This is a genomic window from Tamlana sp. s12, assembly GCF_016767215.1.
Classification (GTDB): Bacteria; Bacteroidota; Bacteroidia; order Flavobacteriales; family Flavobacteriaceae; genus Pseudotamlana; species Pseudotamlana agarivorans.
On the sequence record NZ_CP068547.1, the window covers coordinates 3,229,602 to 3,287,272 of the forward strand.

At 34.5% G+C, this 57,671-nt stretch carries 46 protein-coding genes (2 of these 46 cut by a window edge); 16 read left to right on the forward strand and 30 right to left on the reverse strand.

What is annotated here, in order from left to right:
- The 10 genes from JJL45_RS13915 to folE all read right to left on the reverse strand — a co-directional run.
- A protein-coding gene (locus JJL45_RS13915; RefSeq protein ID WP_082935850.1) for an Ig-like domain-containing protein crosses the window boundary here: on the reverse strand, positions 1-1,982 show its 5' end (the start). It extends 2,041 nt beyond the left edge of the window; only the first 1,982 of its 4,023 coding nucleotides appear in the window; the start codon lies at positions 1,980-1,982; its stop codon lies beyond the left edge, outside the window.
- Positions 1,983-2,512: 530 nt separating this feature from the next.
- Positions 2,513-3,457 (reverse strand): NAD(P)H-dependent flavin oxidoreductase, encoded by a 945-nt coding sequence (locus JJL45_RS13920; protein WP_068602460.1) that lies wholly within the window; start codon positions 3,455-3,457, stop codon positions 2,513-2,515.
- A 10-nt stretch (positions 3,458-3,467) separates the two neighbouring features.
- Positions 3,468-4,655: a tRNA 2-thiouridine(34) synthase MnmA gene (gene mnmA, locus JJL45_RS13925; RefSeq protein ID WP_068601884.1), complete on the reverse strand. Its 1,188-nt coding sequence runs from the start codon at positions 4,653-4,655 to the stop codon at positions 3,468-3,470.
- 725 nt (positions 4,656-5,380) lie between these two features.
- Positions 5,381-5,626 (reverse strand): hypothetical protein, encoded by a 246-nt coding sequence (locus tag JJL45_RS13930; RefSeq protein ID WP_068601881.1) that lies wholly within the window; start codon positions 5,624-5,626, stop codon positions 5,381-5,383.
- Positions 5,627-6,127: 501 nt separating this feature from the next.
- A complete protein-coding gene (locus JJL45_RS13935; protein WP_068602459.1) occupies positions 6,128-6,832 on the reverse strand; it encodes a toxin-antitoxin system YwqK family antitoxin in 705 nt (234 codons plus the stop codon).
- A 255-nt stretch (positions 6,833-7,087) separates the two neighbouring features.
- Entirely contained in the window at positions 7,088-8,980 is a 1,893-nt protein-coding gene (gene yidC / locus JJL45_RS13940; protein WP_068601879.1) for a membrane protein insertase YidC, read from the reverse strand.
- Positions 8,981-9,093: 113 nt separating this feature from the next.
- Positions 9,094-10,734 (reverse strand): CTP synthase, encoded by a 1,641-nt coding sequence (locus JJL45_RS13945; protein WP_068601877.1) that lies wholly within the window; start codon positions 10,732-10,734, stop codon positions 9,094-9,096.
- 242 nt (positions 10,735-10,976) lie between these two features.
- On the reverse strand, positions 10,977-11,606 hold the full coding sequence (locus tag JJL45_RS13950) for a class I SAM-dependent DNA methyltransferase (RefSeq protein ID WP_068601875.1): 630 nt from the start codon (positions 11,604-11,606) through the stop codon (positions 10,977-10,979).
- A gap of 5 nt (positions 11,607-11,611) precedes the next feature.
- A complete protein-coding gene (locus JJL45_RS13955; protein WP_067145777.1) occupies positions 11,612-11,878 on the reverse strand; it encodes a hypothetical protein in 267 nt (88 codons plus the stop codon).
- 42 nt (positions 11,879-11,920) lie between these two features.
- Positions 11,921-12,508: a GTP cyclohydrolase I FolE gene (gene folE / locus JJL45_RS13960; protein WP_068601872.1), complete on the reverse strand. Its 588-nt coding sequence runs from the start codon at positions 12,506-12,508 to the stop codon at positions 11,921-11,923.
- A gap of 366 nt (positions 12,509-12,874) precedes the next feature.
- Here folE and JJL45_RS13965 point away from each other — a divergent pair, with 366 nt between their 5' ends.
- On the forward strand, positions 12,875-13,537 hold the full coding sequence (locus JJL45_RS13965) for an ABC transporter ATP-binding protein (protein WP_068601870.1): 663 nt from the start codon (positions 12,875-12,877) through the stop codon (positions 13,535-13,537).
- Here the strand turns inward: JJL45_RS13965 and JJL45_RS13970 are convergent.
- Together JJL45_RS13970 and JJL45_RS13975 are read right to left on the reverse strand one after the other, a co-directional pair.
- Entirely contained in the window at positions 13,534-14,706 is a 1,173-nt protein-coding gene (locus JJL45_RS13970) for an MFS transporter (protein WP_068601867.1), read from the reverse strand. The genes JJL45_RS13965 and JJL45_RS13970 overlap by 4 nt on opposite strands.
- A gap of 212 nt (positions 14,707-14,918) precedes the next feature.
- Positions 14,919-15,728: a hypothetical protein gene (locus JJL45_RS13975; protein ID WP_068601865.1), complete on the reverse strand. Its 810-nt coding sequence runs from the start codon at positions 15,726-15,728 to the stop codon at positions 14,919-14,921.
- Positions 15,729-15,948: 220 nt separating this feature from the next.
- Here JJL45_RS13975 and JJL45_RS13980 point away from each other — a divergent pair, with 220 nt between their 5' ends.
- Positions 15,949-16,713 (forward strand): TIGR02757 family protein, encoded by a 765-nt coding sequence (locus JJL45_RS13980; RefSeq protein WP_068601863.1) that lies wholly within the window; start codon positions 15,949-15,951, stop codon positions 16,711-16,713.
- Between the two features lie 99 nt (positions 16,714-16,812).
- On the opposite strand, the gene JJL45_RS13985 is transcribed toward JJL45_RS13980, so the two are convergent.
- Entirely contained in the window at positions 16,813-18,705 is a 1,893-nt protein-coding gene (locus tag JJL45_RS13985; protein WP_068601861.1) for a peptidase M61, read from the reverse strand.
- Between the two features lie 83 nt (positions 18,706-18,788).
- Here JJL45_RS13985 and JJL45_RS13990 point away from each other — a divergent pair, with 83 nt between their 5' ends.
- The 6 genes from JJL45_RS13990 (at position 18,789) to JJL45_RS14015 (ending at position 24,996) form a co-directional block, all read left to right on the forward strand.
- Entirely contained in the window at positions 18,789-19,796 is a 1,008-nt protein-coding gene (locus JJL45_RS13990) for a glycosyltransferase family 2 protein (protein ID WP_068601859.1), read from the forward strand.
- Positions 19,797-19,836: 40 nt separating this feature from the next.
- Positions 19,837-21,762 (forward strand): BatA domain-containing protein, encoded by a 1,926-nt coding sequence (locus JJL45_RS13995; RefSeq protein WP_068601857.1) that lies wholly within the window; start codon positions 19,837-19,839, stop codon positions 21,760-21,762.
- Entirely contained in the window at positions 21,759-23,015 is a 1,257-nt protein-coding gene (locus JJL45_RS14000; protein WP_068601856.1) for a dihydroorotase, read from the forward strand. Before JJL45_RS13995 ends, JJL45_RS14000 begins: the two co-directional genes overlap by 4 nt.
- Before the next feature lie 4 nt (positions 23,016-23,019).
- Entirely contained in the window at positions 23,020-23,352 is a 333-nt protein-coding gene (locus JJL45_RS14005; RefSeq protein ID WP_067145745.1) for a hypothetical protein, read from the forward strand.
- Between the two features lies 1 nt (position 23,353).
- Positions 23,354-24,013, forward strand: a complete 660-nt coding sequence (locus JJL45_RS14010; protein WP_068601854.1) for an alpha/beta hydrolase — start codon at positions 23,354-23,356, stop codon at positions 24,011-24,013.
- Between the two features lie 116 nt (positions 24,014-24,129).
- Positions 24,130-24,996: an alpha/beta hydrolase gene (locus JJL45_RS14015; RefSeq protein WP_202664177.1), complete on the forward strand. Its 867-nt coding sequence runs from the start codon at positions 24,130-24,132 to the stop codon at positions 24,994-24,996.
- Positions 24,997-25,259: 263 nt separating this feature from the next.
- Here the strand turns inward: JJL45_RS14015 and JJL45_RS14020 are convergent, their stop codons facing one another.
- A complete protein-coding gene (locus tag JJL45_RS14020) occupies positions 25,260-25,496 on the reverse strand; it encodes a hypothetical protein (protein WP_068601852.1) in 237 nt (78 codons plus the stop codon).
- Positions 25,497-26,110: 614 nt separating this feature from the next.
- Positions 26,111-27,406, reverse strand: a complete 1,296-nt coding sequence (locus JJL45_RS14025) for an IS1380 family transposase (RefSeq protein WP_202664122.1) — start codon at positions 27,404-27,406, stop codon at positions 26,111-26,113.
- Between the two features lie 259 nt (positions 27,407-27,665).
- Here JJL45_RS14025 and JJL45_RS14030 point away from each other — a divergent pair, with 259 nt between their 5' ends.
- A complete protein-coding gene (locus JJL45_RS14030) occupies positions 27,666-29,906 on the forward strand; it encodes a T9SS type A sorting domain-containing protein (RefSeq protein WP_068601850.1) in 2,241 nt (746 codons plus the stop codon).
- Between the two features lie 68 nt (positions 29,907-29,974).
- On the opposite strand, the gene JJL45_RS14035 is transcribed toward JJL45_RS14030, so the two are convergent.
- On the reverse strand, positions 29,975-30,946 hold the full coding sequence (locus tag JJL45_RS14035; RefSeq protein WP_068601848.1) for a type I phosphomannose isomerase catalytic subunit: 972 nt from the start codon (positions 30,944-30,946) through the stop codon (positions 29,975-29,977).
- A gap of 109 nt (positions 30,947-31,055) precedes the next feature.
- Positions 31,056-33,434, reverse strand: coding sequence for an outer membrane beta-barrel family protein (locus JJL45_RS14040; RefSeq protein WP_068601846.1), 2,379 nt, complete (start codon positions 33,432-33,434; stop codon positions 31,056-31,058).
- A 262-nt stretch (positions 33,435-33,696) separates the two neighbouring features.
- Here JJL45_RS14040 and JJL45_RS14045 point away from each other — a divergent pair, with 262 nt between their 5' ends.
- Positions 33,697-34,722, forward strand: coding sequence for a sensor histidine kinase (locus tag JJL45_RS14045; RefSeq protein ID WP_068601844.1), 1,026 nt, complete (start codon positions 33,697-33,699; stop codon positions 34,720-34,722).
- Positions 34,723-34,724: 2 nt separating this feature from the next.
- Complete coding sequence (locus JJL45_RS14050; RefSeq protein ID WP_068601842.1) at positions 34,725-35,408, forward strand: LytR/AlgR family response regulator transcription factor; 684 nt, start codon at positions 34,725-34,727, stop codon at positions 35,406-35,408.
- Between the two features lie 95 nt (positions 35,409-35,503).
- On the opposite strand, the gene secDF is transcribed toward JJL45_RS14050, so the two are convergent.
- Positions 35,504-38,500, reverse strand: a complete 2,997-nt coding sequence (gene secDF / locus JJL45_RS14055; RefSeq protein ID WP_068601840.1) for a protein translocase subunit SecDF — start codon at positions 38,498-38,500, stop codon at positions 35,504-35,506.
- A gap of 231 nt (positions 38,501-38,731) precedes the next feature.
- Positions 38,732-39,343, reverse strand: a complete 612-nt coding sequence (locus JJL45_RS14060) for a hypothetical protein (RefSeq protein ID WP_068601839.1) — start codon at positions 39,341-39,343, stop codon at positions 38,732-38,734.
- Positions 39,344-39,695: 352 nt separating this feature from the next.
- Between JJL45_RS14060 and JJL45_RS14065 the strand changes: the two genes are divergently transcribed.
- Positions 39,696-43,973 (forward strand): LamG-like jellyroll fold domain-containing protein, encoded by a 4,278-nt coding sequence (locus JJL45_RS14065; RefSeq protein WP_068601837.1) that lies wholly within the window; start codon positions 39,696-39,698, stop codon positions 43,971-43,973.
- A gap of 190 nt (positions 43,974-44,163) precedes the next feature.
- On the opposite strand, the gene hisS is transcribed toward JJL45_RS14065, so the two are convergent.
- The 5 genes from hisS to rpsF all read right to left on the reverse strand — a co-directional run bounded on the left by hisS (position 44,164) and on the right by rpsF (position 47,420).
- Positions 44,164-45,537, reverse strand: a complete 1,374-nt coding sequence (gene hisS, locus JJL45_RS14070) for a histidine--tRNA ligase (RefSeq protein WP_068601835.1) — start codon at positions 45,535-45,537, stop codon at positions 44,164-44,166.
- Between the two features lie 138 nt (positions 45,538-45,675).
- Positions 45,676-46,143, reverse strand: a complete 468-nt coding sequence (locus JJL45_RS14075) for a DUF6495 family protein (RefSeq protein ID WP_068601833.1) — start codon at positions 46,141-46,143, stop codon at positions 45,676-45,678.
- Between the two features lie 182 nt (positions 46,144-46,325).
- On the reverse strand, positions 46,326-46,769 hold the full coding sequence (gene rplI, locus JJL45_RS14080; protein ID WP_068601831.1) for a 50S ribosomal protein L9: 444 nt from the start codon (positions 46,767-46,769) through the stop codon (positions 46,326-46,328).
- A gap of 13 nt (positions 46,770-46,782) precedes the next feature.
- A complete protein-coding gene (rpsR, locus tag JJL45_RS14085) occupies positions 46,783-47,079 on the reverse strand; it encodes a 30S ribosomal protein S18 (protein ID WP_019388303.1) in 297 nt (98 codons plus the stop codon).
- A gap of 2 nt (positions 47,080-47,081) precedes the next feature.
- Entirely contained in the window at positions 47,082-47,420 is a 339-nt protein-coding gene (rpsF, locus tag JJL45_RS14090) for a 30S ribosomal protein S6 (protein WP_067145718.1), read from the reverse strand.
- 207 nt (positions 47,421-47,627) lie between these two features.
- Between rpsF and JJL45_RS14095 the strand changes: the two genes are divergently transcribed.
- Positions 47,628-48,323: a LytR/AlgR family response regulator transcription factor gene (locus tag JJL45_RS14095; RefSeq protein ID WP_202664178.1), complete on the forward strand. Its 696-nt coding sequence runs from the start codon at positions 47,628-47,630 to the stop codon at positions 48,321-48,323.
- Positions 48,324-48,354: 31 nt separating this feature from the next.
- Here the strand turns inward: JJL45_RS14095 and priA are convergent, their stop codons facing one another.
- From priA to nadC, 3 genes are all read right to left on the reverse strand, one after another.
- The gene (gene priA / locus JJL45_RS14100; protein WP_068601829.1) at positions 48,355-50,808 is read right to left on the reverse strand and encodes a primosomal protein N'; all 2,454 of its coding nucleotides are present in this window, start codon (positions 50,806-50,808) and stop codon (positions 48,355-48,357) included.
- 3 nt (positions 50,809-50,811) lie between these two features.
- Positions 50,812-51,753: a YihY/virulence factor BrkB family protein gene (locus JJL45_RS14105; protein WP_068601827.1), complete on the reverse strand. Its 942-nt coding sequence runs from the start codon at positions 51,751-51,753 to the stop codon at positions 50,812-50,814.
- A 99-nt stretch (positions 51,754-51,852) separates the two neighbouring features.
- On the reverse strand, positions 51,853-52,713 hold the full coding sequence (gene nadC / locus JJL45_RS14110; protein WP_067145710.1) for a carboxylating nicotinate-nucleotide diphosphorylase: 861 nt from the start codon (positions 52,711-52,713) through the stop codon (positions 51,853-51,855).
- 126 nt (positions 52,714-52,839) lie between these two features.
- Between nadC and rlmH the strand changes: the two genes are divergently transcribed.
- Entirely contained in the window at positions 52,840-53,313 is a 474-nt protein-coding gene (gene rlmH / locus JJL45_RS14115; RefSeq protein WP_068601824.1) for a 23S rRNA (pseudouridine(1915)-N(3))-methyltransferase RlmH, read from the forward strand.
- A 231-nt stretch (positions 53,314-53,544) separates the two neighbouring features.
- Here the strand turns inward: rlmH and JJL45_RS14120 are convergent, their stop codons facing one another.
- From JJL45_RS14120 to JJL45_RS14130, 3 genes are all read right to left on the reverse strand, one after another.
- Positions 53,545-53,895 (reverse strand): type II toxin-antitoxin system HigA family antitoxin, encoded by a 351-nt coding sequence (locus JJL45_RS14120; RefSeq protein WP_068601822.1) that lies wholly within the window; start codon positions 53,893-53,895, stop codon positions 53,545-53,547.
- A gap of 2 nt (positions 53,896-53,897) precedes the next feature.
- Positions 53,898-54,194 (reverse strand): type II toxin-antitoxin system HigB family toxin, encoded by a 297-nt coding sequence (locus JJL45_RS14125; RefSeq protein WP_068601819.1) that lies wholly within the window; start codon positions 54,192-54,194, stop codon positions 53,898-53,900.
- 249 nt (positions 54,195-54,443) lie between these two features.
- Positions 54,444-54,743 carry an HPF/RaiA family ribosome-associated protein gene (locus JJL45_RS14130; protein ID WP_068601818.1) on the reverse strand — a complete coding sequence of 100 codons (300 nt, stop codon included), beginning with the start codon at positions 54,741-54,743 and terminating at the stop codon, positions 54,444-54,446.
- A gap of 169 nt (positions 54,744-54,912) precedes the next feature.
- Here JJL45_RS14130 and JJL45_RS14135 point away from each other — a divergent pair, with 169 nt between their 5' ends.
- Positions 54,913-55,488, forward strand: a complete 576-nt coding sequence (locus JJL45_RS14135) for a non-canonical purine NTP diphosphatase (protein ID WP_068601815.1) — start codon at positions 54,913-54,915, stop codon at positions 55,486-55,488.
- 129 nt (positions 55,489-55,617) lie between these two features.
- A protein-coding gene (locus JJL45_RS14140) for a RelA/SpoT family protein (protein WP_068601813.1) crosses the window boundary here: on the forward strand, positions 55,618-57,671 show its 5' portion. It continues 166 nt past the right edge of the window; the window shows 2,054 of its 2,220 coding nt (coding positions 1-2,054); its start codon is at positions 55,618-55,620; its stop codon lies off the right edge, out of view.

A 57,671-nucleotide genomic window follows, 5' to 3' on the forward strand; every position in this document is an offset into this window, starting at 1 on the left:
CCAGGATTTCCATCATTAGGATTTGGAAAAAAACCACCAACTCTAATAATGGCTTCACCATGTGCTGGTTTTACTACACCAGAAACCGTTGCTGTTATACTTGGAGTTGACGCTGTATGACACAATTGTGTACCACGATCGTTTTTCGCATTTCCAGCTAATGGAGCACTCATGTACTTTGTTTCTTCCGATTCTTGATCGATAACCACATTGTTTGCAAACGTATAATCTAAAACTATGGTAGAGTTTGGTTTTAGTGTCACTTGAGCAGGTGCCGCAGTCATATTGGCAACCGTATATTGCGTGTAACCCGCATCACCTTTGAAAATATGACGTAACTCTACGTTTTCAATGTTATTACCCGCTAAACCAAACGTGTTTAGGTTTATGGACTTATTATCATCTATAGCATTATTTAAAATAACATAAACGTGTTTGCCGTTTACATAGGCATCTACTTGCACATCAATATCACTCGCTTTAGTATCAATACGTGTACCTTCAACATCTTTCCATAATTCAAAAAAGTGAATAATTCCAGACCATTCCCATCCACCAGTAGGTTCGTTCATGGTCCAAGTACTAGAATCTCCCGTCCATGATCCTTTAGGCTCCATAAGTGTTGCTCCATCATAACGCACCACATTATTACCTTCGAAGTGTGCACCCCAAACAGCTTTTACAGGCGCAAAAGGCATGCTATAAACCACATGAGAAGGACGCTCTAAAAATTGCATCATCATTTGGTTAAAAGGTTTAATGTATAGCCAGTCACGTTTTCCATCTCGCCATGCTGGTTTGTTAATCATTCCTGAGTTAACAGTACCAAATTCAGACATTATAATATCCTTTTTTTGTCCAAATAATTCATTGTCATACCACTCCATAAGATCTAACATCGCTTCTACATGACCTCCAGAACGGGTGTTGGCTTTGTCTCTTTGTGGATCTTCCTGCGGCCAATCATATAAGTGTACCCCGTAAAAATCCATATCGGCACCTGTATAATCAATAAAGCCTTGGTACATATAATCCCATTGCCACCAATCTTTAGTTCTGTTTTCCCAAGCTTTTGGCCAAACGGCTTTACCTACTCCAGGGTTTGGTATACCGCTTCCTACACCCGATAGCATGTTGTCGTACAATAAATTAGCCTCTGCACTAGAGTTATCGTACCAAAATTGACCATCGGTTCTACTTGGAATACCATCTTGTTTGTAAAAATCGAGTTGCCCTAAACACATACCACCAATTTTAGGGGCATTAGCACCTAATTTTGCACGAACTTCCTGAGCGACAAGTTTGTGATATTCCCAGTTTTTCTCCATACTGGAAACAATCATACCAAATGATGGATTCATGTAATTCATATCGGGCTCATTGTATATTTCCCAATAAGTTGGTAGCTTTTCACCAATTTGTCCAGGAGTTTGGGCGTAATAATTTGCCAAATATTTAGCTACCCAGTCTGCCGCAGCATCCGTGTCTTTTACAAACCAGCCGCCTGCACCTTTACCAAAACCGGGATGCCATGATAAATTAGGATACATAGGTGTGTGGTCATTAACCCCCATAATCATATGAGATTTACCTTCGTATTGATGACGATCGGCAAAGTCTTCAGATTCGTACCATTGTTTTAAACCATTTCCATGCACAGCCATCTGCTCTTCATTCGCCCAACCTGGTTTATTAGGGTCTTCTTCTACATAGTGCATTTTCCAGGTTGCAGATCCTGTTTCGCGACCAAAGTAAACGTCTAGGTCGTTAATTAAATAGTTTAGTTTGTCTTCATGACCTGTCCAGTCTCCTTCGGGTAAAGAAGAGTGAATCGTCATACGACGTTCACGTCCGAATCGCGATTCTCCGTCAACGGAGTGTTTCATGTTAAGATTGACATCGACATCAACCTGTGCAAATAGGCTCATTCCAATTAAGGTAAAAGTTGAGGCTAGTGCACTTTTTCTAGTAAAAAGTTGCATAAATAGTTCTGGGTTTTAGTTTTAGTTATTGTTGGTTTTATTATCGAATACAAAAATTAACACATCTTTAATTAGTAATTCACTAGTATTACATGTGAATTATTAAAATATTCGTAATTGGATAGTTGCAATATATAAACACAGTTACTTGAAGAAACAAAACTGAACTAAAAACCAACTAGACATAAACTAAACAACTTCATAAACCACTCAAAATCAATAATTTATAAACTATTCAACTATAGTTAAATTATGATAATTGAGTAAAAATCTAGAAAAGAGGGTGTAAAAACTGTGTTGTATAGGGTAACCAAAATCTTAATTTGAAAGAAAAAACACCTAAACAGTAAATCTCATGACAAATTACAAAGCATTTTTATAACTTCATTTAAGAATTATAGCAAAGAAAATGAGCGCATTAGGCAACTAAAACCGAAGTTAGCATAACAAACTTCGCAAAGTATTTCATTCCACTTAAAAAAAATGAAAATGGCAACCGTATTTCATTTAGGAAGCTAAATTAATTTTGACTAAAAAAGATTAGGCAGTTCCTTTTTTGCCAATTCATATTCGGCTATAATGTTAGCGACTATTTCAGAAACAGGCTTGACATCATGAATAAGTCCAGAAATTTGTCCGATTTCCAATTCGCCCTCAACTAGGTCTCCTTCAAACATGCCTTTTTTAGCACGCCCTCTTCCGAGCAGGGCTTTCAAGTCTTCAGCAGATGGAGACAATTTATATAGATCTTGAACCTGATTATAAAATTGATTTTTAATGAGTCTCACTGGAGCCAATTCCTTCAAGGTTAATTGCGTATCACCTTCCTTGGCATCAACTACCGCTTGTTTAAAAGCTTTATGGGCTGAACTTTCTTCACTTGCCACAAAACGACTCCCTATTTGCACGCCATCGGCACCTAAAATCATAGTAGCCAACATGGCGCTTCCTGTAGCAATTCCACCTGCCGCTATTAATGGAATGTTTAATTGCTCTTTAACCATAGGAATTAGGGTTAGTGTGGTAGTTTCATCCCTTCCGTTGTGGCCACCAGCTTCAAAACCTTCTGCAACAACAGCATCAACACCGGCTTCTTGAGCTTTAAGCGCAAATTTCACGCTACTAACTACATGTACCACTGTAATGCCACGTTCTTGTAACCAGGCCGTCCATGTTTTAGGGTTACCAGCCGAAGTAAAAACAATTTTCACACCTTCATCAATAATAATATTCATAATTTCCTGAATATTCGGATAAAGCATCGGTACGTTAACACCAAAAGGTTTGCTAGTCGCTTTTTTACATTTCTGAATGTGCTCGCGAAGCACTTCTGGATACATAGACCCGGCCCCTAGCAATCCTAAAATACCAGAATTACTAGCTGCTGAAGCTAAACGCCAACCGCTATTCCATACCATTCCTGCTTGAACGATTGGATATTTTATATTGAATAATTGTGTAATCCGATTCGTCATAGTTTTTAACTTAAGCAATAACACCAGAACCTACAAGTTCATCCTCTAAATACCAAGCTACAAATTGCCCTTCGGTAATGGCCGACTGAAAGTTTTCAAAAGACACGTATAGCCCAGTCTCAACCTTATGAAGTGTAGCTTTTTCAAGCGCTTGTCGGTAACGGATTCTGGCTTTAACAGCAAGCGTCTCACCTGTTTGTAAGGCCAAATCTTCACGAACCCAATGCAATTCATCGTTGCTAACAAACAATGCTTTTTTATACAGGCCTGGATGTTCCTTCCCTTGTCCAGTATAAATTACATTTTCTTCAACATCGGTATCAATAACAAAAAGCGGTTCTACGGTACCACCTACGCCCAATCCTTTGCGCTGCCCTTTTGTAAAATAATGAGCCCCTTGATGCTTGCCTACGATTTTACCTAGGTCTTTTTTATATTCGATTTTACGAGATAAAAACGCTAATTTTTCCTCTTCAGAATTAAATTCTGGTGTATCAACCTGATATAAACTTTGATCACTTGGAATTTCAACAATAACACCTTCTTTAGGTTTAAGCTGTTGCTGAAGAAAATCTGGAAGCTTTACTTTTCCAATAAAACAAAGTCCTTGAGAATCTTTTTTATCAGCAGTAACTAGGTCTAACTTAGTTGCTATTTCACGCACCTGAGGCTTGGTTAATTCGCCTATGGGGAAAAGTGATTTCGCTAATTGTTCTTGCGAGAGCTGACATAAAAAGTAAGACTGATCTTTATTCCCATCCACTCCTGCTAATAATTGGTAAATATCCTTACCATCTTTTTGAATGGTTCCCTTTCTGCAATAATGCCCTGTAGCCACATAATCGGCTCCTAGATCGAGGGCTATTTTCATAAAAACGTCAAACTTTATTTCACGATTACAAAGCACATCGGGATTTGGTGTACGACCTCTTTCATATTCATGAAACATATAATCTACAATGCGCTCTTTGTATTGTTCGCTTAAATCGACCGTTTGAAACGGAATACCTAATTTTTCAGCAACTAACATTGCATCATTACTATCATCTAACCAAGGACATTCATTAGAAATGGTTACCGAATCGTCGTGCCAGTTTTTCATAAACAAACCAATAACCTCATAGCCTTGCTCCTTTAGTAAGTAAGCGGCAACGCTAGAATCTACACCTCCTGAAAGTCCAATAATAACTCGTTTCATTCTTAAAAAATTAGGGCACAAAGATACATATAATTACAAGATGTTTTTCACTTAGACTTTATACCAAAATAAAGACATCCTTCTAACTTGTTAGTACGCCGTATAGTCAAAAAGCTAGAGATAAAATACTGTTTATTGATTTGAAGTAAAAAATGTAATTCATTTAACTTACATTGCAGGATCTACTTTATTAAAGAATATTCTCTATCAAGTTAAGTTTCTTCAAATTCTGAATTAAAATAACCGTAATAAGACGCTCTGTTTTCTTTTAAAGTAATTTCAATACAGATTTGACATTAAATTTTAGAATAAAAAAAAGAGCATAAAAAGTCATGCCCGTTTTAAATCTTTATTATGTTTTACACTGATTGCTTTCTAAAATAATCGACATCGTCAAAGCACTTACAATTACCGTATCAGGAACGAGCTGTATTAGTTATACTTATTTCATTTTTTTAAGTGGATGTTGATGTGTATTAAATACTGAATAAATGAAAATCGTGTCTTCTATTTTCTCGTAAATAATTACGTATGGAAATCGCTTTAATGGTAGTTCTCGAAATACAGGTTTTCTTTTTATAGGAAAATCAACATATCCACTTTTTAATGTTTCAAAATAACCTCCTAGATAATTATAAAACTCCTCGCCTAAACCTACTTGTTTGGATTCGTACCAATCAATAGCATCATAAATTTCAATTTAAGCATCTGGCTCAATTATTAATTCAAAAGCCATATTTCTTTTTAATCCCACTTTTTACATCATCCCAACTTTTACCTTTGGTTTCCCCTGCTAGCTGCTTTCTTCTGCGGTCTTCAACGATTTTATAATGTTCTTCCGAAACTAATGATGGAGAATCTATGACATTCATAGCATCGAAGATACCATCCAACGCTATTAACTTGGAATCATCTTTAATGATTCGGTTAAATCGTTCTATTAAACTATTTCTTAAATCTATCGCTGCCATAATAACAAATATTCAAAATTACTAAAACTATATTCTAACACGCCTTTACTTCGTGTATTAGCGGTAAGCACCTATACTTACAAGAATTTTTACTAGAACTTACACCAAACATAACAAACACCGATTATTTTTAACGTTTTAACAAAAAAATTAGTACAAACTTTGTAAATCCATAAAATTATTAATATATTTATAGAAGATCAGTAGGAAAAATTAAACTACTCTAATTGAATTTAATTCATTTATTAGTAGGAAAATAAAACATTTTTCATTACATTTAGAATGCTGATTTGAATTATACGTTCTAATTACAAAAAAGAAACACAAAAAAACGCTCCTAAAAAATTAAGGAAGTGTTTATAAAAATATCTCAATAGATAAGAAACACCATCTATTGAAAAAGAAAAGTTAGTTTAGTTAGTTTTGGTTTGTTAGTTTGTAGACAATATTTCAATCTTTCCTTCCTCGAATAGTTGTCTATAAAAAAAGAGCTCCTTAAGTCTAAGGAGTTTTTTTTGTGCGTTTAGGAACATAGGAAAAATTCTTTTCATCAGTCAGTTTTCCATTCTTATAAAACTTCCAAATCCCTTCTTTTTTGCCTCTTTTAAAAACACCTTCCGACACCAATTGGCCTTTCGTATCATAGGATTTATACGGTCCATGGAGTTCACCATTTTCATAATGACTTTCAGATAGCACAACACCCCTTTCAGTATACGAATAGGCCTTACCTTCTAACTTCCCATTGACATAATTCTTTCTTTCTGCAACTTTTCCATTAGGGAAATACACTAAACGCTCCCCTATTAATTCCCCAGTGCTATCATAAGTTTCTAAGGTTAGAATTTTATCGGAATGTTTTTGATAGTATTTCCAAGTTCCAATATGCGCCTTACCGTTCATTTGGCCTTCACTGATCACCTTGCCACTTGAAGTCAAAAACTTAACATCGGCTATACCTGTTTTTTCATCAAACAATTTAGTTGCACTTAAAACTGCCTTATTTTTATAATTCGTGTAAAACTTAAATAAACCAGTCTCTTTCCCATGGTTAAACGCGCCTTCATACCTTAATATCTTCGTGTTGTCAAAATTCTTCTTCCAAATACCATGGCGTTTACCATCGGCATCGAACTGATTAATCTCTTGCGCCCACATAAAACTGCTCACGAAAAACACGAAGTATACACTAAATATCTTTTTCATTTTTATCTTTTTTATCGCTTTCGCGGAATTACAATTGCAAATATTTAAACTCTTATAATAATCATTTAACACATACATAAAACGTCGTATTGTTAACTTTCTTGTACAAAAAAAGGCTTTCTATAAAGTTGTATATTTCCAGAAATCAAACTTAGCTTATCATATTTTCAAAGGATCAAAATCCAACTGATTACTTATGATGTGCCTAATAGAATCGGAACAACCTTTAGAGAGCCTCTTTAAGTTATTGATATATTATTTACGTTTTTGCTGTGCCTTTTGTTGCTGCTCAGCTTGCTCCATCATTTCCGCCATTTTCTTTTGGAAACGATTTTGTTTTTTAGGTTTCTTTTTATTCTCCTGAATTTGAGCATGAATTTTATCCTCATCCAAAATAAAGTTCTTAATCACTAAAATGATTCCGATACTAATAAGGTTTGAAATAAAGTAATACAAACTTAAACCAGAAGCATAGTTATTAAAGAAAAACAACATCATTATAGGTGAGAAATACATCATGTATTTCATCATTTTAGCCATATCAGGCATCCCCTCTTGTTGAGGCTGCGATTGCATATTTTGTCCCGTAGTTAATCGCATATAGAAGAAAATAGCAATAGAAGCTAAAATTGGAAATAAACTCACATGACTTCCATAAAACGGAATGTTAAACGGTAACTCTGCAATCGTATCATACGATGATAAATCGTCTACCCAAAGGAATGACTTTTGTCTTAAATCGAATGCCGAAGGGAAAAATTGAAACAAGGCATAAAACACAGGCAATTGTACTAAAGCCGGTAAACAACCAGCCATCGGACTAGCGCCTGCTTTGGTTTGTAAAGCCATAGTTTCTTGTTGCGCCTTCATTTTGTTATTCTTGTGCTTTTCACGGATTTCATCCAATTCAGGTTTTAAAATCTTCATTTTGGCCTGAGACAAGAATTGTTTGTATTGTACGAATGACAATAATATTTTCACCATAATCGTCATCACCACAATAGCAATTCCGTAAGGCATAAATCCGCCAAGGAAACTAAATAATGGCATGAAAATATAGCGGTTAATCCAACCAAAGATTCCCCAACCAAAAGGTACAAGCTCATCAAGGTTTCTATCGTATGCATTTAATACGTCAAAATCATTTGGACCAAAATACCAATCCATAGACTCGTTAATCTCACCACCTTGTAATGCTAAAGGCATTTTAGCAGCAAATGCTTTCGTGTAAACGGTATCAATGGTTTCGTCGTCTACTAAGTTTTCCGATTTAATATTCGCTGTTTTGAAAGCTTTATCGGTTAACAATACAGAAGAAAAGAAATGCTGTTTAAAGCCTATCCAAGTAACATCATCTAAATCTTTATCCGCATCTCTGGCACCTGTATAATTATCTTTTCCGTCTTCGTATTCGTAATGAATATCGGTATATCTATTTTCATAAGAAATACTCTTGGCGTGACGGTACCCCTTAAGTTTCCAATCTAAATTAATCTGTGATGCACTATTGATAACATCACCTAAGCCTTGAGATCGTACGGCGAAATCAATCATATAGTCACCCTCCTTAATCTCGTAACGGTATTCTAAAAATTTAGATTCCGATACCTTAAGTTTCATAGAAACGACAGTAACATCACCATTTTTACTCACTTCTGGAATAAATGGTAAGTCTTGAGTGTTTAAAATTCGGCTATCGGTAGTTCCAAAATTAATATTGAATGAAGCATTTTTATCTTGGATAAGATAAATAGGAATCGAATCGTAATTTACAAACTCTTTTAGTTGTACTTCAGACAGATATCCGCCTTTACTACTAAATTTAAGTTTAAACAAATCACTTTCAACAACGGTTTCATCGCCTTTAGATTGCATTGCAGAATAAGCAAATGCACCTAATTTATTTTTTAATTCAATTTGTTTTAAGGAATCAATCCCTGAACCCGTATTATAATCTGCCGCCGTTGTTACTGCGGTTTCTTGATCTGCATTTGCTTTTTGTTCGGCTGCAATTTGCTCTTGTTTGGCTTTTTCCTGTGCTTCAAGTTCTTCAGGTGTTGGCTGGTTTTGCCACAGCATGTAGGCTAAAATTCCGAAAATAAGTACAAATCCTATAATCGAATTAAGGTCTAATTTTTTTTCTTCCATATTTAAATTGCTGTCATTTTAGTGAATCAATCTTTTTGAGAACGGTTTCGTTTTTGAAAATGACAAAGTATTTGTTTTAAACTCTTATTGGTTAAGCAATAAACTCACCAAATTTATTTTTTTGCCATACTGGCACTTTTTTTACCTCTACTATTGGTTAAAGCTGCTTTTACAAAAGCTACAAATAATGGGTGCGGATTGGCAACCGTACTTTTATATTCTGGGTGGTATTGCACACCTACAAACCAAGGATGTGTTGGAATTTCTACGATTTCTACCAAGCCGGTATCCGGGTTTAATCCAGTAGCTATCATACCTGCAGCCTCCATTTGCTCCTTGTAACTACTATTAAACTCGTAACGGTGTCTGTGACGTTCGGTAATGTTTTCAGATTTATAGATATCGCGTACCGCTGAACCTAGTTTTAATTCACAAGCCCAAGCTCCTAAACGCATGGTTCCTCCTTTATCGGTAATGGTTTTTTGGTCTTCCATTAAATCGATCACCGCATTCTCGGTGTTGGTATTCATCTCTGAAGATGCAGCATCTTTAATACCTAGAACATTTCTAGCAAATTCGATAACGGCCATTTGCATTCCTAAACAAATTCCTAAAAATGGCACATTATTTTCTCTAACATATTGTACGGCATCAATTTTACCATCAATACCACGCTCACCAAAACCTGGAGCAACCAAAACACCATCTAAGTGTCCTAGTTTTAATTTGGCGTTATCTTTATTAATATATTCTGAATGAACAGATTCTACATTTACTTTAACTTCATTCTCTGCTCCTGCATGAATAAAGGCTTCTAAAATAGATTTATAAGAATCTTGTAACTCAACGTATTTCCCTATTAATCCGATAGTAATTTCAGATTTCGGATTTTTATGACGGTGTACAAACTGGTTCCATCTATCAATATCTGGAACATCACTTTTAAGTGCTAATTTTTCAAGAACCACTTTATCCAAACCTTCTTCTAACATCAAGTTTGGTACATCATATATGGTTGAAGCATCAATAGATTGAATAACCGCATTCTCCTTAACGTTACAGAATAAGGCCAATTTACGACGTAAGTCTTTTGGTAAATTGTGCTCTGTTCTACACACTAAAATATCGGCTTGTACTCCACTCTCCATCAATGTTTTAACACTGTGTTGGGTAGGTTTTGTTTTTAATTCGCCTGCTGCAGATAAAAATGGCACTAATGTTAAGTGAATAACAATACCGTTATCTTCACCTAAATCCCAACGTAACTGACGAACAGCTTCGATGTATGGTAAAGACTCGATATCACCTACAGTACCTCCAATTTCAGTAATTACGATATCATAATCGCCAGAATTACCTAAAATTTGAATACGTTCTTTAATTTCATCTGTAATATGGGGAACAACCTGAACTGTTTTTCCTAAAAACTCGCCGCGACGTTCTTTTTCAATCACACTTTGGTAAATTCTACCAGTAGTCACGTTATTTGCCTGACTCGTTGCACGGTTTAAAAAACGCTCGTAATGACCTAAGTCTAAATCGGTTTCTGCACCATCTTCAGTCACATAACATTCGCCATGCTCGTAAGGATTTAACGTTCCTGGATCAACGTTGATATACGGGTCTAATTTTTGAATAGTAACTCGGTAACCTTGAGCTTGTAACAATTTAGCAAGAGATGCTGCTATAATTCCTTTTCCTAAAGAAGATGTAACTCCACCGGTTACAAAGATGTATTTTGTAGTACTTGTCATGTTGCGCTTTTAAACGCAGGCAAATTTACGAAATTTTAATAGTTATTTGAGCGGTAATAACAAACATTATTTAAACACCCTAATTCACAACTCAAAACACTACATATCAACACCTTGAAAACAAACAGAATCACATAAATTTGATCCTGCTTTTATAAGAAAAAAACACAGTGATTAATTTGCACTAAAATTCTTTCTAAAAAATAACAAGTCACAAACTGAAATGCTTTGAAATTTTGAAACTATAACTTTTTCGCAACTATAATGGTATGCGTTTCTGAAGTTGTGTCGGAGGTTTTAAACGGAAGGTTTATAGTTTCTAAAACACTAAATCCGTTATCCTGCAATTGTGTTTTTATAGATTGTAAACGGTGGTAGTAAAAAAATACCCTGCCTGCATTTCCCGATTTAAATTTAGAATCTCTAGGGTCTCCTTCTACGAAACTTAAATATAAAACCCCTTCGTTATGCAGCAAAGTACTTGTATTAGAAATTAATGCATAGCATTCGTCTTCGGAAAGATATGGCACACAAAAACCACAAATAATACCGTGATATTTGTCTGTAAACTCACCAATTAATCGAATATCCATGGTTTTAAATTTAGCCGTAGGATTGTTCTTTTCTGCCAAAGCAATCATATTGGGAGCAATATCGACACCTAAAATCTCATAAGTGGGATGTTTTTTTAAAAGGTACTGCGTTATATTTCCAGGACCACAACCAACATCCATTATTTTTGCTTTTGAGTTGGCAAGTAGCGCACAAAAATAATCGTAAGAAGCATTATAGAGTTCTTCTTTCATAAACTTAGCTTCATACAATTGGGCAATTTTATCCCATGTAGCAAAAGTTTCGTTATTCGCATCCATTGTCTTTACTTCTTTTTATCTTCAAAAACATAAGTGTAAAACCACATGATAGTAAAGGTTGGAATAATATCTGTCCCCGGTAAAACTTCCTCAACAAAAGAAACCACCCCAGCGATTTTTCCTGGTTTTCCTTTGTACATTTTAGTCATTATCCACCCAGAAATTGGTGCCCAAACAACATCTATGAATTCGCCGACACCAGGAAAAAAATAGGAGACACATCCAATAAGGTCCAGTACAATACTGAGTACTAATTTTTTGTATTTATTCATTGTAGCATTTTAGGTAAAACTCATTCAAGAAACAGACTAAATTTATTTTCCTATCAGTTTTAAAAACTCGTTTCTGGTTTCATTTTTTTCAAACTGACCACGAAACCCTGAAGTTGTCGTTACCGAGTTTTGTTTTTGTACCCCACGCATCATCATACACATGTGTGAAGCTTCAATAACTACAGCGACGCCTTGAGGTTTAAGCGTATCGTTAATACAATCTAAAATTTGCTTGGTTAAACGCTCTTGAACTTGTAAACGCCTGGCAAAAACATCAACAACGCGAGGTAATTTACTTAAACCAACAATATGTCCGTTTGGAATGTATGCAATATGCGCTTTTCCAAAAAAAGGTAAAATATGATGCTCGCAAAGGGAATATAACTCGATATCTTTAACAATAACCATTTCGTTATAAGACTCTTCAAACATCGCCCCCTTTAAAATTTCAACCGGATCTTGATCGTAACCTTGAGTTAAAAACTGCATGGCTTTTGCCGCACGTTCAGGAGTTTTTACTAAACCTTCGCGCTGGGTATCTTCCCCTAAATCTTCTATAATATTTTTATATTGATTGGTAATTCCATCGGTGGTTTCATCACTATATTCTTCAAAACTTTTATATGGCATAAAATGGTTGTTAATTGTTAAGCTTTATTTTTAATTGAACATATAAACCATGGACTTACCTAGAAAATATCCAAAGAGGCAAATCGTAGACAGTACAATAATAATAGTCAACAATTGCTTCATTGATCTATTTGTATCTTTTCTTAAGGCAATAATTCCAAGAATTACTATTATTCCATTAAAAATAGGTAAAAAAAATTCTATAATTAGATTTTTACGTTTCTCATTATTGTTTAATTATCGAACTTCGAGTGCTAGAATGGCTATTCAATAAAAATATACTTAAAAGTAGATATGACAAAAAAAAGAAACTTAATTGTTCATAACGCTTTAAAGTAGTAAATTCACCCCTGTTATTTACTATAGATGATTCAAGCAAAAAACATTCATAAATTTTACGGTGATTTACAAGTTTTAAAAGGTGTCGATATTCATATTAAAAAAGGTGAAGTCGTGTCCATTGTAGGGGCTTCAGGTGCTGGAAAAACGACTTTATTACAAATTTTAGGGACATTGGACAAAGCTTCGTCAAGAACTCCCTACGAATTGATAATTAATAAGACGAAGATAAACAGCCTTAAAGATAAAGCCTTAGCCAAATTTAGAAATGAACACATCGGATTTATTTTTCAGTTTCATCAATTACTTCCAGAATTTACAGCCTTAGAAAATGTTTGCTTACCAGCGTTTATTAAAGGCACCAATAAAGATGAAGCTGAAAAACGCGGTAAAGAGCTACTAGATTTCTTAGGACTATCACACCGCTACGATCATAAACCGAACGAACTTTCGGGAGGAGAACAACAACGTGTTGCGGTAGCACGTGCTTTAATTAACAGTCCAGCTTTAATTTTTGCCGATGAACCTTCTGGGAATTTAGATAGTGAATCGGCTGAAAACCTTCACAATTTGTTTTTTAAATTACGTGATGAATTTGGTCAAACCTTTGTTATTGTAACGCATAATGACGATTTAGCCAATATGGCCGACAGAAAATTAACCATGGTTGATGGTAAAATAATTTCTTAATTTTTGTTTTTTTCAAGAAGGGCTGAAACACCTATAATCGGTCCAAAAGCCAGCAAAACGAAAAGATAATTTAAGGGTACAAAAGCCATCAAATAATTAAAAAGCATAATACTTATAATGGTCAGGCTATAGCCCAAACAATTCACAATGGTAAGCGCTGTACCTTTAAACTCAGGACTCACAGTGTTAGCGACCAAAGTTGAAAATAGTGGCGAATCGGCAATAACCACCATACCCCAGAATACAGCAAAAGCTACAAAAACAACTTCCGACTCTATTTCAAAAAACAAAGGCGATACCAAACAACACATACCAGAAAGCACTAATGCCGAAGTAGCGACATGTATGGCTTTATATTTTTGGGATAAATATCCAGCTATCACGCAAGCCATTCCGCCTAGAGCGATAATACTAAAACTTAATAATGGGATATTAAAACTTGTACCTGGATGCATTTTAACATAAGTGGTTAGCAGTAATGGAATAAACGCCCAAAAAGCATAAAGCTCCCACATGTGTCCGAAATACCCAAAAGCTGCCGAACGGAAATCGGGACTTTTAAATATTTTAAATATAGCAGATAGGTCTATCGCTTTCGCGGATTTTCTAAAAGGTCCATCTGGAACAAAAACTAAAATTAAAATCCCGCCTAATACCGCAATAGCCGATGTAATGTACACCACATACTCCCACGGAATAAGATGACTGAAGCCTTTTAATAAATGAGGAAATGCCGTTCCTAATACTAGAGCGCCCACTAGAAACCCTAAGGATTTCCCCAGACCTTTTTGGTAATAATCGGCGGCTATTTTCATGCCTACAGGATAAATTCCGGCCAAAAAGAAACCCGTTAAAAAACGTAATAACATTAAACTGTAAATAGTTTGGCTAGGCAAAACAACCAATGCATTAAAAAAAGCACCTGATAAAGCACAGACGAAAAACACTTTTGAAGGCGAAAAACGATCAGTAATTGTAAAAAAGGCGAACAAAAAAGTACCCATGATAAAACCAAATTGAACAGCTGAAGTTAATAAACCCAAAGCTGAAGACTGCAGTTTAAAGGTGATAATTAAGTCATTAATAACACCATTTCCCGCAAACCACAAGGAAGTGCAGCAAAATTGAGAAAAGACGATAATGGGTAAAATGCGCTTAGAAAGATCCAAATTGATTAAAAATATAAGTCACGAATTTAGGGTTTATTATTAAATAAATATTTTTTTAAAATTACGATCTGTTATAATATTGAAAATGAATTCATCACAACTATGTCGAGCCAACTAAATTCTAGCAATCACATTGGAAAGATTATAAAAAAAGAAACCCCGAAGCAAGAGCTTCGGGGCATTTTATGAGATTAAAACTTAATTGTAAGCAATTATTGTTCTAAAGGATATGTAATACCTAAAATGGTTATGGTTTTTGCAGAATAATCTAAAATAACATTATTAAACACACCAACATCAAGTCTAAGAACACCTGCTTTTACTGCTCTTGGCAATAAAACAAAATGTAAAGACTCCTCTACCGTTAGCTCATATGCGATACCATTTGAACTTTCTCCAGATTGTGTACCATCTAACAGGTATTCGTCATCCCAAATATTTAATGGCGTATCAGCTCCAGAAATCCATGTTCTATAAGAATCCTCGCTATATAGAATAGCTGCACCGTTGTTATCAGTAATTTTACCGTTTTCAATGGTAACATTATATTTTAAATTTCCATCTTCATCTGCTCCTAAATTTTCAACAACTTGGGTCCCTTCCACTTTGTAAGCGTTGTGATAAAAACCATCAAAAGTAGCCGTATGCGTGGTTCCTTCTTCACCATACCAGCCTGTTGAAACAATAGTTACAATACCTTTTCTAGTAATACCATCACGACCTAAAGTTCCGTCTTGAAAATCAACAGTAATGGTTTTAGGAAATGTAGTTAGATCCATAGGTGTCACGGTAATTTCAGGGCTATTTTTAGAACCTTCAAGTTTTGCTGAAGAAGATCCTTCTGCTTGCAAAATGGCATCACCATTATTATTTCCAATATCTTGGAATATCTGATTAACCAAAGCGTACTCTTGAATAGCTTCAATAGTTTCTGTAGGCTTTACAGCTTCATTAACGGTATCTTTTGCATCATCACATGCTATAAATAAAAGTGCTAAAACTGGAATGATTAATTTTTTCATAATGTCTATGTTTACTTATTCGTTTCAAAAATAACGCTATTTGATAGAATTTTAGTTCAAAACCAAGGCTTAAATATGACTTTTTATAGATAAAATTACATTTCATCGATGATTCATGTCTTTTTGTCTATGATTTTAATAGTTGCTAAGATTTAAACCTTCAGATGATTAACTTAATAATTGGTATTTTTATATCTTAAAACTAAATCAAACTTTTATATTGAATACCACAGAATTAAAAGAGTTTCTAGACAGCAAAGTATTGGAATACAACAATCCGAAGTTTATAGACAGTGACCCCATACAAATACCACATCGGTTTTCTTTAAAAGAAGATATTGAAATTGCTTCTTTTCTGGCTGCCACTATTGCTTGGGGTAATCGAAAAATGATTATTAAAAACGCCGATAAAATCATGCAACTACTCGGTAATTCGCCATATGACTTTGTAATGAATCACGAGGGCCATCACCTAGACGCCTTTGATGGTTTTGTACACCGTACATTTAATGCCGAAGACCTAAAATACTTCATTACCTCCCTAAAAAACATTTATTTAAATCATGGGGGTTTAGAAAAAGTATTTATGAGTCATGCCTCAGAACATTGTATGCAACCAGCCATTCACGAATTTAAAAAGACTTTCTTTTCCATAAATCATCCTTCACGAACATTAAAACATGTTGGCGATCCCAACAAAGGATCGGCAGCAAAACGTCTGAACATGATGTTACGATGGCTTGTAAGAAATGACCAGGCTGGTGTCGACTTTGGCATTTGGACTTCCATTCCGGCATCTAAATTATCTTGTCCCTTAGATGTTCATTCGGGAAATGTAGCTAGGAAATTAGGGCTTCTTAAAAGAAAACAAAACGATGCCAAAGCGTTAACCGAATTAGACACTGCTTTAAGAAAACTAGACCCTAAAGACCCCGTAAAATATGACTTTGCGCTTTTTGGATTGGGTGTTTTTGAAGGGTTTTAGTTGATAGTTAATAGTTAATAGTTAATAGTTAATAGTTAAAAAGGCGCTTGATAAAACTTCATCAAGCGCCTTTTTATATTCCTAATTTCTATTTAAATATTAGCCTTTTAACCATGCTTCACGCAGTTCTTTTTGATCTGGGGTGGCATCAGCTTTTTCTAAAAGCCCTTCACCTGTTACAAAGGTTTTAGTAGCTTTAGTCTTAATCTCAATTTCTTTTCCATCACGTACTAAAACAACATCAACATCTTGCCCTGGTTTCCACATGTAAATTTCCTGCAAAATATCGTTAGCATTTTTAAAAGTTAATGCCTTACCACCTACAGATTTAATGATATCATTAGGCTTAGCACCATTTTCTACCCAAAAGCTATTATCTGATACCATATCCGTAAAAAAGATAACCCCCTTAGCAGGATCTCCTGATAAAATTGGTGCGCCATTCATAATGATATAGTTTCCTTCCACTTTTCCTTTACGGATTTCTAAACCAACTTTATCAAAATACTCTGAATAATTAATTGGAATATCACCTTTTACATGGGTGTTAAAAAACTCACCTAAAGAAGGATAAGTCATGCTTACAATTTCATCAAATAACTTGTCATCTTCAAATGGTTTGTCTTTACCATATTTATTCGATAACTCTTTCATAAGCGATAAAATACCACGTTGTCCATTACTCTCTTCACGCATGATAATATCAACACACATCCCAATTAAAGCGCCTTTTTGGTAAACGTTTAAATACTGACTTTTATAAGGCTCTTTAATAACATTTTCACTCATTAAGGTGAAGCTCATGGTATCATCCATTTGTTTTGAATAATTTATTTTTTCCATGATATCGCTGTAAAATTCAGCTTCATCAACTAAACCTTCATGCACTTGGAATAAGGTTGCAAAATATTCTGTTACCCCTTCGTACATCCATAAATGCTTAGAGAATGTCGGATTCGCATAATCAAAGTATTGAACATCTTCAGAATGTACACTTAAAGGTGTTACAATATGAAAAAACTCATGAGAAACTACATCAATCATACTTTCAGCTAAGGCTTCATCAGGCATGGCATCTGCAAAAACAACCACGGTAGAAGTATGGTGCTCTAAGGCCCCAAAACCTTTCGGCGAATCGTCTTTTCCTTCCGATAAGTATAAGAAAATATCATATCTAGGCGTTGAATTGATATCACCCAAAAATGCTTTTTGAGCTTTCATCATTTTATAAACCGTTTCTTTTAACGATTTAGCTGAATGCTTTTTACTAGGAGAATACACACTTAATACGATGTTGATATCTCCAACTTGAAAGGTTTCTACATCCAAATCACCATACATTAAAGGGTTATCGGTAATCTCGAAATATGTATCTGCAGTATAACTTGCAGTCGTTGATTTACCGTCGTCACTGGTTTTAGTTCCAACCTCATGTAAAGCCGAAGAACGCACAAAAGTAGAAGGACTCGAAATATCTACTTTGTATTGGTTTGTTTTCAACGAATCGAAATAACCAATAAAACCATGTAAGTTTAATACAAAATTTTGGTCTTCAATATTGGTTCCCGATGGCGAAAACGGAGTGTCATGGCCAATACCTCCTACTTCTTCGATATCAAAAGTATCGTTAACTAAGTAAGTGATTTTATCTAATTCCTTAGCATTAGAGATGGTCCATGTATTGGCATCTACATTTTTAACAGGTATTTCATTGCCATCGTAATCGTAAGCTTTTATATCATCTACATATTTTCCAAAATCGCTAACCGCATAGGTACCTTGAACCACTTTTGGCAATCTATAAGTTACTTGATCTACAGTAAAACGGCCCGGATCAATAGTTACTGGCACACGGTCGTTATTAATATTTACTAAGTCCAACGAAGTTTCAATTGGCGTGTTCACAGCAAGATCGTTCGCTGATATTTTTTTTGTACCACAACTGGCCAATAGCAAGCCTGTAAATGTCAAGGCCAAAATTTTGTTTTTCATGTAATATGTTTTTTGTTAAAATTGATGCGCAAAATACAACTCTGAAACGGTAGGTTTAACTAAGGTTTTGTTAAATTCGCAGGATGCAAACACCGCTTGTTAGTATATTAATACCGTTTAAAAATACTGAAAATTTCATTACGAATTGCCTTACGTCGATAATACAACAAAGTTATACCCATTGGGAATTACTTATTGTAGATGACCATTCAACTGATGGAAGTTTCCAAATCGTAGAACAATTTGCTTCAAAAGATCATCGGATTAAACTTTTAAAAAACGACGGACAAGGTATTATTGACGCTTTACGACTCGCATTTCAACACAGTACTGGCGAATTAGTTACTCGTATGGATAGCGACGACATTATGCGTCCTAACAAAATTGAAGTTTTAGTGCATCAATTATTGACTTACGGAAAAAAGCATGTCGCTTTGGGTCAGGTTCATTATTTTGCTGAAGACGGTATAAAAGCAGGCTATAAAAGTTATGAAACATGGCTAAACGCCTTGACTGAAAAGGGTACCAATTATTCTGAAATCTATAAAGAATGTGTGATCCCCTCCCCTTGTTGGATGATTCATCGTGAAGACTTAATAGCTTGTGATGGTTTTAATCCGAACCGTTACCCTGAGGATTACGACCTGGCTTTTCGCTTTTACAAGCACGATTTTAAATGTATTCCTTGCGATGTAGTATTGCATGAGTGGCGTGATTACAGCTATCGGACTTCCCGAACTCATGTGCATTATGCTGAAAATCATTTTATAGATCTCAAGCTAAACTATTTTTTGGAACTCGATTATAACCACAATAAAACTTTAGTGGTTTGGGGCGCTGGAAAAAAAGGAAAAACCATTGCCAAAGCCTTAACAACTTTAAATATCCCTTTTGAATGGATTTGCGATAATCCTAAAAAAATTGGTAAAGATATTTACGGCACGCTTTTAAAACCTTTTAAGGCTTTAGAAACTATTAAATCACCGCAAAGCATTATTACGGTTGCCAATAAAACGGAACAAAAAGTCATTTTAGAATACATGAATTCATTAAAACTAAAAGCTATTGAAGACTATGTTTTCTTTTGTTAATGACAAAAAATTATGTAGGTTTGACTAATCCAAATGAGATATGCAGTTTAAACACCCCGAACTTCTTTACGCCTTATTTTTACTGCTTATTCCTATTATTGTTCATCTTTTTCAACTTCGAAAATTTCAGCGTGAAGATTTTACCAATGTCGCTTTTTTAAAAGAAGCCACTTTACAAACAAGAAAGAGTGCAATTATAAAAAAATGGCTCGTTCTTATAACCCGTTTACTGCTTTTAGCGGCTCTGGTTTTTGCTTTTGCACAACCCTATACCTCCAAGAAAAATATTTTTAACAAGGAAAAAGAAACGGTAATCTATCTAGACAATTCCTTTAGTATGCAAGCCAAAGGCCAACAAGGGAGCCTTTTAAAGCGTGCCGTACAAGATATTATCGCCAACGTAGATAATAATCAAAATATTAGTATTTTCACCAACGATCAGGTTTTTAAAAACACCACGATAACTGGGATTAAAAACGACTTATTAAAACTCGATTATACCGCCAATCCTTTAACTGCGCATGCCGCTATATTAAAAGGAAAAACACTTTTTAGTAACCGAACAGACCACTTAAAAAACTTGGTGTTTATTTCTGATTTTCAGCAGGACAACTCCAGTTTACAGATTGAATCGGATTCGTTAATGCCTATCAACCTTGTAAAACTTAGCCCGATAAACGGCAATAATGTTTCTATTGATTCGGCTTACATTTCTAAAACAAACGCTACACATGTAGAGCTTACTGTAAAACTAAAAAACAGCGGAACGAACATTGAAAATTTACCCATTTCACTGTTCAACAACCAAAAATTAATTGCAAAAACATCAATAGCACTTCATAAAACAGGAGAAACTACCTTTTCCTTACCTGCCAACCAACCCATTATTGGTAAAATTTCTATTGAAGATACAGGCTTACAGTTTGATAATCATTTACATTTCAATATCAACAAAGCCACAAAAATTAATGTTTTAGCCATCAATCACGCTGATGATGATTTCCTAAAACGTATTTACACCAAGGATGTTTTTAACTATACGGGGACGGAAGAAAAGCAATTAAGTTTCAACCTTATCGACCAACAACATCTTATCATTCTAAACGAATTAAAAACGCTATCAACAGCTTTAATCACAGCATTAAAACAGTTTTCAAATCAAGGCGGCTCTATAATTATTATCCCCTCAAAGGACATTCAGATAAGTTCCTACAACCAGTTTTTAAATCCGTTTGACACGCAATTATCAAAAGAGCACACTTCAGAAAAAAGCATTACAAGTATAAATTATAGTCACCCGCTATTTAACAACGGTGTTTTTGAAAAGCAAGTAAAGAACTTTCAATATCCTAAAGTTTCAAGTTTTTACGAACTAAAATCGAATCGTGGAGCTTCAGCTTTACAGTTTGAAGACGGCAAATCTTTTTTATCACAAACCGGTCAAGTTTATGTATTTGCTTCAGCATTAAATCAAGAAAATTCAACTTTTAAAAATTCACCACTTATTGTTCCTACACTGTTCAATATTGGTAAACAAAGTTTTAAAATTCCGAATTTATACTATACAATTGGTCGTGAAAACAGTTTTGATGTAGACACACAAATGCAACAAGATGCGGTATTATCGTTAGTAAAGGATGATATCCACTTGATTCCGAGACAACAATACTTTAACAATAAAGTGGTTATTAAAACCTCCGAAGACCCTACAAAAGATGGTATTTATGCCATTATGAACACCAACGACACCATAAAACGTGTGAGTTTTAATTACGATAGAAAGGAAAGCGATTTAAGTTACCGCAATTTATCTGATTTAAAACAGGTAACTATAAGCGACTCGGTGACTAAAATTTTTGACAGCATAAAAAGTGACACAAAAATTAATGCCCTATGGAAATGGTTTGTTATTTTTGCACTAGCGTTATTGATTATTGAAATGCTCATCTTAAAATTCTTTAAATGAACATACTTATAAAATCGGCCACGATAATAGATTCTAAAAGCGAATTTCACAATGCTTCTCAAGATTTATTAATCGAAAATGGTGTGATTACTAAGATTGCCAAAAGCATAAAAAATCCTAATAATTATCAAGAAATTCAACTTGACAACCTTCATATTTCACAAGGGTGGTTTGATAGTGGTGTTAGTTTTGGCGAACCTGGATGGGAAGAGCGCGAAACGATTGCTAACGGATTAAAAACTGCGGCACTTTCTGGATTTACAGCGGTGGCTTTAAATGCTAATAGCAATCCAGTTATCGACTCGAATGCCGATATCACATTTATAAAAGCAAAATCTCAAAATAACGCGGTGAATCTTTTACCTATTGGTGCTTTAACAGTATCAAGTAAAGGAGAAGATTTGGCCGAACTTTATGATATGAGTTCTGCGGGAGCTGCGGCTTTTTACGATTATAAAAGACCGATTTCTAATCCGAATTTAATGAAAATAGCTTTGCAGTATGCTGCTAATTTCGACGGATTAGTTTGTTCGTTCCCTCAAGAAAATAAAATTGCTGGTAAAGGTGTGGTTCATGAGCATATTGCAAGCACGCGATTAGGATTAAAAGGCATACCTGCCTTAGCTGAAGAAATGCAAATTTCAAGAGATTTGTTTTTGTTAGAATACACGGGTGGAAAGCTTCATATTCCAACCATTTCTACGGCCCGTTCGGTAGCTTTAATTCGTGAAGCCAAAAAGAAAAAACTGGATGTTACCTGTAGTGTTGCCATTCATAACCTAATTTTTACGGATGAAGCCCTAAGCGATTTTAACACCCACTTTAAAGTGCTGCCGCCTCTACGTACCCAAGAAGATGCCGATGCGCTTATTGAAGGCGTTAAAGACGGTACTATCGATATGGTAACTACCGACCATAACCCATTAAATATCGAGTTGAAAAAAATTGAATTCGACTATGCCGACTACGGAACCATAGGTTTAGAAAGTGCGTTTGGCGCCTTACAAAAACTATTTACAACTAAGAAAACCATCGATATTTTAACACGCGGAAAAGACCGTTTCGGACTGGAACAAACCCCTATAAAAGAAGGTACTGTTGCTAACCTCACGCTTTTTAATCCGAATACCAAATCGACATTCACTAAAGCTGATATACTTTCAAAATCAAAAAATGCCATTTTTGAAAACGAAAGTTTAAACGGACTCGTTTACGGCATTATCGCTAATCAACAAGCGGTTTTAAAATCATAATTAAATGACAGAGCAGGATATAGAAAATGGGCGTAAAAATGCCATAATTAGTTATATAACTATTTTTGGTGTAATTATCGCCTACTATTTAAACAATGAAAAGCCTAGTGTTTTTGCTAGTTTCCACATCCGACAATCCCTAGGACTATGGCTAACATTTTTTGCCCTTGGTTATATTGTTGGTGCTTTTGATAGCTGGCTTATCACCTCTGCCTTTTATTTGTTTTTTGCCGTGCTTTTTATTTTTGGTTTTTCAAATGCTTTAACCAGAAAAACACAACCAGCACCTTTAGTTGGCGCTTTTTATCAAAAAATATTTGCAAATATTGGAATATAACATGGAAAACACATCACTTTCTTTACAACACCTGATTAGAGAATCTAGTTTAACCGACAATGCGCCATTATTAATCATGATGCATGGTTATGGTAGTGATGAAAATGATTTGTTTTCGTTTGCTAGCGAACTACCAAAAGAACTGTTTATCATTTCTGTAAAGGCACCCTACCCTATGGCTCCGTACGGAAACGCTTGGTATGCCATAAACTTCGATGCCGAAAAAGGCAAGTGGAATGATATTGAACAAGCCAAACAATCACGCGACTTAATTGCCAAATTTATTGATGAAGCAGTTGAAGCTTATCCTGTAAACAAAAATAATGTGTCACTTTTAGGATTTAGTCAAGGTAGCATTTTAAGCTATGGTGTGGCTCTTAATTATCCTGAAAAGGTTAAAAACATCGTGGCTTTAAGTGGCTATTTAGTTCAAGATATTTTCCCAAATGATATCGCCTCGAAAGACTACTCAAACTTAGATTTCTATTGTTCCCACGGTAGCGTAGATCAAGTGATTCCTGTGGAATGGGCCAGACAAACAGCACCTTTTTTAAATAATTTAAATATTAAAAATCAATATTCTGAATTTCCTGTTGGCCATGGTGTAGCCCCTCAAAATTTTCATGAGTTCAAAGCCTGGCTTACAGAACGCATTGGGTAGTTAGCTGATTGTCACTCCATAAAAAGAGTATAAGTTCAGTCAAATTTAAAAGTGAAACTACACGCAAATTAATTATCTTTCTGAATAAATTTCGTGTCCTATAATATCCTTCAGAAATGATAAAAACACCATTAACGCTACTTATCATATTAAGTATTGTGTGTAACAGCTTTAGCCAGTCGGTTAAATTCAAACCTGTTAAATACCCATCAAACTACACCGCTACTATCGATCAGGTTTACACCGAAATAAATGGTTGGAAAGGTCGCATGGATTTATACACCAATTCGACTTCTGAAACGCCGACACCGATAGTTATTAATATACATGGCGGCGGATGGGAATCGGGGCAAAAAGAATCACAAACCGGCTTTGGTTCATTCTTTCACAAAGGCTATGCTGTGGCTAATGTGGAATATCGTTTAACAGATGTTGCTCCTGCTCCAGCGGCTATACAAGATGTGAGATGCGCCTTAATTTACATTTACAAACACGCCAAGTCACTCAATGTTGACACCGATAAAATTGTGATCATGGGTGGTTCTGCTGGAGGTCATCTTGCACTAATGGCGGGTTTATTAGGAAACAACAAAAAGTTTGATACTAACTGTAATTACAAAGGCACCATAAAAGTTGCCGCCATTATCGACGAATATGGACCAGCAGATTTAACCGTTTTACATCACGATGGTTCGGCTAAAAGATGGTTAAGTAACCATTATCTCAACACAGAATTCGTGAAATCGGTTTCACCCATGTACTACGTTTCAAAAGATAGTCCGCCTACCTTCATTGTTCATGGCGACAAAGACCCTACGGTACCTTATTCACAATCGATTAAGCTTTATAATAAATTAAAAGCACAAGGTGTTAAAACAGAGTTTATGACGATTAAAGGCGGGAAACACGGTAATTTTTCAAGATCACAAAAATCGGATTTCGGCAAATTTGTGTGGCCGTTTCTGGAGTCGTTGGGGTTGTGAATGTTAGAGTTTTAAAGTTACAGAGATGCAAAGTAGCAAAGTTGCATAGTTGCATAGTTGCAAAAACTTAAAGTTTTAGAGCTGAAAGACCCGTCGACAAGCTCAGGGTGACATATAATGATCCGATAGCGTGGTTTTAGTCCAATTATGGACAATCAGCTAAGATTTCTCCTTAAAGCCATTACCATAGACCTACGTAACTTTTAACTTTTAACAAACCTACATAAAAACCTCAATACACTTCGCGCCTGCAGATTTAAGTGTTACGGTGTCAATACTTGCTGGCAAAAGGATGGTTTCATCCGACCTATAGTATCATAGAAATAAACAACTTTAGAACTCATTACTTCTTTGGGTAAACTATCTGGATATGTTACTCTAAAAGTTATAACTTCAACTTCCTTTGGTTTATCTTTAAAGCCATCATATGCATCTAAATATTTTAAACTAGAGCAACTGGAAAGAATAAATAATATTATTAGAACCTGAATCTTCTTCATAAGGGAGGGTAACCAAGTAGCTTTGTAAATATTAAATTAGATATACAAAAATGCTATCGAATAGCGTTAAGAACTCATGCACAAGTTGAATAGCTAAAATCACATATATACTTCAAAACATTTAGCCGTATCTGATAGCGTGGACTTGTAGTCCGTGTAACACTAACTACGCAAATCAAATACAACGCTATATTCTAATACATTTATTACAATAGATTTTTATCACCGTAATCTAGAAAAAATATCTAGCCAACAACTATTATTATCCTAATAAAATACGCAACATTCTTTTCTCTAGCTTTAAATTTTATAAACTTCTCTTATTTACTTTTAGTAAAGTATAAGAAACTTTTCAGGAATACCTTTTTAATATTTAGGAATGACACCGACTGCAACCTTAAATCCGTAGGTTATAGTATTTTGCTTAGCTGTAATGATTTCTGGTAGTATTTCTCATTTTTTCAGGTGTTAAATGTTTGAAGTTTTTAAGGTTCTTGTGTTTGTGTTTGATCTGTTTGCTTACACAAGGAAGCTACTGTATATAGGATAGCCCCAACTTTGTTGGGGTTTAATTTTTTTCACATTAAACTGTTGGGGCTTGACACTTTTCTTTGTTAAGTTTTAAAGTGAATAATTCCATACACCCTTAACTTATATTGTCTAGCCGTTTTTATCCATTTGGCAGGAATGGATATAAATCTAAAGATGAATTTTTTAATTCTATAGTTTGCCTTTAATCCCTTAAATCGTTTGGAAAACCGTTCTATAATATACTGATACAGATTCCTGCACATAGCAGTAAATAACAGAAAAACTGTATTTTGCTCTAATTTTGAAAACGGCAAGTTGTTCCATCCAAAGTCATTCTTGAGAATATCAAATTCTTTTTCAATCGCTCCACGTTGATTATAAAAATCAACAACTTCATTGATGGACATCGAAAAGTCGTTGGTCAATATCGCTGAATACAAATAAGCATCTTTAGTAAATAAATTTACCTGTTTGTCATTACGCTCTATTTTACTTACAACAAGCCTGTATTCCTTAGTTTTATGGAGTTGTTTTTTTCGTTTTAATGATCTTATAAAGGGAGTGAATTTTATTTCTCCTCTGAAAATTGTTTCGGAGCCGACCCTTTGTTCAGACCAGTTAGTTATTTCAGATATCCTTTTAGCCAATGCGTCGCTCATACATGCTCTAATAAAGAATCGATTAACTTTTGTAGAAATAAAATCAACCACATTAACTTGATAAGAAGCTGCATCGGCTCTAAAAGCATCAATTTGTATTCCTTGATTTTCGAGTTCATAAAACATTCTAGTTAATGTTTCTAACTGTAAATCTTTGGCTGCACTATTTCCATTTCGATTTTCAACATAAACAATATTATTCTTAATTATCCCCACTCCTGGGCAGTATCCAGAGCCCTTTTTGTAAGTTCTTATGCTGTCTTTCTTATTGGTGTATAGAATCGTATTGTCATAATCTAAAATATGATCATTCGTGGTAGTTAAGTTCAACTTTTTCAATAATCTTAAATTCAACTCATTTAAAGTAAAGTTCAAGCCAAATTGATGTAAACTAGTGCCTCTGGGTAATGTAAAAAGGTCTTTTGTCTGTGATAATTCTTTGAATCTATCAAGAATCCTATCAGGACTTGGTACTCTAAAAAAAGGATTATCTCTTAGATGCTCTTTTAAGTTCAACGAGATATCTTCAATACAATCTCCTCCACAAAAATAGATAGACCAAAAGGAATATAATAAGTCTTTCCAACTATAAGAAGCTTGCTGTACTATATGTGGTAAATTGTTTTCAAGCAATGTGCCTAAACCAAGCTGTTCAAACTCATTGATAACAAAATTTAATCCTCCAAAAGGATTAATACGTTGAGATTTTATTATTTTCATAATGTGTTTTTGTAGCAACACCAATTTAGGTGAAAACACACAAAACCGCAAACCTTTGTAAACAAATAGTTTGCGGTTGTTTTTTACTCTATACCTACGGATTTAAGGTGCAAGTCCGCGCTATCGGGTAGATATGTTGCTTTTAAAATACGAAATAATCCATTTAAAAAAATTCATGTAATCTCATACTTGCTATTTATCGTAAGCTTATTTTTATTTACCTTGCTTACTTATTAAAATTCTTTTTCCTAAACAAACAATGAAAAACACCTTAACTTTTACACTTGTTTTATTCACTTATATTGGGCTTTCTCAATGTGTGACAAGTGATATATTCCTTTACAATCAAACTGATATAGACTCCTTTAAGGTTAATTACCCAAATTGCAAGGATTTAACAGTGAACTTAACTATAAATGATCTATATAATACAATTCAAAATTTAGATGGATTATCAAACATTACCTCGATTGATGGTGATTTTACATTGAGTAATTTTAATCAACCTATAAATGCGCTAGGATTGAAAAATTTAAAATCCATAAGTAGTGATTTTTATATAAATAATAATAACGATTGTACATTTTTAAATGATTTGAATATGTTGGAAGTTATTGGTAAAGATTTGGTAATCTCTAATAATGATGCTCAAATAATTTCGGGGCTTTCAGAATTAAAATCTATTGGAGGTAATTTAAAGTTTAATCAAAATACAAGTTTAAGTTTCACCGGTCTTGAAAAATTATTATCTATTACTAATGGAATTTCAATAGAAGATAATAATGAACTTATAGATGTTGCCGGATTTAATCAATTAGAATCTATTTCTGAAAATTTTATTATAGCTAGAAATGAAGGGTTAGAATCATTTCAAGGGTTTGAAAAATTGAATATTATTGAAGGTGACTTGATTTTTATAAGAAATCAAAACTTGACAACGCTTTCGGCCTTTAATAGTTTACAAACAATTACGGGAGATTTAAGATTCTTGTACAATACCACCCATGTAACCAACTGGTTTCCTAAGTTAACAAATATAGAAAGTTTAGAATTTTCAGAAAATGAAATTGTTACTATATCGGGGTTTAATAACCTAAAAACTATAACCAATTCTCTTTCTATTAATCAAAATGATGGTTTAGTAAACATAAATGGTTTTAATGCTCTTGAAACTATAGGAGGTTATTATTTTTTGGTGTCAGGAAATGATGAATTAACTTCAATTATGGGTTTTGGAAATTTAAATAACATTAAGGGGGATTTAAATTTTAGCAGTAATCCTAAATTAGAAATCTTGAGTGAATTCCCAAATATAAAATCAATAAATGGTTCCTTGCAAATAAGAAATAGCGCTTTAATGTCTATAAATGGGTTTAATTCTTTAAGCGGAAATGTTAAATATGTTAGCATTGCAGAGAATCAAAATTTGGAAACTATAAGTGGTTTTAATGCTTTAGAAGGAGTGTCTGCTAGACTTCACGTAGGAAACAATAATTTATTAACTATAATAAACGGCTTCAACAAATTAATAGAGATAGGTGATGAGTTAACACTGACAGAAAATGCTTTGCTTAGAGAAATAAGCGGTTTTAGTATGTTAGAAACAATAAACTCTAATGTTAGAGTTATTAAGAACTCAATTATCGACTGTAGTGGCTTTAATAGATTAAAGCGCATAGAAGGCAATTTAATTTTTTCTGAAAATAGTGGAATAATTGAGTTAAATGATTTTAATGAACTGGAGTCCATTGGTGGACAATTGCATATTTCTTATTCAAGCCTGTCTCATCTAAATGGTTTCAATAACCTTCTAAGTATAAACTCTTTATACATTACAGCTACTGACATCATACATTTTAGTGGTTTCAGTAATTTAGAAAAAATAATAAAGAGTTTTTATATTTACGATAACAACATTGAAAATTTCGATAGTTTTAAAAAATTGTCATCGACAGGTGGTAGTTTTGCGTTTATTTTTAATAGAAGAATAGAAGAGTTAAAGGGGTTTGATGCTCTTACTAAAATTGGGTACGATTTAGATATAAATCACAATGCTAATCTTTTCAATATCAATTCCTTAAATAAGATCGAAGATGTTAAAAACATTATTCGAATATATAACAATTCAAACTTAAGCCTATGTAACATTAATATTGTTTGTGAATTTTTAGAAAATAATACCAACAATATAGGTATAGGTGGAAACAAAAGTGGTTGTACTAATCAGGATGAAGTTAGATTTAATTGTGAAGCATTAAGCCAAGCTGAGAATATAAAATTAGACATGAATATTTTCCCTAATCCTACTGAGGATTATGTTAATATAAGCTACGGCAATATTATTCCCAAACAAATAGAAATATATGACCTGAGCGGTAGATTTATTTTTAAATCAAATAATGTAAAAACTATTGATTTAAAAAATTTAAGGGCAGGTACATATATTGCTAGGTTTACGTTGTCTGACGGATTTTATACGAAGAAAATTAGTAAATATTAAATCAGAGTGGAATCACTAAATTCTGGATAGACTCAAAAAGAGTAAAGTCTGATTTTTTTTTTTCAAAATCACATAAAAACCTCAATACACTTAGCTCCCGAAGAATTAAGTTCAACTGTAGGAATCGAAGCTGGTAATAATATGGTTTCACCAGTTTTTACGGTGTAGTTTACACCCTCGAACTGTAATTCTAAATCACCTTCAACGCACATGTAAATCACGAAGGAATCTAAAGCCATGTGATCGCGTTTTAATACGCCATCAACTTCAATGATATTGGTTTTAAAATAAGGTGAATTGACTAATGTATGTGCTTCATTTGTTGCAATACTATACGTTGTTTTGTAGTTAGCATGCACTTTATAATCTAAAACATCTATGGCCAAATCGTTGTGTAAATCACGTTTCTTCCCTGTTTTAGAGTCTACACGATCATAATCGTAAATACGATAGGTAATGTCTGAAGTCTGCTGAATTTCAGCTAATAGAACACCAGCACCAATAGCGTGAACACGCCCTGTAGGAATGTAAAACGTATCACCACTCTGCACGGTTTCATGGTGCATCACCTCTAAAACCGTATTATTTTCTAGGTGTTTTTTATAATCGGCTTGAGAAACTTCTTCGTCGAAACCTACAATAAGCTCGGCATCCTCATCGGCTTGCATCACGTACCACATTTCATTCTTTCCGAAGGAATTATGACGTTCTTTGGCAATTTCGTTACTAGGATGCACTTGAATCGAAAGTGGTGTTTTGGCGTCAATAAACTTGATTAGCAGTGGGAAATCATTTCCAAATTCCTTGTAGACTTTCTCTCCAACAAAGTCGCCTTTAAATTCATAAATTAAGTCTTTTAAGGTTTTCCCTTGTAAATCTCCGTTAACGACTTTGGTTTCATCACCTTCAACGTCAGAAATCTCCCAAGATTCCCCTATATTTTCTTCCGAGTAGTTTTTATTTAGCTGCGTTTTAAGTTTCTCGCCACCCCAAATTCTGTATTTAAATAAAGGTGAAAATTGTAAAGGGTATAAAGTCATAAAAATGAAAATTTTAAATAATAGTTAGTAGTTGTTTTACACAAATCTACATATTTTAAAAAAACATTTTTATGTGTTTTAGCAGGAATATCTTCAGTTTTACTAAAAACTAGCGTCTTCTGCCTCCAGAATACTCCATGGCATCCCCTTTTCCGAAGCCGTAGCTAAATCCGAAGGTTACAAAGCGACCCTGTTGCCTGTGGCTATAGGCTTCAAAATCATCTTGAATTGTCACCGCTTCATTGTATCGCGATTCAAATAAATCACGTACACTCATGCTTAAAACGCCTTTACCTTTTAAAATCTTTTTACGTAAACCTAAATCTAAAAAAGCAATAGCACTTACGTCACTTTGTAAGGTCCGGTAGGCTGAATTATAATTAGAAGTCGCTTCAAAATCAATATCAGCAGGTAATTTCAATTTGGCTAAGATTTTATAATTCCATTGGTCTCCCTTAAAATCGAATACCGTAGATTCATAACTCCCTTCACGAACAAAACGGTTGTAGTTGAAATCGACATTAAAGCTCAACCAATGTACTGGCGTATATTTGGTATTAAACTCAATACCAACCGTACTATTGGTTCCAATGTTTTCAGGACGTGTTATAATCACATTATCTACCGAGGTTTGTACACGCTCAATCACCTCTGTGGTGTACCTGTGAAACAAACCAAAGTTTAGTGATGTATTTCCTACCTCAAAAATACTGGTGATTTCATAAGAATCTGTAAACTCCGGCTGTAGGTCAGGATTTCCTTGACGGATATTAAAATTATTTCTGATGTTGAAAAACGGATTCAAATCCCAGAGTCGTGGGCGGTAAATACGGTTAGAGTATCCGGCTTGCAAAGAAATAGCATCTGAAACCTTGTAAGAGGTATGAATACTAGGAAACAGGTTGGAGTAATCCTGACTATTGTCCTCATCGGTATCTACTAAATAGGTATCTACCTGAGTGTACTCGTATCTTAAACCAGGTTTAACACCCCATTTGCCATTCTTATATGCTCCAGTGGCATAAACCCCCAGTACATTTTGATCAAATTCAAAGGTATTAGTAAGCCCTACATTCGTTTCATAATTACCATTTATTAAATCCTGAACCTCATAGTCATTACTCACATCATTCATCACATATTGAGCTCCAGTTTCTATACTCCATTTTTCAGAAAACGGTTTGGTATAATCTATTTTAAAAGTATAGGTGTTTTCACCAAAATCGGTTCTAGTTTTCTGAGAAGCATCTCTATCGGCACCAAAAATAGTTTCATCGTTGAAGGTGGAGTTTTGGTCTTTACTAAACGAGCGCCCCGTTGCACTAATTAATAAATCATGGTCTTCATGATCTTTAAAGTCTCTTTTATACTGTAGTTCATATTGCCATTTTGGATTGGAAGCTTCGGTAGTTTCTTGACGCGTCCATTCCGATTCTAAGACTTCATTAATATCAAACTGTTGAAAATTGTTGTTAGACGGCTGATCTTCATCTTCGAAGGCATAATTCCCCGAAAGGGTAATTACATTGAGGTCGTTAATATAATAGTCGGTACCTAAAGTGATGGTATAAAATTTTTCGTTCCTATACTCTTCTCCCGTATTATACAAGGTGGTATTATCATCTAAATCTTCATTGATATAAATGTTGTCCTGTGGTCTAGAACGTCTTCCTAAGCCCATTTGCGTAAACAAGTTGAATTTCTCAGAACGTTTATTTAAACTCACACCTACACTATTATTATCTGGCACACCAGCGTTTAAACTCACGGAGCCATTCACCCCTTTACGTTCTTCTTTTTTGATAACAATATTGATAATTCCAGAAGTTCCCTCAGCTTCATATTTTGCTGAAGGGTTGGTAATCACTTCAATTTTTTCGATCATATCGGCAGTGATACTACCCAAAGACCCTGAATCTTCGGTTAAAATAGAAGGCTTTCCATTAATTAAAACCTGAACACCTTGACTACCTCTCAAACTTATCGCTCCTTCAATGTTCACACTTACCGAAGGCACATTACTTAGAACCTCTAAAGCACTAACACCTGTATTACTAATATCTTTTCCGATATTAAAAACACGCTTATCTAACTTAAATTCGTTTCTTGACACTTCGGCCTGTACGACTACTTCGTTTAATTGTTCGGCATCTTCAGCTAATAGAATCACACCAAGATCGGCGGTATTATTTTGAATATCAAAGGTTTTTATAGTTTTTGAGATGAAGCCCATATAGCTCACTTCAACGTAAAAACTACTTGCAGACGTATCTAAATCAAAATGCCCTTCATCATCGGTAATAGAGCCGGTAATCGCCTTTTTAGTAGCCTGATCTACAATAGCCACTGTAGCGAAAGCTAAAGGTTGCTTGCTATTTTCTTCAACAACCTGACCTTTAATTTGAATGTTTTGAGCCGAACTTTTTAAACCCATAAACAAGGTTAAACATAACAGTGATAAAATAAAATAGCCTTTTCTGTGATTCATTTTCAATTGCGTTTATGCAAAAATGTTCATTTATTTTCAGAATAACAGATTGTATCCTGCGAACGACAAATTCATTCCAGTAAACGGCAAATCACTCCTTAGATAGCTTGATGATGTAAAAGCAAATGACATCAATTTGACGCTTAATTCTTTCATTGGTTGCACTACAAATACACAAACCCAAATTTACGTTTGCATGATTTATTTGGTTGTTCACAGAAGTTGCTTTTTATTATTCTTGTTTTAATTGTAATTTCGATTCATGAGTAAAGCAAAAACGTTTAAAAAAATAGCTTGGCGAGAAGTTGTCTTCCAACTTATCCTTCATTTCCTGGTTTTTATTTTCTACACCTACGATAGAACAAACAGAACCTTTGAATTTTACCATATTGTTTTCTTTTTAAACTATGCCATTGCTGCTGCCATTATTAGTTACATTTTAATACCAACCTTTTTCTATAAGAAGAAGTATTTAATATTTACCGCGAATTTAATTTTACTCATTATTGCTGTGATTCTTACTGAAGAATTTTTCCTCGAAAAAGTATTTTTCCCCAATACCAAGCGGTCTGATACTTTTCCTGGTGTCTTTTTTATGCTTGCTGATATTCTACCTGTTATCGCCATTCTATCTGGTTTTAAATTCACTTGGGACGCCATTGTAAAACAACGCCAGGTTGAGAAATTGACCTCACACATTCAAGAAAGTGAGCTTCAGTTTTTAAAATCACAAATTAACCCGCATTTTCTTTTTAATAATTTAAACAACTTGTATTCGTACGCGATTGAAGCCTCTCCTAAAACTCCTGTAATTATTTTAGAACTGAGTTCGGTATTGCGATATATGCTTTACGAGTGTAAGGCACGATATGTGTCTATCAGTAAAGAAATAGAACACTTAAAAAATTTCACTCAATTAAATGAACTTCAAATAGAAGAACGTGGAGTCATCAATTTTTCGGTTGAAAACATCAATACGCAGTATGAAATTGCCCCATTGATATTGGTCGTTTTTATTGAAAACGCCTTTAAACATAGTCAGTCAGCGCAATCCGAAGACATTAAAATTAACATCGACATTTCCATGACAGAGGACGTTTTAAATTTTCATTGTAGCAACAATTTTGTACCAATAAACAAACCCGATAATTTAACACATGGAATTGGCTTGAAAAACGTTAAAAAAAGGTTGGAGCTCCTCTACCCTGATGCCCACCAATTAAAAATTAATGAACATGATAACTTTTATCAGATTCATTTAACTTTAAAGCTTCATAAAATTGTTTAACTATGACTTGTATTATCATTGAAGACCAACCACCAGCGCAACGTATTTTAAAAAAATACATTGATGATGTGGATTTCCTTAATTTAGAAGGTGTTTTCTCTGATGCCATAAAGGCCATGGATTTCTTAAAGGATAATACGGTAGACTTGATGTTTTTAGACATTCATTTGCCAAAAATTTCGGGTATTGAGTTTCTTAAAAGTTCAAAACCTTTACCTCAGGTCATTTTAACTACAGCATTCTCTGATTATGCTCTGGAAAGTTATGAGTTGAATGTGGTCGATTATTTATTAAAGCCCTTTTCGTTTCAAAGGTTTTTGCAGGCTGTATCCAAAGTGACTCCTAAGCCTACAGAACTAAGCGCTCAAGTTCCTTCTGAAATTTTTATCAAATCAGGTTATGAGCATATAAAAGTTGTGATTGATGATATCCTATTTATTGCATCAGATTCCGATTATACTGAAATCATGACCGAAAATAAAAAATATGTTTCCCACGAGCCGCTACGCCATTGGATAGAAGTTTTGCCTCAGGATCAATTCTATCGCATTCACAAATCTTATATTTTAAACATTCAGAAAATAAAAAAATTAGTAAGCTCTACGGTTTACCTTCAAGGTGATTTTAAAATCCCAATTGGAAGAGTTTACAAAGATAATTTTACCAAAAACATCTTAAAGCTTTAGTTTTTTAAATCAGAATACGTATTAAAAATTTAAACATAAAAAATGCCCGCTAACAACGTTAACGGGCATTTTGTATTTAATCAAAAAGCTGTGAATTACTCACCGCCGTTAAGGGCTTTCTTCTTGTTAGATTTATCAACTGTTTCATACATAACAGGTGTTGCGATAAATAAAGATGAGTAGGTACCTACAACCACCCCTACAATTAAGGCAAACATAAATCCTCTAATAGAATCTCCACCGAAAATAAAGATGGCTAATAACACCACTAAAGTAGTTAATGATGTATTTAAAGTTCTACTTAATGTGCTGCTTAATGACACATCAACAATTTTACTGAAGTTCCATGACGTATGCTCATTAAAGTACTCACGAATTCTATCGAATACAACCACGGTATCATTTAAAGAGTAACCAATTACGGTTAAGACCGCTGCAATGAACGCTTGGTTAATTTCCATGTTAAATGGCATGAATTTATAGGTTAATGAGAATACCCCTAATACTATAAGCACATCGTGGAAAACGGCAGCCACTGCACCAAGAGAATATTGCCATTTCTTAAAACGGAATAAGATGTATAAGAACACCACGATTAACGACCCTAATACCGCCCATAAAGACGCTTGCTTAATATCGTCGGCAATGGTTGGTGATACTTTGTAAGTTTCTAATAAACCTACTTGTTTATTCACATCATTTAAGTCGATAAACTGCTCATATGAAATCCCTTCTAAATAAGGCACTAAAGCTTGGTAAAGCTTTTCTCTAATATGTTCATCAGCTTCTGTACCAGACTCGTTTACCATGTGTTTCGTAGTAATTTTTAACTGATTTGAAGAACCAAAAGTTTTAGCATCGGCACTACCAAATACGGCAGGGTCTGATAAAACATCTGTAATTTCAGCTGAAGAAACTGCATGAGCAAAACGTACTTGATACGTTCTACCTCCAACAAAATCAACACCTTGATCTAATCCGTTGGTAAATAATGAAACTAAAGAAACAACAATTAAAGATCCTGAAATGATGTATGCAATTTTACGTTTCTTTAAAAACTCGATATTGATATTTCTAAATAAGTTTTTAGTAATTCCCGTAGCGAATTCTAATTTACCACCTCTATTTGTATACCAATCGATTAATAATCTAGTAATAAATATTGCTGTAAATAAAGACGTTGCGATACCAATTAATAAGGTAGTTGCAAAACCTTTAATTGGTCCTGTACCAAATACGAATAAGATTAAAGCCGTTAAACCCGTTGTAATGTTCGCATCTAAAATAGAAGATAAAGCATTTCCGAATCCGTCTTTAATCGCTTCAACTTGTCCTTTACCTTTTCCTAATTCTTCTCGAATACGCTCAAAGATAAGTACGTTCGCATCCACCGACATACCAATAGTTAATACGATACCCGCAATACCAGGTAAGGTTAATACAGCGCCTAAACCAGAAAGTACACCAAAGATTAATAAGATGTTTAATAACATGGCGATATCAGCAAATAAACCAGATTTCCCATAATAAAATACCATCCATAATAATACTAAAGCTAAAGCAATCATGAATGACATGGTTCCACTTTGAATCGCTTCTTTACCTAAAGAAGGACCAACAACTTCACTAGAAATGATATCTGCAGAAGCAGGTAATTTACCAGCACGTAAAACATTAGCTAAATCGATCGCTTCGTTTAATGAAAAATCTCCAGAAATTGAAGAACTACCACCAGCAATAGGACCTGTAGTAACACCTGGAGCAGAGTAAACAATATTATCTAAAACAATAGCAATCTGACTACCTTGAGCATAAGCATTTCCAGTCATTTCTTCCCAGATCTTAGCACCTTTAGCATTCATTTGCATTGAAACTTCCGATTTTCCTACCGCGCTAAATTGGTTTCTAGCATCGGTTACTACATCACCACTTAATGGTGGAATATTTTCTCTGTTACCAACTAAAGCGTATAAATCAATTAGTTCGCTATTTTTTTCCGGCTTACCAAAAGCAAATTTTACGTAACGTTGCTCTGATGGTAATAAGTCTCTAACTTCTTTTCTGTTTAAATAATCAAGAACAGTGGCTTTATCTTTTGCTTCAAATTTAGCAATGATCGGTCCGCCTGGGTACCCTTGACCTCTAATAAGATCAAAAATTGGATTAACAGCAGTAACTGCCGTAGAATCGGTAACAGCATCACCTAATAAATCATCAATTTGAGAAGATTTATCATCAGTTTCTGTTGCAGCTTCTTCAGTACCTTTTTTAGTATCAACAACATCTTTTAAAGTCTCATTAGCTTGTGCTAAGAAAGGAAAGAACTGCTCACCTTTGTAAGCATCCCAAAACTCTAATTGCGCTGTACTTTGTAATAAACTTGTAGCACGCTCTACATCTTTAACACCTGGTAATTCAACTAAAATACGACCAGAAGTTCCTAAACGTTGGATGTTAGGTGATGTTACACCAAACTCATCAATACGCTTACGTAATACTTCGAATGCAGAAACGATAGACTCGTCAATTTTTCTTTCGATAACAACTTTTACTTCGTCATCAGACATGCTTCCGTCAATCTCACCATCTAATGCTTTGGTGTAAAAAATATCTGGAGACGCTAATTTTGTATCGCCTTTAATGGCATCAAATGCGGTGAAGAAATCTTCTAAATAAGTGTTTTGACCATTTTTTTGAAGCTCTGTAGCATCTTCTAAAGCTTTATTAAAAGTAGGATCGGCCGTATTATTAGCTAAACCTTTTAAGATATCTTTTACAGATACTTGAAGAATCACATTAATCCCTCCTTTTAAATCAAGACCTAAGTTCATGGCCTTTTGTTTCACCTCATTATAAGTGAATTTTGCAATACCCATGTTATACACGGTATCATTGGCAATAGATTGCAAGTAGTTAGATTCTTCTCTACTACGCTTTGCGTGATAATTTTCTTCTGAAGATGGAATTTTGTTTGTAGCCAATTCCACAGCTTCTTTTTCAATTTGATTTGCTTTGAATGTGAATGATAACTGATAAATACTTACCAAACCAAACAAAAGCGCAAACAATTTTACTAATCCTTTGTTTTGCATTTTATAATTTTTACGTCAATTTTTAATCGGGCAAATATAGAATTTAAGCCCAAAACTAACTAATGATTTATTTTTTATGGTTGTTTACTTTCTAAGTGCGCGGTTTTAGAAAGATTTATTGAAAGATAATAGGCTCATTTTTCATATTGATCAAGTGTTTTTCCATTAAAATAATGGCACTCATCAACATAAAAAACTTTTAAAATATAGCAGGCACATGCTATCTTAGCCTTAGCAAATGGGACCGGCTCGAACTTCGGGAATAACATGAAGGCCATCTTGGAAATCAAGAAAAATGTTTTGACACACTTTAAAGGCCGTTTGAAAAGTAATTTCTGCTTTCGAGGTATCAATAAAATCAACAGAAAACAGTGTATTGGAAGAAATAAATCGGTCGCTTTTAGAATCTACTTGTAAAACAAGCGTCCCTTTAAAATCCCAATCTGTGGTATTTCCCGACTGGATTTCATAGACATCGACATTATATTTTTTAGAATGATCTTCAGAAGGAAGCGGTAAAGGTTGTTGGTGCTCGGCATGAGCTAATTCAAGATGAGCCTCATCATTAAACACCTTTTTAATAATAGCGACATCGACGGTACTGTAGTAACTGATTCGAAATTCGCCATTGTCATTAGCTTTCACCTGAAGGTTACTTACCCCTGACTCTAATAGCTGATGTTTTATGTCACTTAAAACCAGTTGTAATTCTCTAGCCGATAAAGTTTCCTCAGAAAATTGTAAAACAACCTCCTGATTAGGCAAACTTACTTGCTGCTGAGAAAGGACACCAAAAAGGGTTAATGAAAATATAAAAGCGCTAAGGCACCATCTTGCTATCATGCGCCAAATATAAAAAAATTACTCTGGTATTGCTAATCCATACTCAAAACCACATAAAAAACTAAATATCAACAATTTAAACTAATATTTTACTAAAACATCACGCACCTCTCTTAAATAAAACACCTTAACTTAAACTTAATTATGACGAGTTAGGCTCCCTTGTGCAAGGTTTTCTTTAAATTATAATAATGGTACTCATTTCAAATTCAAACCTATTGATAGCAATAATTTACTTCAACACAGAAATTAGATTAAAAATAATAAACATTATTTTGTGAATACCAGATACATAAGTATATTGTACTCGATTACATAAAACAACTACTAACCCCATTTAACCTACTTTACAATGCAAAAAACTACCATTTTTTGTACACTGTTATGTCTAATTGCTATTTTAACAACTTCTCTTAGTCTAAGTGCTCAAAACAAATCAAACCAAATTCAATACAACACATTAACAAGTACGAAATCGATAAGTGCTACCGCTGCTAGTGATAGTGCCATAGCCGATAGTGATGGTGATGGCATTAAAGATAACATTGATGAAGATGATGATAATGATGGCATCTCAGACGCCATTGAAGAACAAGCCTGCGCAGCAATAGCCAGTTCTACCATTACCGAGTTTATCTTTTTAAATGAAACTTTTGGGGTTTATAGCTTTTCGGATCCAACTACCGCTCGTGGAGAGATCGGTGGTGCCGATTCCCCTTACACAGCTTCTACGGGATACACCTATCAGGATGGAGAAACTGCATCAAGCAATAACGACAGAAGTGTTGCAGATGGACAATATACCCTTACGAGTCAAATTGTTGATTCAAGTGACCCTCCTGCCAACCCTGGAGACAATGTAACTGTAACCCCAGCAGGTCACGTCGCTCATTGGGCCTATCGCGCCTGGGAGCCAATTAAAGACCATACGTCAGGAGACAACGATAGCAATGGTAGAGGTCGTATGGCCTTGTTTAATGGTGCTACTATTGCTAATAATGTATTTTATAAGACCACAATAACAGGTTTAATTCCAGGCGTTACCACTACCTATAGTTTTGCAGCTATCAATATTGATAATAAAACTTTTGATAAAGACAAAGATGGAAACGATGTCATGAGAAGTCAACCTGATATCACGGTAAATTTTTATAAATCTGATGGCACATCGTTAATTGCTACATACAATACAGGCAAAATTTACAGATGTTCACATTTTACAGATTCCAGCCAAGATGATTCCACATGTGATGAATCTGAATGGCAAGAATTTCCTTCCAATACTGATCCCGATCTCAATTTCACTACCGATGAGTCGACTATCATTGTTGAATTTGTTAATAATGCAGCAGGAGGTTCTGGAAACGACCTCGCTATAGATGATATCGTAATTAAACAATCCCTTTGTGATTTAGATGGCGATACTATTGCCGATGTTTACGACTTAGACTCCGATAACGACGGTATTCCAGATGTGGTGGAAGCTAGTATCGCTACAGACCCAACTTTTGATACTGCTACAATAAGTAACGGAAAAGGACATTTAACTGGTGCTACAGGTTGGACAGACACTAATAACAATGGTCTATTAGACAGCCTAGAATCCCTTACTTATGCTGATTTTTTAAATCATCCGTGGCGAGATGCCGATGGTGATGGCGTTCCAAACTATCTCGATTTAGATAGCGATAACGACGGACTTTTTGATGTGGATGAATCCGGAGCCACAAACACAAACGATACAAGTTTTTACAATGGTGATGGTGATAGCAATGGTAATGGTATTGGTGATGGCATCGACTCTGAAACCTTTAGAGGAAATGCTCCTGGTTACGGTGATGGTATTTTAGATGTTTTTGATTTTCATGAAGGGAACACTAGTCTTACTGATTCTTACGGAAATGATGGGCAAGAAAACCCTATTAATACTTTTGGTGATTCCAACATCCCCGATTATTTGGAGGTAAACCCACTAGCTACAAACGACCCTAGATTAATTTACGCAAGCCTATTGGATGGTAATGGCAAGCTTACAGATAATACTGATGCCGATGAAGATGGTGTCATGGATTCCTTGGATGGCGACAGTAGCTTATTTGGTTCTCCTAGAGACATAAATGGAAGCCATAGCCTATATTTTGATGGTCGCAATGACTTCATAGAGGATTCTACAGTTGATTTCTCAGCAGGTAGCGGCGGTACGATTATGGCATTTGTTAAATATGGTGGGGCTAATACCAAAAATGGATTTCAAATCATTGCAGGGAAGGATAATTTCTATTTGAGAATTGACACCGACCACACCATCAGAGCATTTATTGGTGCAAACAATTTACAGTCAACTACAGCCTTACAAGAAGGGGTTTGGACACATATTACTTGTACCACCAAAGTAGGAGAAACAAAACTTTACATTAACGGTGTTGAAGAAGCGTCGACAACAAGTTTTGGAGGTGTAGACAATGGTGGAAATTTCATGATAGGCAGCTCTACAATTGTTTCACCAGCCACCGAACCTACATTCTTTTACAAAGGCGAAATAGACGAAGTTAGAGTATTTAACGAAGCTTTAGCTCCTATTCATGTTAAGAGTAGTATCTATCAAGAATTAGATGAAAATACTTTTTCTAAAGGAACCGTACTAACTAACCTGTTTCCTAATTTCACCGATTATGCATCTAGCATCATAAAATATTACAAAATGGACACTTATGAAGATGATACGCTTGAAAACTTGGTTTTTAGCACCAATCCATCAGGAGCCAAAATGTACAATATTAAAAATATTTACAACCAAACCGCTCCACTTCCCTATGTAACAACACAAAATGGAAATTGGTCTGATTCTAATACTTGGTTACATGGCGATGTTTGGGATATTCATACCAAATCTGGAAATAAAGATGATGCTTCTATCGTTAAAATTTCGCATGATATCACACTTGATGGCAGTTATGATGTGCAAGGCACCGCAGGAGTTTTTATAGAATCCGGTGCAACTTTAACCATTTCAGCTTCAAAAGGGTTGTATACAAGTTTTGCAGTAGATTTATACGGAACTCTAGACCTACAAGGTGAATCACAACTTATTGAAACCGAACACAGCAATGTCACCAACTCTAGCAACGGAGTGCTTAAACGCGCTCAACAGGGAGCTTCTAGTATGTATGAGTATAATTACTGGTCGTCGCCCGTTGGAAGTGTTAGTTCAAATGCAGCAACAAATGCTAGTTACTCGGTTGAAGGTGTTATCTCTAACGTAAATTTCACCACAGGTATCAACGGGAGTGCAGGCACGATTTCAGAGTATTGGTTATACAGTTATCCAAACAAACCTGCCAACAATATTAACTATTGGGTTCATGTTGGAAAATCAGGCGCTCTAAATGCGGGTGAAGGGTTTACTATGAAAGGGACTGGTGCAGCACAGGATTATATTTTTGAAGGCATTCCATTTAGTGGAAATATTCCTGGCCTTACTTTAGATCCTGGAAATGAGTATCTGATAGGAAACCCATACCCTTCTGCGCTGGATGCTCATGCTTTTATAGATGATCATATTGCCGAAGGTGGTGGAAATAATTCAGATAACATCATAAATGGTGCCTTATACTTCTGGGATCATATATCCACCAACACCCATTATACCAGAGAATACGAGGGCGGTTATTCCATTATTACTAAAGCAGGATCATCACCAGCTGTGTCTAACGACTCTCGAATTAATGCTTCTGGAGCCTCAGGTAAAACAGCGAAACGATACATTCCAGTAGGACAGGCCTTTTTTGTTTCAACAGTACTCAATAGTTCAGCTGTTACAACAACTATAGACGGAGGAACTATCATTTTTAAAAACAGTCAACGTGAATTTAAAACGGAAGCCAGTAGCGAATCAGAATTTCTGAAATCAACTTCAAAAAAGTCAGCTAACGCTTCCAACATCGATACACGCCCAAAAATTAGACTAGCTTTTCATTCACCTGAAGGCTACAACAGACAATTATTATTAGGAACAGATCCTAATGCTTCAACAAATTTCGATATTGGTTTTGAAGCCCCACTCATTGAAAATCATAGAGAAGACATGTATTGGCTGCTTGATGATGTCAAATTAGTTATTCAAGCGATTAAAGATTTTGAGGACCCAGATCTTAAATTACCCCTAGGCTTAAAAGTATCGACAGAAGGATTAGTGAGATTAAAGATTGACGCTTTAGAGTATGTTGACGCGCAAACCGAAGTCTATTTATTTGATAATCTATTAAACACCTATCATGATTTAAGAGCTTCTGATTTCGAAATTCACCTAAGTCCTGGAGAATACCACGATAGGTTTGTAATGACTTTCTCTAAAGATGCAGCGCTACATATCGATGAAAGCACTTTCGATAAGGATTTACACATCTACTTTAACAACCAAAAAAACAGCGTCGTATTACATAACCCGAAATTGAAAACCGTAAAAAGAATAGGTCTTTTCAATATTTTAGGTCAACTCTTACAACATTTCGAAATTAACAACAAAGAAACTTATAATGAATTTAAAACAAAACAGTTAAGTTCTGGTGCTTATGTGATAAAATTAGAAACAACACAGGGCATCATATCTAAAAAGATTTTAGTAGAATAAGAAGGAAGGATGTAGGCTGTATTCAGTCAGACTAAGTTTGACTAAGTCCCAACATTGGTATAAATGATAAAACCCTCGATGAATTTTAACTTCATCGAGGGTTTTGTGTATATGTTTGTCACGCTGAGCTCGCCGAAGCGCATGTTCAAATCAAAGGTTTAAAACTCAAAGCATAAGTCCTATAGCCTTTTTACCCCTTCACGCTCTCAACTAAAGCCTCCAAACTTAGGGTATCTTGATCCCCAGTTTTCATATTTTTAAGCGTATAATTATTTGAAGCGATTTCCTGTTCACCTACTAAAACCACAAACGGAATTTCGCGTTTGTTCGCATGGTTCATTTGCTTCTTCATTTTAGCGGCATCAGGATACAATTCGGCATTAATGCCAGCAGCTCTTAATGCTTTAATAGCTTTCAAACTAAATAAAGCTTCTTTGTCTCCGAAATTTATAAATAAAACCTCAACATTTTTGCTAACAGTTTCAGGGAATAAATTCAGTTCCTCTAATACCAAGTAGATACGATCTAAACCAAAACTAATACCAACACCACTCACATCTTTTAGTCCAAAAATACCCGTTAAATCATCGTAACGACCACCGCCACCTATAGAGCCCATTTGTACAGTTTTAGGCGCAGACACTTCAAAAATAGCACCTGTGTAATAATTTAAACCACGGGCTAAAGTCACATCCAACTGAAGTGTTGCTGTACTTAGTCCTAATTCGGAAATAGCTGTATCAATAAACGCCAGTTCTTCAATCCCTTTTAAGCCTTCTTCGGAAGTAGAAAGAATACCTTTTAAACTTTCAATTTGCGATTCAAAAGTCCCCGACAAACCAAATAAAGGCTGAAGTTTAGAAATACCTTCCTCAGAAATACCCTTAGACAACATCTCTTCTTTAACTTTCTCTTCACCAATTTTATCAAGCTTATCCAAAGCTACGGTAAAATCAATCAATTTATCGCTAGCACCAATCACTTCGGCAATACCAGAAAGAATTTTTCTATTATTAATTTTAATAGTAACACCTTCTAGTTTTAATGCTGAAAACACGGTGTCGTAAAGCTGAATAAACTCTACTTCCTGCCACAAAGACTGCGAACCAACCACATCGGCATCACATTGATAAAACTCTCTGAAACGTCCCTTTTGAGGTCTATCGGCTCGCCATACCGGCTGAATTTGATAACGTTTAAACGGAAATTCAATCTCGTTTTGATGCTGTACCACGTAACGCGCAAAAGGCACGGTAAGATCATAACGCAATGCTTTTTCTGAAATAGACGACGTTATTTTTGTAGAATCCTTTTCTGCATAAGCTTCGGCATTGGCCTTGGATAAAAAATCACCTGAATTTAAAATCTTAAAAATCAAACGATCACCTTCATCACCATACTTCCCCATCAAAGTGCTTGAATTTTCAAAACTTGGGGTTTCAATAGGTTGAAATCCGAAATTTTGAAAGGCATTTCTAATGGTATTAAAAATATAGTTTCGTTTGGCAACTTGTTCAGGATTAAAATCTCTTGTGCCTTTTGGGATGCTTGGTTTTTGTGCCATATCAATGCCTGCTAAAGCAGGTTCCTTTTAATTATTTAATAATAAAATCTTCCTTCTAGTTTAATAAAAAATGAAATTTCTATTAAGGAAGAAAAATTAGTTTTAACTACAACCAGATTTCTGCCTTCGCAGGAATGCTTAGTTAATTAGTTTATCAAAATACTTAAACAAATCACCTTTAGTAATCACAGCGCCTTGCTCAATCATTTTAAATTTATCTAAGTTTTTGTCGTCTGAGTACGCCTTATCGGCTTGTAAAAATTCCACATTTTCATCCATTAGGTTTTCACGAAGCCAATCATACCCCTCTTCTGTGGTGATGTCAACATCATTTTTTATATTAACCACAATGGCTTGCATTTGCTCTTCTCCTAAATGGAATAAATACATATGTTGCGCCGAAATATGCTCTAAATATTCTGCTTTATTCAAAACACCTTCCCAGATTAAATCGCTAAAAACATCTAATTCGGTTTCAGCAAGTTCTGGTTTATTGGCTTTTAAATTGGTCCACTCATCAGCTGTAATGGATTGGGTTGCTAAAAAGTTTATAAATTCTTGGTGTAATTCTTCGAACTGTTCTTTTGTAAGTCTTGAATATTTCATTTTCGCCTATTAAGCTCTCAAATTGAGAGTTATTTGTATCATTTAGCTTGCTTTTGAACAATAAATACTGTCCTTTACAAGCGCGCAAATTTATGAAATATCTCGCAAAACTGGGAAACTATAGCGCATAAAAAAACCACTCAAAAAGAGTGGTTTCCTTAAATTGTTAAGCTTTTAGATAATTAAGCTTGAGCAACAACTTCAAATTCTAAATCTACAGATACAGCTCTGTGTAAACGAATCACGGCATTGTATTTACCTAAACGTTTTACAGTAGTAACGGTGATGAATTTTTTATCAATTGATTGACCTTCTTTCTCTAAAGCTTCAGCTAAATCGATGTTGTTTACAGAACCAAATAATTTGTCTCCTGCTCCAACTTTAGCTGGTATTTTAATTTCTAATGCTTTAAGTGCTTCAGCAACTTTGTTAGCATCTTCAACTATTTTCTTTTCTTTATAAGCCCTTTGCTTTAAGTTCTCAGCTAATACTTTCTTTGCTGAAACTGTAGCTAAAATAGCTTGTCCCTGAGGAATTAAAAAGTTTCTACCATAACCGTTCTTAACTGTTACAACATCGTCTTTAAATCCTAAATTTTCAACGTCTTGTTTTAATATAAGTTCCATCGTTATCGGTATTTTATTTTAATAAATCAGCTACATAAGGCATTAAAGCTAAGTGACGTGCTCTTTTTACAGCAACAGACACTTTTCTTTGATACTTTAATGAAGTTCCTGTTAAACGTCTTGGTAAAATTTTACCTTGCTCGTTTACGAACTTTAATAAGAAATCTGGATCTTTATAATCGATATATTTAATACCAGATTTTTTGAAACGACAATATTTCTTTTGCTTATTAGTTTCAATATTAAGAGGCGTTAAATATCTAATTTCGCCGTCTTTTTTTCCTTTTGATTGTTGTTCTATTGATGACATAATTAAGCTTTTTGTTTAAGTTTTTCTCTTCTTCTCTCTGCCCAAGCTACAGCATGCTTATCTAAAGACACTGTTAAATAACGCATAAAACGCTCGTCACGTCTAAACTCTACCTCTAAAGTATCAATAACCTCTCCTGATACTTGGTATTGGAATAAGTGATAAAAACCACTTTTCTTGTTTTGAATTGGGTAAGCTAATTTTTTTAGTCCCCAATCTTCTTTAGCTATCATCTTAGCACCGTTAGAAACAAGAAAATCTTCGTATTTCTTTACTGTTTCCTTTATCTGATCTTCAGATAAAACGGGATTTAAGATGAAAACAGTTTCATAATGATTCATAAAAATCGTATTTTATTGTTAAAAATTGGCTGCAAAAGTAATCAATTATTACAAAACTCACAATAAATTTAAAACTAAATTTACAAACCAAGTTATCAGCTAAAAAATAGACGAAATACACACACAAAAACCCTTTACCGATGTTTTTTGTTTTTTAATCGAATTTTTTGTATTATTGTCGAGACCTTAACCGAAACATAAATTGTTATGACTTTAAACTGTGTAGTGGTAGACGATTCGGCAATTCAACGCCTCTCTATTGTTAAACTAGTCGAGAACCACCCCTCTCTCAACTTAATTGCAGAGTACAGCAGTGCTCTAGAAACAAAAAATGGTTTAAACACGCATCAAGTAGATTTAATTTTTTTAGACATTGAAATGCCTGTTCTTAACGGGTTTGAACTACTAGATGTATTGAACAACAAACCTCAAATTATTTTTGTAACTGGTAAAACTGAATACGCTTTTAAAGCATTCAATTACGACGCCACCGATTATTTACACAAACCTATCACCAGAGAACGTTTTAACATCTCTGTAGACAAAGCCTTAGAGCAACACAGATTGACTCAAGATTTTAGCGAAGAAGAAGGTGAACACATTTTTGTAAAAAGTAATCTTAAAAAACGTAAAGTTTACATTAAAGACATTAAATGGATTGAAGCCCTTGGGGATTACGTAAAACTAGTTACCGAAGAAAATAGCTTAGTGGTACTTTCAATCATGAAATCTTTTGAAGCTGAATTACCAGAAGGTAAATTCTTAAGAATTCACAAATCTTACATTGTTAATTTAGATAAAATTGACCGATTTAATAGTAAGAACGTTGAAGTTGGCGCTTACGAAATTCCGTTAAGTAGAAACAAAAAAACACAATTAGTTGATGCTTTAAATAACATTTAAAGTTTCCATCTATAATTTATAAATTTTAAAACTAGAAATTATCGACATTTAAAATTACTCTAACAGATCTAAAATCTTTTACACTTTCGAAGCTATTATTAATTTTAATAATAGCTTCTTTTGTTTTTGCCAGGGAGTGTTTTTTAGGAATTTTAACCAAAATGTTTTTGTGAAACTGATTTCTAATTCTAGCCACCGGAGGCGCTTCTGGTCCTAATATATGATCTCCAAAAACTTGACGGAGTGACTTAGCGAACCAAATCGATGCTGTTTCAACCCGATTAAAATCTTTATGCTTTAGTGTAATCTTTATTTGCTTATAAATAGGAGGATATTTAAAATTATAGCGATCGTTCATTTGCTCTTTAAACATATCGATATAATTATTTGTAGACACCTGCTGTAATATATTATGGTGCGGATTATAAGTCTGAATCAAAACTTTACCACGCTCTGCCGTACGCCCTGCCCTACCTGCTACCTGTAACATCAATTGGAAACTACGCTCATGCGCTCTAAAATCTGGAAAATTAAGCATGTTATCGGCGTTCATAATCCCAACCAATTTTACATTCCTAAAATCTAAACCTTTAGTAAGCATTTGTGTACCCACCAAAATATCAATTTCTTGCTGCTCTAGCGCTGTAATAATTTTTTCATAGCCGTATTTGCCCCTGGTCGTATCCAAATCCATTCGGGCTACCTTATAATCGGGAAACAATATTTTAACCTCCTCCTCGATTTGCTCGGTTCCAAATCCTTTACTATCTAAATCCTGTCCACCACAAGCCAAACAATCCTGCATCATGGCCGCATGATATCCGCAATAATGACAACGCAATTGGTTTCGGTATTGATGATAGGTTAAACTCACATCACAATTTGGACACTCGGGCGCATGGCCACAAGTTTTACATTCTACGATTGGCGAAAATCCGCGACGGTTTTGAAATAAGATAATTTGATGACCTTCAGCCAAAGTTTCGGTCATTTCTTCAATCAATCGATCGCTAAAATGCCCTTTCATTCGTTTCTTTTTCTGCTTATCTTTAATATCGACCAGCTCAATATCTGGCATTAAAACATTATTATAACGGTATAACAATTCAACAAAACCATATTTATTTTGCCTAGCGTTATAGTAACTCTCTAAACTTGGTGTTGCCGATCCCAGTAAGGTTTTTGCTTGATGCAAGTGCGCTAATACCACTGCCGCATCTCGGGCATGGTATCGCGGTGCCGGATCAAATTGCTTGAAAGACTGCTCGTGTTCTTCATCAACCACAATCAATCCTAAATGGTTAAAAGGTAAAAAGATGGAAGATCTTGCGCCTAATACAATTTGCGCTTTCGCGGAATTGGTTAATACTTGATTCCACACTTCTACACGCTCATGAGCCGAATACTTAGAATGAAACACTGCCACTTGCTCCCCAAAATAATTCTGAAGCCTTGTAATGAGTTGTGTGGTTAATGCGATTTCAGGAAGCAAATACAAGACTTGTCTACCTTGCTGAAGCACCGCTTCAATAAGTTTAACATAAACTTCCGTTTTCCCCGATGATGTTACCCCATGCAACAAAGTCACCGCATGCGATTCAAAACAAGAATTTATTTCTGCTAACGCCGTTTCCTGATGTTCGTTTAAATGTTTCGATGCTTCGGTATCCGCTCCAGAATATTCCACCCGATCGGTTTGAATGTGGTACTCTTCTAAAACACCTTTATCAATTAAAGCCCTAACGATGGACGACGAAGCACCGCTCTCGGTTACCAAATCGGTAACCTTAACAGGTTTTTTAGTTTTGGCCGAAATAGAAAATAACGTTAAAACAACGTCACGTTGTTTGGGCGCCCGACTTAATTCCTCCATCAATTCATGAAAAGCCTTTTCACTTGTATAACTTGTTTGTAATTTTACGTAGCGAACTAATTTTGGTTTGTACTTTTCATAAACTTCCTCTTCAACTAAAACAGCCTCTTTTTCAATAAGACCTTTAATAACATGAAGTACATTTTTCTTTCCTAAAATATTTGATATATCCTGAATTTTCAACGAAGACTGGTGCTGCAAAGCTTCATAAACTAAAAACTCGTCATCCTTTAGTACTGAATCATCAATAATAGCGACTTTACCTTTTGTAACCACCGTTTCACTTTCTAAAATAAAAGCATTAGGAAGTGCTGCACGCATCACATCGCCCAAGGTACACATGTAGTAACTTGCTATCCACTGCCAAAATTTTAATTGCTGCGCGTTAACGATGGGCTTATCATCTAATATCTGCTGAATATCTTTAGCTTCATAAGCCGCTGGCTCATTTTTATGCACACTAAAAACCAGTCCAGTGTAAATTTTAGATTTCCCAAATGGTACAGCAACCCGCATGCCTGGTTTTAAAAATTCGGCTTCAGCAGGAGTGACTGTATAGGTAAACAGCTTTTTTAAAGGAATTGGAATAATAACATCAATAAAATCTACCATAAACTACGAGGCTTTTCTAAGTTTATTTAATGAGGCATTTAACTCATATCCCAACAACAAAATATTAGAATTTAACCATAAATACAGTAACAGTATTAATAGGGCTCCAATTGAACCGTATAGTTTGTTATACTGACTAAAATTTTCAATATACACTCCAAATAAAAACGAAGTTAGAATAATGAGCAAGGTGGTAAACAAAGCGCCCACCGAAAAAAACCGTGAATCTTTTCCTTCTTTAGTCCCAAAATAATACAACGTCGCTACCGACAAATACACCATAATTATAAAGAATATAGACTGTACCATTTTAGTCCAAAAAACAGCTTTACCTTCTGCTTTATAACCTTCACCTCTAAAAAACACTAATAATTCTTGAACCACATAAATTTGAAAATACCCTAGAATCGCAATGGTAAATATGAGCAAAAATGCTAAAATCAAAGCGATTCCTAAAGCGTATAAATATTGTTTAAATGCGTTTCGCGTTAACTGCTCATGATAGGAGGTTTCAAATCCCGTAAATATTGAATTTACTCCATTTGCCATTAAAAGCACAGAAAGCAAAAACACAGAAGATAACAACCCGCCACGCTGCGATTGTTCAATATTTTCGAAAATATTCTGGAAGAAAAAATCGGAGGTCGTCGCTGGTAAAAACGATTCTAGAAACACTAAAAACTCATGTTTAAAATTCGCAACTGGAATGTATGGGATAATAATTAAAACGAATAGTAAAAAGGGAAAAATGGCCGTAAAAAAACTGAAAGCAATAGCACTAGCTCTGGTTGTAACCGCCCCTTTTATAATGCCCGTAATATAAAGCTCTATTAAATCGTATAAGGATAAACCTTCTAAACCAGGAAGTTTAACACGTTTTAAAAACCGAACCAAAAGATTAACTACAGGGATTTTATCAAGTTTATCTTCTATAGGTTTAGTCATTAATAACTTGCTTTTGTTGTTTGCCAAACAAAGTTATTAAAATAAAAAATGTCTTTAGAAGATTTAAGTTGATTAAATCAAACTTTTAAAAGCGACAAACTACTTTATCGCTTTTAAACTTAAATCCATATTATGCACAGAATGTGTTAAGGCTCCTGAAGAAATATAATTTACACCACATTCGGCATAATGTCTTATGGTAGCTTCATTGATATTCCCTGAAGATTCAGTTAGGCATTTGTTTCCTATAATTTTTACAGCTTTTCTAGTATCCTCATAATCGAAGTTATCTAATAGAATTCTATAAACGCCATCATTTTGAAGAATCTCTTCTACTTCCATTAAGTTTCTAGCTTCTACCATGATTTGAAGATTTTTACCTGTTTCCTGTAAATAATCTTTTGTCATTTCGATAGCTTTTGTAATACCACCTGCAAAATCTATATGATTATCTTTTAGCATGATCATATCGTACAAAGCAAACCTGTGATTCTCTCCTCCACCAATTTTTACAGCCCATTTTTCAAGAACTCTAATTCCTGGAGTCGTTTTACGAGTATCCAAAATACGGGTTTTAGTCCCTTCTAATAAATCGACAAACATGCGTGTTTTTGTAGCAATAGCACTCATACGCTGCATCGCATTAAGTACCGTACGCTCAGCTTTTAAGATGGATTGTGAAGGTCCTTCAATATACATCACGACATCACCGTAAGTCACCTCTGAACCATCTTCAATACGAACATCTAATTTCAAGTTTTTATCTACGTAAGCAAAGACTTTTTTAGCGAAGTTTACCCCACCAATAATACCTTTGTCTTTTACTAAAAGCTTAGCTTTTCCTCTTGCATTTTCAGGAATACATGCTAACGAACTATGATCGCCATCTCCAACGTCTTCTCTAATCGCGTTAGAAATTATCATTTTCAACTCCGAATCGAACTGCTCTTGTGTTATCATAAATAAATCTTGTTTGCAGCAAAAATAATAAATAGATTCACTTTATTAAATTTTACATTTACGAAATTTTTATTTAAGTCTTATTTTAATGCATTATTAATAAAATAATTAGAAAAAACTTACAATATGACCATCAAGCTGATTACCATTGGAAAAACTGATAATAAACAACTTACGCATTTAATTAACGAGTATATCAAACGATTAAGTTTCTACATTAAGTTTCAATTAGAGGTTATTCCAGACATTAAAAATTCTAAGAATTTAAGTGAAGATCAGCAAAAAAAGAAGGAAGGCGCACTGATACTTAGCAAGATAAATACTACAGACGCCTTAATTTTACTTGATGAGCAAGGTAAGCAATATGATTCGGTAAAGTTTTCAGATTACTTACAAAAACATATGAATTCGGGTATAAAACAACTGGTATTTGTCATTGGGGGCCCTTACGGATTCTCAGAAGAGGTTTATGAAAAAGCGCAAGGAAAAATATCACTCTCAAAAATGACTTTTTCGCATCAAATGATTCGTCTGTTTTTTATTGAACAATTGTATAGAGGTTTCACCATATTAAGAAACGAACCTTATCATCATCGATGATTATAAAAAGTTTTCAGTTTTCAGTCTCTGTTTTCAGTAATTACTCGGGTGTGCAGCATGTTAGTTTATGCGTTTCTTAACAAAAAAAAGATGATTAAAAACTAGGCATTAATCATCTTTTTAGATTTATAGTCTTCGGTCATCAGTCACCTGTCGTCCGTCAGGACCTCTGATATTCTATAAAAACCAAACTCTAAAACACTTCTTTAATTTCGAGAAATAATTCATCTTTTACTGTAATATAATATCACTATCTATATTCAATTTTTTATGAAGTGATCTTGCAAGACTTAATGTAATATCCCGTTTTCCTTTAAAAATTTCACTTATTCTTGAAGCGCTAGTTCCTAACAAAACCGCTAAATCCTTTTGCTTTAATTTCATCTCAAACATTCGAAGCTCTATAACATCCATTAATTTAGGCATCCCTATTGGATGATGTTTTTCTTCATAAGCTTCAATAATATCACTAACTAAAATCAGTTCATTGTTTAAAGCTTCATTTTCCCCTTCATCATCCAAAATTTTAAGCAATTTTTCAAGTCTTAAGTTAGCCTCAATATAATCTTTATCTGTTATCATGATTACAACTTATTTATGTTCTTAATTTTATCGTATTCTGAGTGATTCCCCACCCATCTTATAAATATCCTTTTAATATTAAAACGCACAATAGCAACAATTCGATAATGATTCCCTTTTACATTAAAAACATATCTATTATTCCCAACATTATCAGCAGAATTAAAAGTATTTTTTAAATCGGAATAATTTTCCCATTCCGCAGTTTTAGCTCTTTTATACCAATCTTGTAAAGCAACTTCAGAATTCACTTCTTTAGAAAAATAGTCCTTTAATTTTTTATGCGATATAACATGCATTTGCTAATCATGGTTTAAATCAAATACAAAGATATAAAATAATTCTATATTTGATAACTTAATTACCAAACATAGAATATTAAAGTCTTTTATCTCAGTTTTCAGTGATTACTCGGACGTGCAGCATGTTAGATTATTCGTTTCTTAAACAAAAAAAAGATGATTAAAAACTAGGTGTTAATCATCTTCTTAAAATTATAAACTTCGGTAATCAGTCACTTATCATCCGTCACACTTCTACCTGAGATCTTAATGTGTTTTATAAATTTCCTTTCTCTTTTTAAGCTGACGCTCTAAATCACTAATAGTTTCTCTTACTGATACTTCAAAATTACGTTCATTAGAAGTTGCAAAAATTCTGGGGCCTGGTAAACTCAATTCAATATTGCAAATTTTACCTAAATCATGATCCTTTTCATCTTGTTTAAAATGTACTTCTGCGCTTATTAAAAATTCGTATCTATTAAATATTTTTTCTAATTTCTCTTTTGTGAATTGTGAAAGTGTCTCACTTACATCTACGCCTACATATTGAAAATTTACTATCATAATCGTTCTCTTTTAAGTATTAATATCCCTCCGAAGATACGAGTTTTAGAAAAAAGTGAACGCAACAAAAATCATAAAATGCTATTAAAATTTTCATTAGAATAAATACAGCCTGCTTTCATTTCATATGATATAATAGTATTTTTGAAAGTTTAAAATCCTAGTTATTATGAAACTCGTTTTTGCAACCAACAATAAAAATAAAATCAAAGAAGTTCAAGCTTTGATTCCAAGTCATATCACCTTACTAAGTTTAACCGATATTGGTTGTACCAAGGATATTCCTGAAACTCAAAACACCATAGAAGGTAATGCCATTCAAAAAGCAAATTACATTAAAGACAACTATGGTTATGACTGTTTTGCAGATGATACCGGTTTAGAAGTTGAAGCACTAAACGGTGCGCCAGGTGTATATTCTGCAAGATATGCTGGCGAACAAAAGAATGACCAGGATAATATGGACAAACTTTTAAACGAGCTGCAAGATAAATCTAACAGAAACGCCCAGTTCAAAACTGTAATCGCATTGCACTTAAATGATACTTTACAAAATTTCACTGGAATTTGTAAAGGAGAGATTACAGATATTAAAATGGGAAGCCAAGGTTTTGGTTACGATCCTATTTTTAAACCTGAAGGTTACACTGAAACATTTGCCCAAATGCCCTTATCGCTTAAAAACAGTATAGGGCATCGCGGCAAAGCTGTTGCGCTTTTAGTGGCCTTTTTAAACCAAAACTAAATTAGAAAATCATCGTTTTTTTAACCCTAAATATCATTATTATTCCATTTTAAACACATTTTGATTTAGAATGTTTAAAAAAACGAAACGCAGGTTGCCTGTTAATATTCTTTATGTTACTTTTAAATTATGACAGAGGAAGCCATTGAAAAAGAGAATGCCACTATTGCTAAGGCTTACAAGGAGCTACTGAAAGTTAGTTATACCACACTTACCAGTGACGATAAAAAATTAATTAGAAGTGCTTTTGAAGTTGCCTTAGATGGGCATAAAAATCAGCGTAGAAAATCGGGAGAAGCTTACATCTTCCACCCTATTGCTGTGGCTAAAATTGTGGCGCAAGAAATTGGATTAGACGCCACCTCTATTGCCGCGGCTTTACTTCACGATGTTGTTGAAGACAGTCCCGATTATGAAATTAAAGATATTGAAAACCGCTTTGGAAAAACCATAGCCCGCATTGTAGAAGGCCTTACCAAAATTTCTTCGCTTAGTAAAGAAAAAGACATGGATGTGTCGTTACAAGCCGAGAACTTTCGTAAAATGCTCTTAACGCTTAATGATGACGTTCGTGTTATTATTATTAAGATTGCAGACCGACTTCACAATATGCAAACCATGGATTCCATGCGTCCTGATAAACAGGATAAAATTGCATCAGAAACCTTATACATTTACGCACCATTAGCGCATCGTATTGGGTTATATAACATAAAAACACAACTTGAAGATTTAAGTTTAAAGTATACAGAACCCGATGTTTATAACGATATTCTTCTTAAAATAAAAGAAAGCAAAGAAGAACAAGATCTTTATATTGAGCAATTTAGCCAGGTTATTAAAAATGCTTTAGACAAAGAAAAGTTCGAATACTCTATAAAAGGGCGACCAAAGTCTATCTTCTCCATCAGAAAGAAAATGCTTAACCAAGGGGTTTCCTTTGATGAAGTATATGATAAGTTTGCCATTAGAATCATATACAAAAGCGAGCCTGCTGATGAAAAATTTCAGGCTTGGAAAATCTATTCTATAGTTACCGATCATTTTCGACCTAACCCCATGCGTTTGCGCGATTGGATTACATCGCCAAAAACCACGGGTTACGAAGCGCTTCACATTACCGTTATGGGACCTAAAGGACGTTGGGTTGAAGTGCAAGTGCGTAGTGAACGTATGAACGAAATTGCAGAAAAAGGTTATGCCGCTCACTACAAGTACAAAAACAACACCGAGAAAGAAGATAGTTTAGAAACTTGGATTAACAGACTTCAAGAAGCTCTTGAAAGTCCTGAAATTAATGCTGTCGATTTCGTTGAGCAGTTCAAACTCAACCTCTATTCTCAAGAAATATTTGTTTTCACCCCTAATGGGGATTTAAAATCGCTCCCAAAAGGCGCTACTTCTTTAGATTTTGCCTTTAGTATTCATACCGAAATTGGCATGAAAACAAGAGGAGCTAAGGTAAACGGAAAACTGGTAACCCTAAGTCATGTACTTGAAACAGGAGACCAAGTTGAAATATTAACTTCCGAAAGTGCTAAACCAAATCCGAACTGGCTCGATTACGCAACAACAGCCAGAGCAAGAGGAAAAATAAAATCGGCTTTAAAAGAAGACCGAAAACGTGTTGGTGAAGACGGTAAAGAAATATTACGTCGTAAACTAAAACAATTAAAAATTACACTTAACGAAAAAACGATTAACGAACTTGTTAGATACTTTAAGCTAAAAACGAGTTTAGATTTGTTTTATCGTGTAGGCATTGGCTCTATAGACAATGTCATGATTAAAAACTTTGCAGCTTCGCGTAGTAATGCTTTAATGTCTTTCATTAAGAGTAAAATTACCAGAAAAGCGAATATTACTAAAGAAGAATTAGAGAAAAACGAGGTTACAACAAATTACGATTCATTAGTTTTTGGAAAAGAAGCTGAAAAACTGGATTACAAACTCGCTAATTGTTGCAACCCAATCCCTGGAGATAGTGTTTTTGGCTTTTTAACCGTCTCCGAAGGTATTAAAGTACACAAAAAAAACTGTCCGAATGCCTTAAGTTTGCAGTCTAACTACGCTTACCGCATCATGACCGCCAAATGGGTAGATTCCACCCAGCAAGAATTTATGGCGCAAATTAAGCTCACAGGAATAGACCATATCGGCCTTGTTAACGAAATTACTACCAT

Excerpts from the sequence above, each read along its gene's own strand:
- mnmA (WP_068601884.1), bottom strand. The coding sequence starts at position 4,655 with ATGAAACGAGTTATTATTGGACTTTCAGGAGGTGTAGATTCTAGCGTT.
- hisS (WP_068601835.1), bottom strand. The coding sequence starts at position 45,537 with ATGGCACAAAAACCAAGCATCCCAAAAGGCACAAGAGATTTTAATCCT.
- JJL45_RS13945 (WP_068601877.1), bottom strand. The coding sequence starts at position 10,734 with ATGACAAGTACTACAAAATACATCTTTGTAACCGGTGGAGTTACATCT.
- rpsF (WP_067145718.1), bottom strand. The coding sequence starts at position 47,420 with ATGAATCATTATGAAACTGTTTTCATCTTAAATCCCGTTTTATCTGAA.
- yidC (WP_068601879.1), bottom strand. The coding sequence starts at position 8,980 with ATGGAAGAAAAAAAATTAGACCTTAATTCGATTATAGGATTTGTACTT.
- JJL45_RS14135 (WP_068601815.1), top strand. The coding sequence starts at position 54,913 with ATGAAACTCGTTTTTGCAACCAACAATAAAAATAAAATCAAAGAAGTT.
- priA (WP_068601829.1), bottom strand. The coding sequence starts at position 50,808 with ATGGTAGATTTTATTGATGTTATTATTCCAATTCCTTTAAAAAAGCTG.
- JJL45_RS13985 (WP_068601861.1), bottom strand. The coding sequence starts at position 18,705 with ATGAAAAACAAAATTTTGGCCTTGACATTTACAGGCTTGCTATTGGCC.
- JJL45_RS14030 (WP_068601850.1), top strand. The coding sequence starts at position 27,666 with ATGAAAAACACCTTAACTTTTACACTTGTTTTATTCACTTATATTGGG.
- JJL45_RS13990 (WP_068601859.1), top strand. The coding sequence starts at position 18,789 with ATGCAAACACCGCTTGTTAGTATATTAATACCGTTTAAAAATACTGAA.
- nadC (WP_067145710.1), bottom strand. The coding sequence starts at position 52,713 with ATGATAACACAAGAGCAGTTCGATTCGGAGTTGAAAATGATAATTTCT.
- JJL45_RS14015 (WP_202664177.1), top strand. The coding sequence starts at position 24,130 with ATGATAAAAACACCATTAACGCTACTTATCATATTAAGTATTGTGTGT.
- JJL45_RS14005 (WP_067145745.1), top strand. The coding sequence starts at position 23,020 with ATGACAGAGCAGGATATAGAAAATGGGCGTAAAAATGCCATAATTAGT.
- rplI (WP_068601831.1), bottom strand. The coding sequence starts at position 46,769 with ATGGAACTTATATTAAAACAAGACGTTGAAAATTTAGGATTTAAAGAC.
- JJL45_RS13965 (WP_068601870.1), top strand. The coding sequence starts at position 12,875 with ATGATTCAAGCAAAAAACATTCATAAATTTTACGGTGATTTACAAGTT.
- rpsR (WP_019388303.1), bottom strand. The coding sequence starts at position 47,079 with ATGTCATCAATAGAACAACAATCAAAAGGAAAAAAAGACGGCGAAATT.
- JJL45_RS14075 (WP_068601833.1), bottom strand. The coding sequence starts at position 46,143 with ATGAAATATTCAAGACTTACAAAAGAACAGTTCGAAGAATTACACCAA.
- JJL45_RS14120 (WP_068601822.1), bottom strand. The coding sequence starts at position 53,895 with ATGATAACAGATAAAGATTATATTGAGGCTAACTTAAGACTTGAAAAA.
- JJL45_RS14020 (WP_068601852.1), bottom strand. The coding sequence starts at position 25,496 with ATGAAGAAGATTCAGGTTCTAATAATATTATTTATTCTTTCCAGTTGC.
- JJL45_RS14095 (WP_202664178.1), top strand. The coding sequence starts at position 47,628 with ATGACTTTAAACTGTGTAGTGGTAGACGATTCGGCAATTCAACGCCTC.
- JJL45_RS14130 (WP_068601818.1), bottom strand. The coding sequence starts at position 54,743 with ATGATAGTAAATTTTCAATATGTAGGCGTAGATGTAAGTGAGACACTT.
- JJL45_RS14010 (WP_068601854.1), top strand. The coding sequence starts at position 23,354 with ATGGAAAACACATCACTTTCTTTACAACACCTGATTAGAGAATCTAGT.
- JJL45_RS13935 (WP_068602459.1), bottom strand. The coding sequence starts at position 6,832 with ATGAAAAAGATATTTAGTGTATACTTCGTGTTTTTCGTGAGCAGTTTT.
- JJL45_RS13920 (WP_068602460.1), bottom strand. The coding sequence starts at position 3,457 with ATGACGAATCGGATTACACAATTATTCAATATAAAATATCCAATCGTT.
- JJL45_RS14045 (WP_068601844.1), top strand. The coding sequence starts at position 33,697 with ATGAGTAAAGCAAAAACGTTTAAAAAAATAGCTTGGCGAGAAGTTGTC.
- folE (WP_068601872.1), bottom strand. The coding sequence starts at position 12,508 with ATGCCATATAAAAGTTTTGAAGAATATAGTGATGAAACCACCGATGGA.
- JJL45_RS14125 (WP_068601819.1), bottom strand. The coding sequence starts at position 54,194 with ATGCATGTTATATCGCATAAAAAATTAAAGGACTATTTTTCTAAAGAA.
- JJL45_RS13955 (WP_067145777.1), bottom strand. The coding sequence starts at position 11,878 with ATGAATAAATACAAAAAATTAGTACTCAGTATTGTACTGGACCTTATT.
- JJL45_RS14050 (WP_068601842.1), top strand. The coding sequence starts at position 34,725 with ATGACTTGTATTATCATTGAAGACCAACCACCAGCGCAACGTATTTTA.
- JJL45_RS13930 (WP_068601881.1), bottom strand. The coding sequence starts at position 5,626 with ATGGCAGCGATAGATTTAAGAAATAGTTTAATAGAACGATTTAACCGA.
- rlmH (WP_068601824.1), top strand. The coding sequence starts at position 52,840 with ATGACCATCAAGCTGATTACCATTGGAAAAACTGATAATAAACAACTT.
- JJL45_RS14025 (WP_202664122.1), bottom strand. The coding sequence starts at position 27,406 with ATGAAAATAATAAAATCTCAACGTATTAATCCTTTTGGAGGATTAAAT.
- JJL45_RS14000 (WP_068601856.1), top strand. The coding sequence starts at position 21,759 with ATGAACATACTTATAAAATCGGCCACGATAATAGATTCTAAAAGCGAA.
- JJL45_RS13950 (WP_068601875.1), bottom strand. The coding sequence starts at position 11,606 with ATGGATGCGAATAACGAAACTTTTGCTACATGGGATAAAATTGCCCAA.
- JJL45_RS14040 (WP_068601846.1), bottom strand. The coding sequence starts at position 33,434 with ATGAATCACAGAAAAGGCTATTTTATTTTATCACTGTTATGTTTAACC.
- JJL45_RS14060 (WP_068601839.1), bottom strand. The coding sequence starts at position 39,343 with ATGATAGCAAGATGGTGCCTTAGCGCTTTTATATTTTCATTAACCCTT.
- JJL45_RS13995 (WP_068601857.1), top strand. The coding sequence starts at position 19,837 with ATGCAGTTTAAACACCCCGAACTTCTTTACGCCTTATTTTTACTGCTT.
- secDF (WP_068601840.1), bottom strand. The coding sequence starts at position 38,500 with ATGCAAAACAAAGGATTAGTAAAATTGTTTGCGCTTTTGTTTGGTTTG.
- JJL45_RS13975 (WP_068601865.1), bottom strand. The coding sequence starts at position 15,728 with ATGAAAAAATTAATCATTCCAGTTTTAGCACTTTTATTTATAGCATGT.
- JJL45_RS14105 (WP_068601827.1), bottom strand. The coding sequence starts at position 51,753 with ATGACTAAACCTATAGAAGATAAACTTGATAAAATCCCTGTAGTTAAT.
- JJL45_RS14035 (WP_068601848.1), bottom strand. The coding sequence starts at position 30,946 with ATGACTTTATACCCTTTACAATTTTCACCTTTATTTAAATACAGAATT.
- JJL45_RS14065 (WP_068601837.1), top strand. The coding sequence starts at position 39,696 with ATGCAAAAAACTACCATTTTTTGTACACTGTTATGTCTAATTGCTATT.